At 72.0% G+C, this 56,967-nt stretch carries 47 protein-coding genes, 2 tRNA genes and 3 pseudogenes (1 of these 52 only partly in view); 31 read left to right on the forward strand and 21 right to left on the reverse strand.

Annotated features, from left to right (window positions below; translation table 11 throughout):
* Positions 1-271 precede the first annotated feature (271 nt).
* From dnaA to A2CP1_RS00045, 8 genes are all read left to right on the forward strand, one after another.
* A complete protein-coding gene (gene dnaA / locus A2CP1_RS00010; protein WP_245529926.1) occupies positions 272-1,624 on the forward strand; it encodes a chromosomal replication initiator protein DnaA in 1,353 nt (450 codons plus the stop codon).
* A gap of 417 nt (positions 1,625-2,041) precedes the next feature.
* The gene (dnaN, locus tag A2CP1_RS00015) at positions 2,042-3,169 is read left to right on the forward strand and encodes a DNA polymerase III subunit beta (protein WP_012631459.1); all 1,128 of its coding nucleotides are present in this window, start codon (positions 2,042-2,044) and stop codon (positions 3,167-3,169) included.
* Between the two features lie 183 nt (positions 3,170-3,352).
* Positions 3,353-4,471 (forward strand): DNA replication/repair protein RecF, encoded by a 1,119-nt coding sequence (recF, locus tag A2CP1_RS00020; RefSeq protein ID WP_012631460.1) that lies wholly within the window; start codon positions 3,353-3,355, stop codon positions 4,469-4,471.
* A gap of 115 nt (positions 4,472-4,586) precedes the next feature.
* The gene (gyrB, locus tag A2CP1_RS00025) at positions 4,587-7,046 is read left to right on the forward strand and encodes a DNA topoisomerase (ATP-hydrolyzing) subunit B (protein ID WP_081444570.1); all 2,460 of its coding nucleotides are present in this window, start codon (positions 4,587-4,589) and stop codon (positions 7,044-7,046) included.
* Positions 7,047-7,059: 13 nt separating this feature from the next.
* Positions 7,060-8,055 carry a 3-oxoacyl-ACP synthase III family protein gene (locus A2CP1_RS00030; protein WP_012631462.1) on the forward strand — a complete coding sequence of 332 codons (996 nt, stop codon included), beginning with the start codon at positions 7,060-7,062 and terminating at the stop codon, positions 8,053-8,055.
* Between the two features lie 91 nt (positions 8,056-8,146).
* Positions 8,147-8,220 (forward strand) — tRNA-Gln (locus A2CP1_RS00035).
* Between the two features lie 44 nt (positions 8,221-8,264).
* Entirely contained in the window at positions 8,265-8,786 is a 522-nt protein-coding gene (locus A2CP1_RS00040) for an archaemetzincin (RefSeq protein WP_012631463.1), read from the forward strand.
* Positions 8,783-9,586, forward strand: coding sequence for a hypothetical protein (locus tag A2CP1_RS00045; protein ID WP_012631464.1), 804 nt, complete (start codon positions 8,783-8,785; stop codon positions 9,584-9,586). Before A2CP1_RS00040 ends, A2CP1_RS00045 begins: the two co-directional genes overlap by 4 nt.
* Here A2CP1_RS00045 and A2CP1_RS00050 read toward each other — a convergent pair.
* The 4 genes from A2CP1_RS00050 to A2CP1_RS00065 form a co-directional block, all read right to left on the reverse strand.
* Complete coding sequence (locus A2CP1_RS00050; RefSeq protein WP_012631465.1) at positions 9,583-11,718, reverse strand: (Fe-S)-binding protein; 2,136 nt, start codon at positions 11,716-11,718, stop codon at positions 9,583-9,585. The genes A2CP1_RS00045 and A2CP1_RS00050 overlap by 4 nt on opposite strands.
* A gap of 115 nt (positions 11,719-11,833) precedes the next feature.
* Positions 11,834-12,877, reverse strand: a complete 1,044-nt coding sequence (locus A2CP1_RS00055; protein WP_012631466.1) for a hypothetical protein — start codon at positions 12,875-12,877, stop codon at positions 11,834-11,836.
* Positions 12,878-13,206: 329 nt separating this feature from the next.
* Positions 13,207-13,875, reverse strand: coding sequence for a DsbA family oxidoreductase (locus tag A2CP1_RS00060; RefSeq protein WP_012524091.1), 669 nt, complete (start codon positions 13,873-13,875; stop codon positions 13,207-13,209).
* 118 nt (positions 13,876-13,993) lie between these two features.
* Positions 13,994-14,977, reverse strand: coding sequence for a RimK family alpha-L-glutamate ligase (locus tag A2CP1_RS00065; protein WP_012631467.1), 984 nt, complete (start codon positions 14,975-14,977; stop codon positions 13,994-13,996).
* 122 nt (positions 14,978-15,099) lie between these two features.
* Here A2CP1_RS00065 and A2CP1_RS00070 point away from each other — a divergent pair, with 122 nt between their 5' ends.
* The 6 genes from A2CP1_RS00070 (at position 15,100) to A2CP1_RS00095 (ending at position 21,112) form a co-directional block, all read left to right on the forward strand.
* Entirely contained in the window at positions 15,100-17,940 is a 2,841-nt protein-coding gene (locus tag A2CP1_RS00070) for an isoleucine--tRNA ligase (RefSeq protein ID WP_012631468.1), read from the forward strand.
* Positions 17,940-18,560, forward strand: a complete 621-nt coding sequence (gene lspA / locus A2CP1_RS00075; RefSeq protein ID WP_012524094.1) for a signal peptidase II — start codon at positions 17,940-17,942, stop codon at positions 18,558-18,560. The genes A2CP1_RS00070 and lspA overlap by 1 nt, the downstream gene beginning before the upstream one ends.
* 12 nt (positions 18,561-18,572) lie before the next feature.
* Positions 18,573-19,478: a prolipoprotein diacylglyceryl transferase gene (gene lgt / locus A2CP1_RS00080; protein ID WP_012631469.1), complete on the forward strand. Its 906-nt coding sequence runs from the start codon at positions 18,573-18,575 to the stop codon at positions 19,476-19,478.
* A gap of 33 nt (positions 19,479-19,511) precedes the next feature.
* Entirely contained in the window at positions 19,512-20,252 is a 741-nt protein-coding gene (locus A2CP1_RS00085; protein ID WP_012631470.1) for an MXAN_5187 C-terminal domain-containing protein, read from the forward strand.
* A gap of 236 nt (positions 20,253-20,488) precedes the next feature.
* Complete coding sequence (locus tag A2CP1_RS00090) at positions 20,489-20,881, forward strand: hypothetical protein (protein WP_012631471.1); 393 nt, start codon at positions 20,489-20,491, stop codon at positions 20,879-20,881.
* 158 nt (positions 20,882-21,039) lie between these two features.
* Positions 21,040-21,112: transfer RNA gene (locus A2CP1_RS00095), tRNA-Phe, on the forward strand.
* Between the two features lie 229 nt (positions 21,113-21,341).
* On the opposite strand, the pseudogene A2CP1_RS24045 reads toward A2CP1_RS00095, so the two are convergent.
* Positions 21,342-22,034, reverse strand: a pseudogene (locus tag A2CP1_RS24045) (tyrosine-type recombinase/integrase); the annotation flags it as partial.
* A gap of 563 nt (positions 22,035-22,597) precedes the next feature.
* Positions 22,598-23,185, reverse strand: a complete 588-nt coding sequence (locus A2CP1_RS00105; RefSeq protein WP_012631474.1) for a recombinase family protein — start codon at positions 23,183-23,185, stop codon at positions 22,598-22,600.
* Positions 23,186-23,339: 154 nt separating this feature from the next.
* Here A2CP1_RS00105 and A2CP1_RS00110 point away from each other — a divergent pair, with 154 nt between their 5' ends.
* From A2CP1_RS00110 to A2CP1_RS00120, 3 genes are all read left to right on the forward strand, one after another.
* Entirely contained in the window at positions 23,340-23,780 is a 441-nt protein-coding gene (locus A2CP1_RS00110; protein ID WP_012631475.1) for a hypothetical protein, read from the forward strand.
* 99 nt (positions 23,781-23,879) lie between these two features.
* Entirely contained in the window at positions 23,880-24,581 is a 702-nt protein-coding gene (locus tag A2CP1_RS23885; RefSeq protein WP_041450404.1) for a DUF3854 domain-containing protein, read from the forward strand.
* Positions 24,548-26,224, forward strand: a complete 1,677-nt coding sequence (locus tag A2CP1_RS00120; protein WP_041450405.1) for a DUF5906 domain-containing protein — start codon at positions 24,548-24,550, stop codon at positions 26,222-26,224. The genes A2CP1_RS23885 and A2CP1_RS00120 overlap by 34 nt, the downstream gene beginning before the upstream one ends.
* Positions 26,225-26,454: 230 nt before the next feature.
* Here A2CP1_RS00120 and A2CP1_RS22710 read toward each other — a convergent pair whose 3' ends face one another.
* Positions 26,455-27,756: a hypothetical protein gene (locus A2CP1_RS22710; protein WP_012631478.1), complete on the reverse strand. Its 1,302-nt coding sequence runs from the start codon at positions 27,754-27,756 to the stop codon at positions 26,455-26,457.
* A 239-nt stretch (positions 27,757-27,995) separates the two neighbouring features.
* On the opposite strand from A2CP1_RS22710, the gene A2CP1_RS00130 reads away from it, so the two are divergent.
* The 3 genes from A2CP1_RS00130 to A2CP1_RS00140 are packed head-to-tail and all read left to right on the forward strand — an operon-like array spanning position 27,996 to position 28,985.
* Positions 27,996-28,208: a hypothetical protein gene (locus A2CP1_RS00130; protein WP_012631479.1), complete on the forward strand. Its 213-nt coding sequence runs from the start codon at positions 27,996-27,998 to the stop codon at positions 28,206-28,208.
* A 17-nt stretch (positions 28,209-28,225) separates the two neighbouring features.
* Positions 28,226-28,474, forward strand: a complete 249-nt coding sequence (locus A2CP1_RS00135; RefSeq protein ID WP_041450406.1) for a hypothetical protein — start codon at positions 28,226-28,228, stop codon at positions 28,472-28,474.
* Positions 28,475-28,520: 46 nt separating this feature from the next.
* Positions 28,521-28,985 (forward strand): hypothetical protein, encoded by a 465-nt coding sequence (locus A2CP1_RS00140; protein ID WP_041450407.1) that lies wholly within the window; start codon positions 28,521-28,523, stop codon positions 28,983-28,985.
* 69 nt (positions 28,986-29,054) lie between these two features.
* On the opposite strand, the gene A2CP1_RS00145 is transcribed toward A2CP1_RS00140, so the two are convergent.
* The 3 genes from A2CP1_RS00145 to tnpA are packed head-to-tail and all read right to left on the reverse strand — an operon-like array spanning position 29,055 to position 31,361.
* Complete coding sequence (locus A2CP1_RS00145; protein WP_012631481.1) at positions 29,055-30,518, reverse strand: IS66-like element ISAde1 family transposase; 1,464 nt, start codon at positions 30,516-30,518, stop codon at positions 29,055-29,057.
* Positions 30,519-30,531: 13 nt separating this feature from the next.
* The gene (gene tnpB, locus A2CP1_RS00150) at positions 30,532-30,930 is read right to left on the reverse strand and encodes an IS66 family insertion sequence element accessory protein TnpB (protein ID WP_012631482.1); all 399 of its coding nucleotides are present in this window, start codon (positions 30,928-30,930) and stop codon (positions 30,532-30,534) included.
* Positions 30,927-31,361 (reverse strand): IS66 family insertion sequence element accessory protein TnpA, encoded by a 435-nt coding sequence (gene tnpA, locus A2CP1_RS00155; protein ID WP_012633669.1) that lies wholly within the window; start codon positions 31,359-31,361, stop codon positions 30,927-30,929. Before tnpA ends, tnpB begins: the two co-directional genes overlap by 4 nt.
* 75 nt (positions 31,362-31,436) lie before the next feature.
* On the opposite strand from tnpA, the gene A2CP1_RS00160 reads away from it, so the two are divergent.
* From A2CP1_RS00160 to A2CP1_RS23170, 4 genes are all read left to right on the forward strand, one after another.
* A complete protein-coding gene (locus tag A2CP1_RS00160) occupies positions 31,437-31,694 on the forward strand; it encodes a hypothetical protein (protein WP_012631484.1) in 258 nt (85 codons plus the stop codon).
* 224 nt (positions 31,695-31,918) lie between these two features.
* Positions 31,919-32,710 (forward strand): TIGR04255 family protein, encoded by a 792-nt coding sequence (locus tag A2CP1_RS00165; RefSeq protein ID WP_012631485.1) that lies wholly within the window; start codon positions 31,919-31,921, stop codon positions 32,708-32,710.
* Positions 32,707-33,552, forward strand: coding sequence for a hypothetical protein (locus A2CP1_RS00170; RefSeq protein WP_012631486.1), 846 nt, complete (start codon positions 32,707-32,709; stop codon positions 33,550-33,552). The genes A2CP1_RS00165 and A2CP1_RS00170 overlap by 4 nt, the downstream gene beginning before the upstream one ends.
* An 87-nt stretch (positions 33,553-33,639) precedes the next feature.
* Complete coding sequence (locus tag A2CP1_RS23170; RefSeq protein ID WP_168165110.1) at positions 33,640-34,392, forward strand: hypothetical protein; 753 nt, start codon at positions 33,640-33,642, stop codon at positions 34,390-34,392.
* A 209-nt stretch (positions 34,393-34,601) separates the two neighbouring features.
* Here A2CP1_RS23170 and A2CP1_RS00180 read toward each other — a convergent pair whose 3' ends face one another.
* The 3 genes from A2CP1_RS00180 to A2CP1_RS00190 form a co-directional block, all read right to left on the reverse strand.
* Entirely contained in the window at positions 34,602-35,078 is a 477-nt protein-coding gene (locus A2CP1_RS00180; RefSeq protein ID WP_245529928.1) for a histidine kinase, read from the reverse strand.
* A gap of 284 nt (positions 35,079-35,362) precedes the next feature.
* Positions 35,363-36,169, reverse strand: a complete 807-nt coding sequence (locus A2CP1_RS00185; protein WP_012631489.1) for a hypothetical protein — start codon at positions 36,167-36,169, stop codon at positions 35,363-35,365.
* Between the two features lie 14 nt (positions 36,170-36,183).
* Positions 36,184-37,569 (reverse strand): hypothetical protein, encoded by a 1,386-nt coding sequence (locus tag A2CP1_RS00190; RefSeq protein WP_012631490.1) that lies wholly within the window; start codon positions 37,567-37,569, stop codon positions 36,184-36,186.
* A 1,388-nt stretch (positions 37,570-38,957) separates the two neighbouring features.
* Here A2CP1_RS00190 and A2CP1_RS23625 point away from each other — a divergent pair.
* Positions 38,958-39,311, forward strand: a pseudogene (locus A2CP1_RS23625) (sensor histidine kinase); the annotation flags it as partial.
* Between the two features lie 79 nt (positions 39,312-39,390).
* Here A2CP1_RS23625 and A2CP1_RS22870 read toward each other — a convergent pair.
* Positions 39,391-39,780 (reverse strand): VOC family protein, encoded by a 390-nt coding sequence (locus tag A2CP1_RS22870; RefSeq protein WP_012631492.1) that lies wholly within the window; start codon positions 39,778-39,780, stop codon positions 39,391-39,393.
* Between the two features lie 40 nt (positions 39,781-39,820).
* On the opposite strand from A2CP1_RS22870, the gene A2CP1_RS00200 reads away from it, so the two are divergent.
* Positions 39,821-40,717 (forward strand): helix-turn-helix transcriptional regulator, encoded by an 897-nt coding sequence (locus A2CP1_RS00200; protein ID WP_245529930.1) that lies wholly within the window; start codon positions 39,821-39,823, stop codon positions 40,715-40,717.
* A 76-nt stretch (positions 40,718-40,793) separates the two neighbouring features.
* Complete coding sequence (proS, locus tag A2CP1_RS00205; protein ID WP_012631494.1) at positions 40,794-42,320, forward strand: proline--tRNA ligase; 1,527 nt, start codon at positions 40,794-40,796, stop codon at positions 42,318-42,320.
* A 33-nt stretch (positions 42,321-42,353) separates the two neighbouring features.
* Here proS and A2CP1_RS00210 read toward each other — a convergent pair whose 3' ends face one another.
* From A2CP1_RS00210 to A2CP1_RS00220, 4 genes and pseudogenes are all read right to left on the reverse strand, one after another.
* A complete protein-coding gene (locus tag A2CP1_RS00210; protein ID WP_012631495.1) occupies positions 42,354-42,875 on the reverse strand; it encodes a hypothetical protein in 522 nt (173 codons plus the stop codon).
* A gap of 88 nt (positions 42,876-42,963) precedes the next feature.
* Positions 42,964-43,335: an NAD(P)H-dependent oxidoreductase gene (locus A2CP1_RS23890; RefSeq protein ID WP_280959885.1), complete on the reverse strand. Its 372-nt coding sequence runs from the start codon at positions 43,333-43,335 to the stop codon at positions 42,964-42,966.
* Positions 43,336-43,475: 140 nt separating this feature from the next.
* Positions 43,476-43,628: pseudogene (locus A2CP1_RS24015) on the reverse strand (hypothetical protein); the annotation flags it as partial.
* Positions 43,629-43,668: 40 nt separating this feature from the next.
* The gene (locus A2CP1_RS00220; RefSeq protein WP_012631496.1) at positions 43,669-44,658 is read right to left on the reverse strand and encodes an NAD-dependent epimerase/dehydratase family protein; all 990 of its coding nucleotides are present in this window, start codon (positions 44,656-44,658) and stop codon (positions 43,669-43,671) included.
* A gap of 79 nt (positions 44,659-44,737) precedes the next feature.
* Between A2CP1_RS00220 and A2CP1_RS00225 the strand changes: the two genes are divergently transcribed.
* Both A2CP1_RS00225 and A2CP1_RS00230 read left to right on the forward strand, forming a co-directional pair.
* On the forward strand, positions 44,738-45,676 hold the full coding sequence (locus A2CP1_RS00225) for a LysR family transcriptional regulator (RefSeq protein WP_012631497.1): 939 nt from the start codon (positions 44,738-44,740) through the stop codon (positions 45,674-45,676).
* A 257-nt stretch (positions 45,677-45,933) separates the two neighbouring features.
* Entirely contained in the window at positions 45,934-48,078 is a 2,145-nt protein-coding gene (locus A2CP1_RS00230; RefSeq protein ID WP_245529932.1) for a cytochrome c3 family protein, read from the forward strand.
* A 123-nt stretch (positions 48,079-48,201) separates the two neighbouring features.
* Here A2CP1_RS00230 and A2CP1_RS00235 read toward each other — a convergent pair whose 3' ends face one another.
* Positions 48,202-50,157, reverse strand: a complete 1,956-nt coding sequence (locus tag A2CP1_RS00235; RefSeq protein WP_012631499.1) for a methyl-accepting chemotaxis protein — start codon at positions 50,155-50,157, stop codon at positions 48,202-48,204.
* 268 nt (positions 50,158-50,425) lie between these two features.
* On the opposite strand from A2CP1_RS00235, the gene A2CP1_RS00245 reads away from it, so the two are divergent.
* The gene (locus A2CP1_RS00245) at positions 50,426-51,448 is read left to right on the forward strand and encodes an SDR family NAD(P)-dependent oxidoreductase (protein ID WP_012631500.1); all 1,023 of its coding nucleotides are present in this window, start codon (positions 50,426-50,428) and stop codon (positions 51,446-51,448) included.
* A 91-nt stretch (positions 51,449-51,539) separates the two neighbouring features.
* Here A2CP1_RS00245 and A2CP1_RS00250 read toward each other — a convergent pair whose 3' ends face one another.
* Both A2CP1_RS00250 and A2CP1_RS00255 read right to left on the reverse strand, forming a co-directional pair.
* On the reverse strand, positions 51,540-52,763 hold the full coding sequence (locus A2CP1_RS00250) for an OmpP1/FadL family transporter (protein WP_012631501.1): 1,224 nt from the start codon (positions 52,761-52,763) through the stop codon (positions 51,540-51,542).
* Between the two features lie 13 nt (positions 52,764-52,776).
* Positions 52,777-55,725, reverse strand: coding sequence for an alpha/beta hydrolase (locus A2CP1_RS00255; protein WP_012631502.1), 2,949 nt, complete (start codon positions 55,723-55,725; stop codon positions 52,777-52,779).
* A 278-nt stretch (positions 55,726-56,003) separates the two neighbouring features.
* Between A2CP1_RS00255 and A2CP1_RS00260 the strand changes: the two genes are divergently transcribed.
* A protein-coding gene (locus tag A2CP1_RS00260) for a sodium:solute symporter family protein (protein ID WP_012631503.1) crosses the window boundary here: on the forward strand, positions 56,004-56,967 show its 5' portion. It continues 668 nt past the right edge of the window; 964 of the gene's 1,632 nt are visible here — the first part of the coding sequence; it begins with the start codon at positions 56,004-56,006; the stop codon falls past the right edge of the window.

The raw sequence follows: 56,967 nt of genomic DNA on the forward strand, positions 1-56,967 counted from the left end.
CCGGCCACTTCGGGCCTTCGCGCGGTGACCGCGCAGGATCGCCTCCGCACCCGCGCCGGAAACCTGCGTGCTTTCGCCGACGATCAACTCGGCCTTGATCCGCGCGGCGAACCTTCGCTAACTTCCGCGCCCGCACCACGAGCCCGCCCGACTCCTCGCAGACCGAGCGAAGAGTGGAGCCGCAGACTCCCAGGAGCCTGCGGACGGGGGGCATTTTCGCGTTTTTTCGGTCCTGGGGGACGTGGGGATGGAAGCACCTGCGAGCGCACTCGTGGAAACGCCGCTCGACGATCTCTGGTCCCGCATCGACGGGTTCCTCCGCGCCCGCTGCCGCGAGGACCTGTACGAGCGCTGGTTCGAGCCGCTCCGCCCCGTCTCGCTCGACGAGGGCCGGCTCCAGATCGGCGCGCCGGACAAGTTCCACCGCGACTTCGTCGAGGACAACTACCGCGGCTGGTTCGAGGAGTTCATCCCCGAGCTGACCGGCGAGCGCCTGCGGATCGCGTTCGCGGTGGACGATGCGCCGCGACCGATCGGCGCGGCAGCCGCCCCGGCGCCGGCCGCCGTCGCGGCGGCGCGCGCGCCCGAGCCGCACCTCGACCCCCGCGACTCCCGCCCGAACCCGCGCTACGCCTTCGACACGTTCGTGGTGGGCGCGTCCAACCACTTCGCGTTCGCCGCCGCCCAGGCCGTCGCCGCCAACCCCGGCCGCACCTGGAACCCGCTCTTCCTGCACGGAGACTCCGGCCTCGGGAAGACCCACCTGCTGCACGCGGTGGCCCACGCGATCCTCGAGAAGAGCGGCGGGCGCGTCGCGATCGTCTCCTCCGAGCGCTACACCAACGACTTCGTCGCCGCGCTCTCGAAGGGCACGATGGACGAGTTCCGCCGCAAGTACCGCGAGTGCTCCGCGCTGCTGGTGGACGACGTCCAGTTCCTCGCCGGCAAGGACAAGACGGCGGAGGAGTTCTTCCACACGTTCAACGAGCTCCACGACCACCACGTCCAGATCGTGCTCTCCAGCGATCGCTCGCCGAAGGAGCTGAAGGGCCTCGACGAGCGGCTCTGCTCCCGCTTCGAGTGGGGCATGCGGGTGCAGATCGAGGTCCCGGAGTTCGAGACCCGCGCCGCCATCCTCCAGAAGAAGGCGGACGTGGAGAAGATCGATCTGCCCGACGACGTCACCCAGCTCCTCGCGCAGCACATCCGCTCGAACGTCCGCGAGCTGGAGGGCGCGCTCATGCGCCTCGCCGCGTTCGCCTCGCTGAAGAGCGAGCCGATCACGGTGCCGCTCGCGCGCGACGTCCTCGCCGACGTCATCCCGCCGCCCGGCTACCGCCCGCCCATCGAGAAGATCCAGGAGGCCGTGGCCGGCCACTACGGGCTCACCGTGGCGAAGCTCACCAGCGCCTCGCGCGAGCAGAAGATCGCGTTCCCGCGCCAGGTGGCGATGTACCTCTGCCGCGAGCTGGCGAAGGAGAAGTTCCAGTCCATCGCCGAGAAGTTCAACAAGAAGGACCACACCACCGTCATCGCCGCGGTGGACCGCGTGAAGGGGCTGCTCGAGTCGGACGACGCCGTCCGCACCGCCGTGGCCCAGCTCTCCGCCAAGCTCGCGCCGTGATCCACCCGCGCCCTCGCGCCACGCCCCGCCGCCTCGCGGCCGGGGACGGCCGCGGTGCGCCCGCGCTCCCCTCCGCCAGCACCCGGCCCGCGCGGGCGACCTGCGCCCGCCGTCGCGTGCGCCGCGGGCCCTCGCTCACCCGGAGTCCCGCCCGCCGCAGCCGCCTCGCGGCGCGCGGGGCCCGGCGCACCCGGAACGGCCTGTGGGAAGTCCGTGGATCCTGCGTCGATCCGGCTGGGGATGGGCTGTGGGCGAGCGTTGACACCTTCTCGCGCGGCGCGCTACACAACCCACACCCAGCGGGATCCACGGGTTTTTCCGGGGAAGAAACTCGAGCAGGATCGGGGCGCTCGGTCGCTTTTCCACATCGATCCTCCCCCTGCTTCGACGACGGATCTCAAAGAAGAGGATCATCCCATGGAACTGAAGATCGGCGCCCAGGAGCTCGCGAAGGCGCTCGGCCGCTCGCAGGGCATCGTCGAGAAGAAGAGCACGATGCCGATCCTCTCCCACGTCCTGCTCGAGGCGAAGAAGGGCGACCAGCTCGTCGTCTCCGCCACCGACCTCGACCTCGCCGTCTCCTCCGAGCACGCCTGCGAGGTGCTGAAGGAGGGCGCGGTGGCCGTCTCGGCCCGCCACCTCTACGAGATCGTCCGCGCCCTGCCCGAGCAGACCGTCACGCTCAAGAAGGCGCACAACAACTACCTCGAGGTGAAGAGCGGCCCGTCCGAGTTCCGGATCGTCGGCCTGCCCGCCGAGGACTTCCCGGCGCTGCCCCGCTTCGACAAGGTTCCGTTCGCCCCGGTGGACCCGGCGCTCCTGCTCGAGATGATCGAGCGGACCTTCTTCGCCGTCTCGAACGACGAGACCCGCTACAACCTGAACGGCGTGTACTTCGAGCCCGCAGGCGACGCGCTCCGCCTGGTCGCGACCGACGGCCACCGGCTCTCGCTCTCCGAGCGCGCGGTGGGCGCCACCTTCGGCCTGAAGCGCGGCGTGATCCTGCCGAAGAAGGGGCTCGCCGAGCTGAAGAAGCTGCTCGCCGAGGCGGCCGAGTCCGGCGAGGAGCAGCCGGAGGCGAAGCTCGGCTTCGTCGAGAACAGCGCCATCTTCCGCCGGCCGAACGTGGTGCTGGTGATGCGGCTCATCGAGGGGCTGTTCCCGGACTACAAGCAGGTCATCCCGAAGGCCGGCGAGAAGGTCTTCAAGGTGGGCCGCGGCCGCTTCCTCGAGACGCTGCGGCGCATCTCGCTCCTCTCCTCCGACAAGGCGCACGCGGTGAAGCTGGACCTCTCGAAGGACCTGCTCCGCGTCCTCTCGCAGAACCCGGACCTGGGCGAGGCGAAGGAGGAGGTGCCGGTGGAGTACGCGGGCGAGCCGCTCAAGATCGGCTTCAACGCGCGCTACATCATGGAGGTCCTCCAGGCGGTGAAGTCGAACGAGGTGGTGTTCGAGCTCGCCGACGACCTCTCCCCCGGCGTCCTGAAGGGCGGCGAGGAGGCGGACCAGGGCTTCACCGCGGTCGTGATGCCCATGCGCATCTGACGGTCCGTGTCCCGCCTGAGGGCACGTGAACCGATCCCCTCCCGTCGCCGCGGCGGCCGATCCGCGTCGCATCGTGTCGTTGCTCCTCCCTCACATGCCTCGGGGCATGCTCGGTCGTCGCGCCTCGCGCTGCTCGCGTCTCGACCGCCTGGCTCGGTCCGGGGATGGATTCACGCGCCCTAAGTGAAGCTCCTCTCCCTCCACGTCCAGGACTTCCGGAACCTCGCCGCGGTCGAGCTCGCGCCGTCGCCGCGGGCCACCGTGCTCCTGGGCGAGAACGGCCAGGGGAAGACCAACCTCCTCGAGGCCATCTACTTCCTCACCACGCTGAAGCCGCTCCGCGCGGTGCGGCTCGCGGAGCTGGTCCGGTTCGGCGCCGAGCAGGGCGCGGTGGCCGGCGACTTCGAGGGGCCGGGCGGCGTGCGCCGGGTGGCGGTGCAGGTGGCCGCCGGCGGCCGGACCGCGACGCTCGACGGCAAGGCGCTCGGCTCCGGGGCCCGCCTCGATGACTACTTCGAGGGGCTCGCGTCCGTCTGCTTCTCGCCGGACGACCTGCTGCTCGTGAAGGCCGGGCCGGACGGGCGCCGTCGCTTCCTGGATCGCGCCGCCTTCAACCGCTGGCCGGCGGTGCTCGGGGAGGCGCGCGAGTACGTGCGGGCGCTCCGGGCCCGGAACGCGGCGCTCCGCGCCGGGCCGGCGGAAGTGGAGGCGAGCTTCCGCGAGCCGCTGGTGCGCGCCGGTGCGCGCATCCTCGTCCGGCGGCGCGACCTCGTGGCGGAGCTCGCCCCGCGGCTCCAGGCCGCCTTCGCCGAGATCTCCGGGCCGGCCGCCCCCGAGGCGCACCTCGCCTACCGCGCCGCGGGCGGGGTGGACGTCGAGCACCCGGAGGCGGAGGTGGCCGCGCGGCTCGCCCACGCGCTCGAGGCGCGCCTGGAGCGCGATCGCGAGAAGGGCTTCACCTCGGCCGGGCCGCACATGGACGACCTCGTGCTCGCGCTCGGCGGCAAGGGCGCGCGGCTCTACGGGAGCCAGGGCCAGCAGCGCGCGCTCGTGCTCGCGCTCAAGATCGCCGAGATCGAGAACCTGCGCGCGGCGCTGGGGCGGCCGCCGCTGCTGCTGCTCGACGACGTGTCCTCGGAGCTGGATCCGGCCAAGAACCGCTTCCTGCTCGGCTACCTGGCGGCCCTGCCGGCGCAGGCGTTCCTCACCTCGACCGATCGCCGGCTCATCGAGCCCGCCGCCGGCCCCGACACCGCCTTCTTCGAGGTGCGATCGGGGGTGGTTTCCCCGCTGGTTTCATGAAGAAGCTCGCGGGGTTGCGGTCCGGATAAGACGTTGCCTCCGGCGTCCGCGCCTGCTATACCCCAGGGTCGCCTCAACACCTGAGAACCTTTCAGAGAAACGAGCGAGGACCCCCCTGGAAACCGCCGAGCAGAGCCCCCGTCCCGCGGCTCCCGCGGATGACGACTACGGGACCGACACCATCAAGGTGCTCGAGGGCCTCGAGGCCGTGCGCAAGCGGCCGCACATGTACATCGGCGACGTGGGCGCCCGCGGCCTGCACCACCTCGTCTACGAGGTCGTCGACAACTCGGTCGACGAGGCCATGGCCGGCCGCGCCAACGAGATCAACGTCGCCATCCACGCCGACAACTCCATCACCGTGCTCGACAACGGCTCGGGCATCCCCATCGGCCCGCACCCGACGGTGAAGGGGATGGACACGCTCGACGTGGTGCTGACGAAGCTCCACGCCGGCGGCAAGTTCGAGTCGAACGCGTACAAGGTCTCCGGCGGCCTGCACGGCGTGGGCGTGACCTGCGTGAACGCGCTCTCGGAGTGGCTGAAGGCCGAGGTGTACCGCGACGGCAAGGTCTGGGCGCAGCGCTACGAGCGCGGCACGCCCGCCGGCAAGGTCACCGCCATCGGCGAGACCCAGCGGCGCGGGACCCGCATCACGTTCAAGCCCGACGCGACCATCTTCGAGGTGACCGAGTACAGCTTCGAGACGCTGTCCGGCCGCCTGCGCGAGCTCGCCTTCCTGAACGCCGGCCTCAAGATCACCATCGAGGACGAGCGGCACGGCAAGAAGCACGAGTTCCTGTTCAAGGACGGCATCCGCGAGTTCGTCGCGTTCCTGAACAAGAGCCGCGAGGTGCTGTTCCAGCCGCCCATCGCGCTGCGCCAGGAGGTCGAGACCGAGCGCGGCGCGGCGCTGGTCGAGATCGCCCTGCAGTGGAACGACGGCTACGACGAGAAGGTCTTCGCGTTCGCCAACAACATCCACAACCACGAGGGCGGCACGCACCTCATCGGCTTCAAGGCGGCGCTGACGCGCACCATCAACGCCTACGGCCAGAAGAACAACCTGTTCAAGGACCTGAAGGACGAGCTGCCGAGCGGCGACGACATGCGCGAGGGGCTCGCCGCGGTGATCTCGGTCCGCCTCCCCGGCGCGAGCTTCGAGGGACAGACCAAGACCAAGCTCTCCAACACCGAGGCGAAGAGCATGGTCGAGACCATGCTCAACGAGCGGCTCTCCGCGTTCCTCGAGGAGAACCCGAACGTCGCGAAGCGGATCTGCGGCAAGGTCGCCGAGGCGGCCCGCGCCCGGATCGCGGCGCGCAAGGCGCGCGAGACGGTCCGCCGCAAGGGCGCGCTCGACAGCGCCTCGCTCCCGGGCAAGCTCGCCGACTGCCAGTCGCGGGATCCGAAGGAGTCGGAGCTGTACCTGGTGGAGGGCGACTCCGCCGGCGGCTCGGCGAAGCAGGGGCGCGACCGGCGCACCCAGGCCATCCTGCCGCTCCGCGGCAAGATCCTGAACGTCGAGAAGGCCCGCTTCGACAAGATGCTCGGGTCGGCGGAGATCGCGACCATCATCACCGCGCTCGGGACCGGCATCGGCCCCGAGGAGTTCGACGTCGAGAAGATCCGCTACCACAAGATCGTGATCATGACGGACGCGGACGTGGACGGGTCGCACATCCGGACGCTGCTCCTCACGTTCTTCTTCCGGCAGATGCCGAGCGTGATCGAGCGCGGGCTCGTCTACATCGCGCAGCCGCCGCTGTTCCGGGTCGCGAAGGGCAAGAAGGAGAGCTACCTCAAGGACGAGGCGGCGCTCGACGAGTACCTGCTCGCGCTCGGGACCGACCGGACCCGGCTCGTGGCCGGCGACACGGTCATCGAGGGTCGCGACCTCGCGCGGCTCGCCCGCGACGCCATCGCCTACCGGGCGTTGCTCGCGCGGGTGGACCGCCGGCGCGACAGCCGCATCGTGGACGCCGCCATCCAGCTCGGCGATCTCGACCTCGACCTGCTGAAGCACCACGAGCAGGTGAAGGAGCAGGTGCAGAAGATCTTCGACAAGGCGCAGAAGCTCCACCCCGAGCTCCAGGTCCGCATCGCCAAGATCGAGCGCGACGAGGAGCACGGCTGCGACGCGCTCGTCTACCAGACCAGCATGGCCGGCGCGCCGCGCGACACCCGCCTCGACCACGACTACCTGTCGGGCGCGGAGTGGGGCGAGCTGGCGGCGCTGCACGCCGCCATCGCCGAGCTCGGGCCCGGGCCGTTCCGCCTCGAGACGCCGGAGGGCGCCGAGGAGGTGCTCGACGTGTTCGAGGCGGTCGAGGCGGTGAAGAAGGCCGCCGGCCAGGGCCAGACCATCCAGCGCTACAAGGGGCTCGGCGAGATGAACCCCGAGCAGCTCTGGGAGACCACCATGGACCCGGCCCGGCGGACCATGCTGCAGGTGCGCGTGGACGACACGGTCGAGGCCGACGAGGTGTTCTCGATCCTGATGGGCGACGCGGTGGAGCCGCGCCGCGAGTTCATCGAGAAGCACGCGCTCGACGTGCAGAACCTGGACATCTGAGGAGGAGCCGCCCATGCCCCGCGCCGCCATCGTCGCCCTCGGCACGCACGTCCCCGACCGCGTGGTCACGAACGAAGAGCTCACGAAGCACATGGAGACCACCGACGCCTGGATCCAGGAGCGCACCGGGATCCAGGAGCGCCGCTGGGTGCGCGAGGGCACCGGCAACTCCGACCTCGCGCTCGAGGCGACGAAGAAGGCGCTCGACAAGGCCGGCTGGAAGCCCACCGACATCGAGGCGATCGTCTACGCCTCGCTCTCGCCCGATCACATGTTCCCGGGCGACGGCTGCTTCCTGAACGCGAAGCTCGGCATCCCCGGCGTGCCGGCCATCGACATCCGCAACCAGTGCACCGGCTTCCTGTACGGCCTCTCGGTGGCGGACGCCTGGATCCGCACCGGGATGTACAAGCGCGTCCTGCTGGTCGGCTCGGAGGTCCACTCCACCGGCCTCGACGTCACCACCCGCGGCCGCGACGTGGCGGTCATCTTCGGCGACGGGGCCGGCGCGGCGCTGCTCGAGGCGACCGACGACCCGAACCGCGGCGTGCTCTCCTGCCACCTCCACGCGGACGGCCGCTTCGCGCGCGACCTGTTCACCGACGCGCCCGGGTCGATCTACCACCCGCGCGTGCAGCCGAGGATGCTCGACGACGCCAGCATCTTCCCGCACATGGAGGGGCAGAAGGTGTTCAAGCATGCGGTCGTCCGCATGCCGGAGGTGCTGAAGGAGGCCTTCGACAAGAACGGCGTCGGGCCGCAGGACCTGAAGGTCCTCGTCCCGCACCAGGCGAACCTCCGCATCGCGCAGATGGTCCAGCGCTCGCTCGGGCTGCGCGACGACCAGGTGTTCAACAACATCCAGCGCTACGGCAACACCACCGCGGCGTCGATCCCGCTCGCGCTCGCCGAGGCGGTCGAGGCGCGCGGCGTCGCGCGCGGTGACCTGGTGGGACTGTGCGCGTTCGGGGCCGGCTTTACTTGGGCGAGCGCCCTGGTACGCTGGTGACGGCTTGATCGCGGTCAGCGGGTGAGGGCCACTCAACAGCGCGTCGGGAGCGCAACGTCCGGAGCAGCGCGCGCGTGTCCGTGAAGCATCCTGAGGCGTCGTCTAATGGCAGGACCGCGGACTTTGGATCCGCTCATGAAGGTTCGAATCCTTCCGCCTCAGCCAGCTCTCCCTCCCGGGCGGCGAACGCGCACGACGAGGTGAGGCCCGTGGCGGCACCTTCGCACGTCCTGTTGATCGGCCTCGGCAACGTGGGCCCGAAGACGCTCGCCGAGGCGGCGCAGGCGCTCCGCGACGTGTACGCGCTCGCCAGCAAGGCGGGCCCGTCGCTGGACCGGCCCCAGTACGCGTTCAACAAGGACCGCGGCCAGTACCACGCGCCCGCCATCGTCCGCCGGCTGGCCGCGCTCCGCGCCGGCGCGGGCGGCGCCCCGGTGCTGGGCGTGGTGGACGTGGACCTGTTCCTCCCCGACGCGGCCTACGTGCTCGGCGACGCGGACCGCGACGCGGGCGCGGCGGTGTACTCGGTGTCGCGCCTCGGCGCGGCCGACCCCGCGCTGGCCCGGCGGCGGATCCAGGTGGAGGCGGTGCACGGCGTCGGGCACCTGCTCGGCCTCTCGCACTGCCTCGACTTCCGCTGCGCCATGTTCCTCTCGCGCGACGCGGCCGACAGCGACCGCAAGGGGCCGGGCCTCTGCGCGAGCTGCCGCGCCTCGCTCGCCCGTCCGTGAAGAGCCTCTGCCAGCGCGATGGCATGAGCTGCGGCGCGTGCTGCGGCCTGTACAACGCCGAGGACCTGTCCCGCCCCGCGCTCCACGCCGAGCTCGGCCGGCGCACCCGCGCCCTGCGCGAGGTGGAGCGCACCCCGGCCGCGTTCCGCGCCGCGGCGGCCGCGCTCGCCGGCGGCGGGCCCTCCCCGATGTTCCCCTCGGTGCGCGTGTGCCCGCTGCTCGGCTTCCTCGACGAGGCCGAGACGCGCGTCGGGTGCCTGGCGCACCCGGCCGCGAACGGCGGCGTGGACCTGCGCGACTGCGGCGTCTACGACGTCGCCACCTGCGACGCGTTCCTCTGCCCGAGCCACGCCTGGCTCTCGGAGGAGGAGGCGGCCATCGCCGCGGCGGCGTGCGACGACTACCACCTCTACGGCCTCGTCATCACCGACGTGGAGTTCGTCCGCGCGGCGCTCGCCGGCGTGGCGGTCCGCGCCGGCGCGCGGGTCGAGCGGCGCCACCTCGAGCACGGGCCGTTCCGCGCGGCGCTGCGCGAGCTGTTCGCGCTGAAGGAGGAGCTCGCGCCCGGCTCCGACGGCCTGTTCGGCGCGTTCCGGCCGGGCGCCGACGGCGAGCCGGTGGCGCGCCGCATCGACTACGAGGCGCTCGGCCGCGCGGGCGGATCGCCGTACGACCGGATCCTCACCTGCGTGGGCGCGGACCCGCGCTCGGGCAACGACCTCGAGGCGCTCGAGGCCGAGGTGCGGCGGCGCCTCGATGCCTGCGCGGCGGTGTTCGGGGGGACACGTCCCGCCGGCTAGGCCTCGCCCTGCGGCGCGGCCGGGGTGTGCTCGGGCGCCGCCGCGGGCGCGGACTCGGCGCGCTTCGGCAGCCCGAGCGCCACGATCTCGGCGACGTCCAGCACCCGCAGCGTCTCCTCGCGGCCGGTCTCGTTCACGCCGTCCTTCATCATGGTGAGGCAGAACGGGCAGCCGGTGGCGATGACGCCGCCCGCCTTGCCGAGCGTGGCGGCGGCCTCGTCCACCCGGTTCTGGTTCACCCGGGCGCCGAGCTTCTCCTCCAGCCAGAAGCGGCCGCCGCCGGCGCCGCAGCAGAAGCCCTGGCGGCGGTTCCGCGGCATCTCCGCCACCTGCACGCCGGCCGCGGCGAGCGCCTCGCGCGGCGCCTCGGTGACGCCGTTCCAGCGCGCCAGGTAGCAGGGGTCGTGGAACGTCACCTGGCCGAGCCCCTCCGCCACACCGGGCGCGAGCCGCCCGTCCTTCACCAGCCGCGCGATGAGCTCGGCGTGGTGCACCACCTCGTAGCGGCCGCCGAACTGCGGCAGCTCGTTCGCGATGGAGTTGAGGCAGTGCGGGCACTGCACCAGGATCTTCTTCACCCCATGGCCGTTCAGCGTCTCGGTGAGCGCGGTGGCCTGCATCTGGAACAGGTACTCGTTGCCGAGCCGCCGGGCGGCGTCGCCGGTGCAGGTCTCCTCCTCGCCGAGGATCGCGAACGACACCTTCGCCTCGCGCAGGATCCGCACGATGGCGCGCGAGACCTTCTTCTGCCGGTCGTCGAACGCGCCGGCGCAGCCCACGAAGAACAGCCACTCGTAGTCGCCGCCGTCGGCGGCGCGCGGCACCGCGAGGTCCTCGCACCACTCGGTGCGCTTGTTCGAGCCGATGCCCCACGGGTTGCCCTGCGTCTCGATCCCCTTGAACACGCGCTGCGCCTCGTCGGGGAAGACCGAGTCCACCTGCACCGCCTGCCGCCGCATGTCCACCAGGCGCGGCACGTTCTCGATGAGCACCGGGCAGGCGGTCTCGCACCAGCCGCAGGTGGTGCAGGCCCAGAACGTCTCCGGCGGGATCACCTCGGAGATGGGCGGGAGGGCGCCGGCCGCCGCCTCGCGGACGGCGGGGTCCTTCGCGCGCGCCAGCGCGGTGAGCGCCGGCGCCACCTCGGCGAGGTGGTGGCGGATGGAGCGGTTCACCTCCTTGTGGCTGAGCGGCTTGCCGGTGACGTAGGTCGGGCAGTGGGTCTGGCAGCGCCCGCACTCGGTGCAGCTGTAGACGTCCCACGCCTCCTTCCACGACAGGTCCTTCACCGTGGCGGCGCCGTAGCTCGCGTCCTCCGCCTCGAGGTCGAGCTTGCGGAGCGCGCCCGCCGGCGGGAGCCGCGCGAAGAACACGTTCGGCAGGCCGGTGATGATGTGGAAGTGCTTGCCGTAGGGGAGCACGTTGCCGAACACGAGGATGAGCGCGAGGTGGAGCCAGAACGACGCCTCGCCCACCGCGCTCACCGTCCCGGCCGACGCGCCGGACGCGTGGTAGAGCGCGGCGCCGAGCGAGCCGGCCGGCGCGAGCCAGTCGAAGCGCGGCGCGGGGAGCTCGAAGCCGGCGCCGGCGAGCAGGTCGCCGAGGCCGAGCGGGTCCTCGCGCAGCAGGTGCAGCGCGCCGTCGAACAGGACGTCGGTGATCATGAGGCCGGCGATGAAGAACAGGATCACCACGCCCTCGGTCGAGCGCGTGACCCGGTCCGGCCGCGTGACGAGGCGCCGCCACAGGAAGCCCAGCACCGCGAACAGCGCGAGCAGCACCATCACGTCCTTCACCAGCCCGTAGGCGCGGCCCAGCCCGGAGTCCGGCGCGAGCAGCGGCAGGTGGAAGCCCGCCGAGAAGCCCATGCCGAACATCGTGACGGTGCGGATCGCGAGGACCAGGAACGCGGCGAAGATGACGACGTGGAGCAGGCCCGGGCGGCGCTCCTCCGGATCGACGAGGCGCCGCTGGCCGAGGCCGAAGCGGAGGAGCGCCCGGATGCGCTCCCCCGGGCGGTCGGTGCGCACGTCGCGCCGCAGCGCGAAGAGCGGCATGACGCGGCGGGTCATCGTGAAGGTGAAGACCGCGGCCGCGACGAGGAGCATCGCGCTGGTGAGGGCTGGATTCATGACGCAGGACGCTATCCGCGTCCCGCGCGGGAGGGCAAGTTACCCGTCAGGTGCCACGAACGAAGAGGGCCGCCCGGCTGAAGGGCGGCCCTCCCGGAAGGCTCGCGAGCCGGGGCTAGAGGCGCTGGAAGCGGCGGTCCTTCAGGTCATCCTGCTGCCGCGCCTTCCGGTCGTCCTTCTTGCCGTTGTCGGCCTTGTCGTTCTTGTCGTCCCGGCGGCCCTGGCCGTTGCCGCCGCCGCGCGCGTCGTCGCGCGGCGCGGGGGCGGGAGCCGGCGCGGGCGCGGCGCGGCCGGGTGGGGTCCCGCCGTGGCCGGGAGGCTGGACGTTCCCGCGGTCGTTCCCGCGGCCGGGCGCGGGGTAGGCCGGGGCGCTCGGAGCCGCCTGGCCGGGCGGCGTGCCGCCGTGGCCCGGGGGCAGGTTGCCATGACCGGGGGCGTCGTCGCGGCGGCCGCGGTCGTCGGGCACGGGCGCGGGCGCCGGTGCGGGAACGGGACGTCCGGGATACGGCGCGGGCGCGGGGGCAGGCGCGGGGAGCGGTGCGGGTGCGGGCGCCGGGGGGGGGCGGCCGGGGTACGGGCGGTCCGGATACGGCGCAGGTGCCGGGGCCGGCGCGGGACGGCCCGGGTACGGCGCGGGCGCGGGGCGGCCGGGGTACGGCGCCGGTGCGGGCGCAGGCCGCGACGGATACGGCGCCGGGCGCGAGGGCCAGTAGGCCGCCGGCGGCGGGCGCTCGGGGCGCCAGTGGCCGCGGTAGGCCCAGCCGTGGCCGCGCCGCCACTGCCAGTCGTTGCCGCGCGGCGGGTAGTAGTCGTGGCGGTGCGGCCCGCGGACGTAGCACCAGCCGCCGCCCGGCACCGGGTGGCCTTCCCAGTACGTGAAGACGAGCGGGCCCCGGTAGAAGTAGTAGCCGCCGTCGAGCACGTAGGCCGAGGGCTGGTCCGGGTAGTAGTCGTGCCAGTGCGCGCCGGGCTCGTAGCACCAGCCGCCGCCGAAGGCGTCGGGCACGAAGTGCTCGCCGTAGTACCAGACCTGCAGCGGCGGCGCGGGGGCGGGCGCCGGCATGGCGACCGGCGGCGGCTCGGACGGCACCGGCGTCGCGACCACGCAGCCGGAGGCGGCGATCGCGAGCGGCGCGAGGATGGCGAGGGTGCGCTTCATGCTGGGCTCCTCGGAGCGGCGCGCTCCACGGGATCGACGGGGCGGTGCCGCGTCGAAATTCGAGCGAGAGCATAGCAGCGGCCATGCCACCGCCGAACTCCGCGGAACGACGTGCGTGGGCGCGGATGTGCGCGCGCGCCCGCGGCACGGCGTGAACCGGGCGCACGCTGCGACCTCCGCGGCGCGGCCCGTATCCAGCGCCGCGCAGCGGCGCCCGCGGGGACCTTGCGCGAGCCCGCAGCAGCGGGCGCGCAAGGTCACGGGCTCCGCGAAGCAGGCGTGGGGCCCCGACGGCTCCGCCTGCGGGGCGAGGGCGCAGCCCTCGGCGATCAATGCAGTGTCTTCAGCGGTGCGAGGCCGAGGCGGGCGGAGGCGTAGCGCTGGAGGACGGTGCGGTACTCGTCCACCGAGCGCGGGCCGGTCACCAGCCACTCGTCGCCGATGACGAGCGCCGGCGCGCCGCGGATGCCCTTGTCGAACGCGCTCTCGTGCACCGCCCGCACGCGCCGCTCGGTGGCGGGCGCGGCGAGGGCGCCGGCGAAGCGGTGCAGGTCGAGGCCGGCCCGCTCGGCCAGCTCGAGCAGCACGTCGGTGCGCGCCACGTTGAGCCCGCGCACCAGCGACGCCTCGCGGATGGCGTGGCGCAGCGCGGCCTCGCGGCTCGGGCCCTGCAGCCGGGCGGCGGCGAGCGCGGTGAGCGCGGGGATGGAGGTGAGCGGCGGATCGGGCGAGAGCCAGAGGTCGTCGGTGATGGCGGCCGCCTCGGGCTCTCGCGCCGCCTTGCGCGCGGCGCGGGCCAGCGCGCGCCGCTCGGCCTTGGTCATGGCGCGCGGCTCGAGCCGGGTGGGGAACGGCTCGAGCTGGAGCGCGCCGAAGGCGCCCTCCACGTCCTCGAGCGCGGTGAGGATGCGGCGCTCGGCCACCAGGCACCAGGGCGAGAGCGGATCCTCGTACAGGACCAGCGTGACGGGCTGTGCGTGACGGAAGTTGGGAGACACGGCGGGCGCGGATTCTACTCGCGCCCGCGCGCCGCGCAGAAGCGACGGGCGGCTGCCTGCTCCCCCGTGTCACGCGACCCGGCGACGGGGTGCGACGCCCACACGACGCAGCGTGAGGTCAGGCGAGGTGCCCGCTCGCGTAGCCCGACTGCCGCGTGCTCGCGAAGTCCACCGCGTGCCGCACGTACAGGGCGGCGATGTCGAGGCCGGTGGCGGCCTCCAGCCCCTCGAAGCCCGGCGAGCTGTTGACCTCCATGATCTTCGGCCCGGTGCGGGCCTCCAGCATGTCCACGCCCGCCACCTCGAGCCCCATCACCCGGGCCGCCTTCACCGCCGTCTCGGCGTACTCGCGCCCGAGCTCGAGCGCCTCGGCCACGCCGCCGCGGTGGATGTTGGAGCGGAACTCGCCGGCGCGCGCCGTCCGCCGCATGGCCGCGACCACGCGGTCGCCGACCACCAGCGCGCGGACGTCCCGGCCCTTCGACTCGGCCACCAGCTCCTGCAGCAGGATCTCCTGGCCGAGCGTCCAGAGCGTGTCGAGCAGCCCGCGCACCTCCACCTCGGTGTTCGCGATCATCACGCCGACGCCCTGGCTGCCCTGGATGAGCTTGATGATGCAGGGGAGGCCCCCCACCATCTGCACCGCCTCCGGCACCTCCTCGCGGTAACGGCACATCACGGTGCGCGGGATGTCGATGCCGAAGCGCGAGAGGAGCTGCAGCGCGCGCAGCTTGTCGCGCGAGCGGCCGATGGGCGTGGCCGCGGCGAGGACGGGGACGCCCATCAGGTCGAACTGGTTCACCACCGCCACGCCGTAGCCGGTGATGGAGGCGCCGATCCGGGGGATGACCACGTGGACGTCGCTCGCGACCACCTCCTCGCCCAGGTAGAAGATCCGCGGGCGGTCGCGCGCCAGCACCATGTTGCATCGCAGGGTGTCGAGCACGCGCGGGGCGTGGCCGAGGGCGGTCGCCGCCTCGACCAGGCGGCGGGTGGAGTAGAGCCTCGGGTTGCGCGACAGGATGGCGACGCCGAGCTCGCCGTCCGGACGCGGGCGGGCGGCGGCGCGCTTCGCGCGGGCGGTCTTCTTGCCTGGGGGCATGGGCGCGGGAAGGTTAGCGGCCTTCCCCCGCCCCCGCAACGCGGCGCGGCGCTCGGAAAACCGTTCGTTGATCCCGCCCCCCTCGGCTGCTAGAACCCTTGTCTTTCCGAGGCAAAAGAGCCGTGGACTCCAAATACAGCGTCAACCTCCCGAAGACCGACTTCCCGATGAAGGCGAACCTCCCGCAGCGGGAGCCCGAGATCCTGCGCCAGTGGGAGGAGCAGGCGATCTTCCAGCGCCTCGTCGCCCAGAACGCGGGGAGGCCCGGCGCGAAGCGGTTCGTCCTGCACGACGGCCCGCCGTACGCGAACGGCGACATCCACATCGGCCACGCCCTCAACAAGATCCTGAAGGACGTGGTGGTGAAGTACCGCAACCTGAACGGCGAGGTGGCGGACTACATCCCGGGCTGGGACTGCCACGGCCTGCCCATCGAGCTGAAGGTGGACAAGGAGCTCGGGCCGAAGAAGCGCGAGCTCGACCGCCCCGCCATCATCGAGGCCTGCCGCAAGTACGCGCAGAAGTGGATCGAGAAGCAGCGCGAGTCGTTCAAGCGGCTCGGCGTCTTCGGCCGCTGGGAGACGCCCTACGCGACCATGTCGCGCGGGTACGAGGCGGAGATCGTCCGCACGTTCGCCCGCGCCGCCGAGAAGGGCTTCCTCTACCGCGGCAAGAAGCCCGTCTACTGGTGCATCACCGACCGCACCGCGCTCGCCGAGGCGGAGGTCGAGTACGAGCAGCACCGCTCGCCCTCGATCTACGTCGCGTTCGACCTGGTCTCGGCGCTGCCCGACCCGAAGCTCGCCGGCCGCCCGGCGCGCCTCGTCATCTGGACCACCACGCCCTGGACGCTGCCCGCGAACCTGGCGGTCGCCGCGCACCCGGACTTCACCTACGTCGCCTACGACCTGAACGGCCAGGTGGTGGTGGTGGCGAAGGACCTGCTCGCCGCCTTCCTCGCCGACGTGGCGCCCGGAGAGCTGTCGGTGTCGGACGTGCCGGCGCCGCACTCGCCGCCGGCGCACGAGGCCGCCACCGGCGGCGGCGGCACCGTGCTCGCGCCGCAGCTCGCCCACCCGGAGCGCGTGCTCGCGCACCTCGACGGCAGCGCGCTCGAGGGGCTGCGCTACCGCCACCCCTTCCTCGACCGCGAGTCGCAGGTGATCCTCGGCGACCACGTGACGCTCGAGGCCGGCACCGGCCTCGTGCACACCGCGCCCGGCCACGGCCAGGAGGACTACGTCGTCGGCCTGCGCTACGGGCTCGAGGTCCTGAACCCGGTGGACGGCGCCGGCCGCTTCACCGAGCGGGCGGGCAAGTACGCGGGCAAGAAGATCTTCGAGGCGAACCCGGAGATCGTCGCGGACCTGCACGCGTCCGGGCACCTGCTGTCCGACCCGAAGGCCAGCCTCGAGCACAGCTACCCGCACTGCTGGCGCTGCCACAACCCGGTGGTCTTCCGCGCCACCGACCAGTGGTTCCTCTCGCTCGAGCACGCCGACCTGCGCAAGGCCACGCTCGCCGAGATCGACCGGGTGCGCTGGATCCCGCACTGGGGCCGCGAGCGCATCCACAACATGATCGAGAACCGGCCCGACTGGTGCGTCTCGCGCCAGCGGACCTGGGGCGTGCCGATCCCGGTCTTCTACTGCGAGGGCTGCAACGAGGCGCTGCTCTCGCCGCCGGTGATGGAGCGGGTCGCCGCGGCGTTCGAGGCCGAGGGCATGGAGGCGTGGTACCGCCACCCGCCCGCCGACTTCACCGCCGGCGCCGCCTGCCCGAAGTGCGGCAAGACCGAGTTCCGCCGCGAGCAGGACATCCTCGACGTGTGGTGGGACTCGGGCGTGTCCTGGGCGGCGGTGATCGAGCGGGAGGGGCTGGAGCTGCCGGTGGACCTCTACCTCGAGGGCTCCGACCAGCACCGCGGCTGGTTCCACTCGTCGCTGCTCACGTCGATGGCCCTGCGCGGCGCGGCGCCCTACCGCGCGGTGCTGACCCACGGCTTCATCCTCGACCAGCACGGCAAGGCGATGTCGAAGAGCGCCGGCAACGGGATCGAGCCGTCGGAGATCATCAAGAAGTACGGCGCGGACATCCTGCGGCTGTGGGTGAGCGCCTCGGACTACCGCGACGACATCGGCCTCGGCGACCAGATCCTGGCCGGCCTGGCCGAGGGCTACCGCAAGATCCGCAACACCATCCGCTACGCGCTCGGCGCGCTGGACGGGTTCGACCCGGCCCGCGACGCGGTGCCGGAGGCGGAGCTCGAGCCCATCGACCGCTGGGCGCTGGCGCGCCTCGCCGCCTGGGACGAGAAGGTCGCGAAGGCGTACGAGGACTACGAGTTCCACCTCGCCTACCACGCCACCATGCAGTTCTGCGCGGTGGAGCTGTCGGCGCTCTACTTCGACGTCATCAAGGACCGCCTCTACACCTGGAAGGCCGACGGGCGGCAGCGCCGCTCGGCGCAGACGGCGCTCCACGCGATCGCGCAGGATCTCATCCGGCTGCTCGCGCCCATCCTGTCGTTCACGGCGAGCGAGGCCTGGACCTACCTGCCGGGCCGGCCCACCGAGAGCGTGTGGCTGGCGGGCCTGCCACGCCGCGCGCGGCCGGCCGACGCCGACGCGCTGGAGGCGCGCTACGGGAAGCTCTTCGAGGTGCGCGGGGTGGTGCAGTCCAAGCTGGAGGAGGCGCGCCGCGCCAAGCTCATCGGCTCGGGCCTGGAGGCGATGGTGACGGTCCGCGCCGAGGGCGAGCAGCGCCGGCTCCTCGAGGAGGCGCGCGCGGAGCTGCCCACCCTGTTCATCGTCTCGAAGGTGGTGCTCGCCGACGGCCCGCTGTCCGCCGAGGTGGCGCGTGCACCGGGCGTGAAGTGCGAGCGGTGCTGGATCTACGCCGAGGACGTGGGCCGGGACGCCGCCCACCCGACGCTGTGCGCGAAGTGCGTGGGCAACCTGTGATGCGGCGACCGGTCTCGAAGTGGGCGCTCCTCGCCCTCCTGTTCGCGGCGCTCCTCGCCGCCGACCAGTGGACGAAGTACCTGGCGGTGGAGCGCCTCACCGTGGTGTTCGAGCGCGGCGGCGACGAGACGCTCGCGGAGCGGGTCCGCGGCTTCTACACGTACCGTCACCTCGAGCCGCTCTCGACCGAGCCGTACTACGTGTGGCGGCCGGTGTGGCGGATGAACTACGTGGAGAACCCGGGCGCCGCCTGGGGCCTGTTCCGCGGCCACTCGCAGCTCTTCCGGAACGCGTTCTTCACGCTGGTTTCGCTCGCCGCGGTGGCGTTCATCCTCCACTACTACCGCAAGCTCCGGCAGGATCAGCGCTACCTGCAGGTGGCGCTCGCGCTGGTGCTGGCGGGCGCGGTGGGCAACTTCGTGGACCGCCTGGCCCGCCGGTACGTCATCGACTTCGTCGAGTGGTACTGGTGGAACCGGCCCGACCTCCGCTGGCCCACCTTCAACGTGGCCGACTCGCTCATCGTGGTGGGCGTCGCGATGCTCGTCCTGCACCCCGGCTCGAAGCGCGAGGCGGCGCGCGCGCCGGAGCGGCGCGGCGCCGCGGCCGAGCGCGTGTAGGCCTCGCCCCGCATGCTCCCCGTCCTCTTCCGGATCCCGCTGCCCGGCGGCGCCTCGCTGCCGCTCCACACCTACGGCCTGCTCATCGCGGTCGGCTTCATGGTGGGCATCTGGCTGGCGCAGCGCGAGGCGGCGCGGCGCGGCCAGGATCCGCGGCGGCTCGCCGACCTGGCCTTCTGGATCCTGGTCGCGGCGCTGGTGGGCAGCCGCGTCTACTACATGCTCGTGAACCCGGGCGACTTCTTCTCGCCCGCGCGGTTCCTGGTCGCGACGCCGTTCGGCCGCATCCCGCGCGTGCTCGCCGTCTGGCAAGGCGGCCTGGTGTTCTACGGCGGGTTCATCGGGGCGGCGCTCACCGCCGCCTGGTACCTGCGCCGGCACCGGATGGGCTTCCTCGAGCACGCCGACACGCTCATCCCCTCGGTGGCGCTCGGCCACTTCTTCGGGCGGCTCGGCTGCTTCGGCGCCGGCTGCTGCTGGGGCGACGTCGCCCACGGCCACCTGCCCTGGGCGGCGCGCTTCCCGCCCGAGTCGCTCGCGTTCCAGTCGTTCGCCGACCGGCCCGATCCCGGCCAGTACCTCGCGCCCGACCGGCTCTCCACCCTGCCCCTCCACCCCACCCAGCTCTACGAGGCGTTCGGCGAGCTCGGGCTGTTCCTCCTGCTCGTCATCGTGGTCCGCCCCCGGAAGCGGTTCCACGGCCAGGTGCTCTCCGCGTGGCTGATGCTGTACGCGGTGCTGCGCACCGGGGTGGAGGCGTTCCGCGGCGACGTGGAGCGCGGCGTCATCCTCGGCCTCGGCGTGGGCCAGTGGACCTCGCTCGTGATCTTCGCCGCAGGTGCGGCGGTGTGGGCGCGGGCGCGCCGTTCAGGGGCGGTCGGGGCCGGTGCGGCGGCGGCGCCCGCGGGCGGGCGTTGATGGGCGGGCGCGGGCGCCGATAGACTCCGGCGCGTGGCGCTCCCTCCGCAGAAGCCCGGACGTCCCGCCGGTCCCCCGCCGTCCGCGGAGGAGGCGGCGCGCGCCGCGCGCCACGCCACCGACGAGCTCACCGACGAGACCGCCAAGCTGGAGGAGGAGCTCGAGGCGCTGAAGGCGAGGTACGAGCAGTACTTCCTCGGCACGGAGCGCCGCGAGCCGGCGCACTGGCGCGACGAGGTGCGCAAGAAGGTGCTCCGGCTGAAGGGCGCCTTCACCCGCAACACCGGGCTCCGCTTCCGGATCCAGTCGCTCCACGCGCGCTACCTCTCCTACGAGCGGCTCTGGCAGCGGAGCGTGCGCGAGCGCGAGGAGGGCACCTACCGGCGCGACCTGCTGAAGGCGCGCCGGCACGCGCGCGAGGCGGAGGGGACCCCGGCGGCCGCCGCCGCGAGCGCCACGCCGGCGCCCGGGTCCGCGTCCGCATCACCCAGGGTGGAGTCGCCCGCGGCCGTCGCCAGGCCGTCCGCGACGCCGCCGCCCGCTCCGTCCGCCGCCGGCGGCGACGAGGCGCGGATGCGCGCGCTCTACGACGCGTACATCTCGGCGAAGAAGCAGTGCCACGAGGACGTCTCGCGGCTCAGCTACGACGTGGTCGCCCGCAGCGTGGCGAAGCAGGTCCCCGAGGTCATGGCCCGGTTCAAGGCCAAGTCGGTGGACTTCCGCGTCGAGGTGAAGGACGGCAAGGCGATCCTGAAGGCGATCCCGCGCGTCTGACCCGCCTCGCTGCACCCGGACGCAACGTCGGCTGGCGCCCGTCGTGAATCCCCACGACGTGGCGCGGGGCGCGCACGCCGCCCCGCCGGTGCGGCGCGAAGCACATTCTCCTGTGGTGAAGCGGATCTGCGCGGCGGCCACCGCGCGGGTGCCCTGTCACCACCGGGAGGTTCCCTCGCACATGGTAAGTGACCAACGTCCTCCCCGAGCGTCTGCTGGTGTGGGGGGAGGAAAGCTTGCGAGCGCTGCTGCCGTCGATCGCCGCCGTCCTGCTCTGCGCTGCGTGCGGCAGGTCCGACGCCGACGCGCGCCGGGCGCGGCTCGGGGCCGAGCGCCGCGCGCTCGAGGCGACGCTCGATCACCTCGAGGATCGCCTCATCGTGAACCAGGCGCGCGTGCGGTTCTGGAAGGAGATGCAGTCGCGGCACGAGAGCGTGACCGCCGTCGCCTGCACCTCGCAGGAGGAGCACGCCATCGAGATGGCGCGCCACGTCCTGCCCGGCGAGCCCGCCCGCCGCGCCGGCCGCCGCGCCTCCACCGAGCGCGCGTCCATCGACCGCGCCCGCGTGGCCGCCGCCCCGAACGCCCCGTCCCCGGCGCCCGCCCGCACCGCCGCCGCCGCGCCGTAGCCTCCCCGCGCCCGCCCTGCTCGCGTCCCCCCGCCGGCCCGCGCCTCCCTGGCCAGCGTCTACCGCTCGTAGACGTTTTCGGTTTGCGTCCGGCCCCGTTCGATCGTAAAAGGGCTGCCCGCGGCCGGCGCCTTGCCGGCCGCAAGCGCCGTGAAAACGCCTGGGTAGCTCAGTCGGTAGAGCAGGGGACTGAAAATCCCCGTGTCGCTGGTTCGATTCCGGCCCCAGGCACTCCTTCCGAGCTCGAACACCATCGTGGCCCGCCAGATCGCGAGATCTGGCGGGCCTTCTGATTTTCGTGTGGCAGGTTCTCCGCCACAACGGGAGGCGCTCCGGTTCCCAGGAGTCCCTCCTCTCCCACGAGTCGACCCAGTGCTGCTTCCGATGTGCTTCCGACGCTGGGCACGGCGACGGACGGGAGCTTCGCGACCGCGCGGCGGAGGTTCTCGTCGTTCAAGCGGCCGTACACGAGGTCCACCATGCGCGTCGAGGCGTGGCCCAGGAGCTTCGCGACGACGGCCGAGTCCTCGCCCTGCTGCTTCATCCACGACGCGAAGGTCCGGCGCAGGTCGTTCGGGCTCACGCGGGCCACGCCCGCGTGCGCGCACGCGATCCGCAGGTCTCGGCCGACGTTCGCCCACGCCTCCACGACGAAGCCCTTCTTCGACGGGTCGCTTGCGAGTTCGTCGGCCAGCGGCTGCAGGATCGGAACCGAGCGCCGCGCCTTCGCGGTCTTCGTGCCCGGGAGCACGAGCCAGCCCGTCTCCAGGTTGACGTGCGTGTCCCACCGCAGCGCCTCGACCTCGGATCGGCGCGCCCCAGAGTAGACCGCCACCATGATCCAGCGCCGCCGCTTCGCGTCGAGCACGGCGAGGAGCTTCCCGAACTCCTCGACGGAGAGGTGCCGCTCGCGCGGCCGGTACGTCACGCGGAACGGTGGGAAGATCGAGCGCGGGTCGCCCACGTAGAGCTTGCGGGCCTTCGCCGTCTCCAGGGCGACGCGGAGGGTCGAGAGTTCCTTCCGCACCGTCTCTCGGGCCGCTCCCTCACCCAGCCGCTGGTTGATGTAGTCCTGCACCTTGTCGAGCGAGAGCGCGTGGACCTGCTGATCGCCGAAGACGCGGACCAGATGGCCGCCCTTCTTCGCGTACATCTCCAGCGTCCCCTCGGCGCGGTCCGAGCAGCCAACCTCCACGATGAAGCGGACGGTGTCCTCTACGGTGTGCGGGGCCGCGTTCGAGGCCGCACCACCCGAAGCATGGGCCTCCCGCTCGAACTGGCGGAGGCGGTCGCGGGCGATGCGGCGGTCGGCCGTCCGGAGGGAGCGAGTGACCCGCTTGCCGTCCGGGCCGTAGAACCAGCCGTAGTACCACCCGTTCTTCTGGCACGACTTCCGGAAGAGGTGCTCGCCCACGGGTCCTCCATGCTGCCGTCGATGAAGGCTTCGAGATCGCGTTCAGCCACGCGGACCGCGCGGACGCCAAGCCGTGCGCGACCGATCTGCTGCATGAGCCGGTAGGCGGTCGAGAGCGGGACGCAGAGCCGAGCGGCGATGGCTTCGGCGTTCAGAAGCTGGGTGGGCGTCCTCGCGGTCACCGGGGACCTGCTGGCCGGCGCGGTGCGGTGGGCGGCAGGGCCGCCGGGGCGAGGGAACTCGGCGCTCACCCTCTACTGTAACAGTGCGCTGGAGGGGTCCTGACCGGCGCGGCGTGAGGGTCATGCCGCCACCTGGCGGGCGGCCCATGTCGAACACCCGAGCGCCTCCGCGACCTCACGCCACGAGTGGCCCTCCTCCCGGAGGCGCTGCACCTGCACGCGCTCGGGCCGGGCGACCTGGGGGCGGCCGATGCGCTTCCCGGCGGCCCGCGCCTTCTGGATGCCGAGCTTCGTGCGCTCGCGGATCAGGTCGCGCTCGAACTCGGCCACCGATGCCAGCACGCCCAGGATGAGGCGGCTCATGGCGTCGCCCCCGGGCCGGATGTCGATGCCCTGCGTGATCGCGATGAACCGGACGCCGGCAGCGTCGAGGTCGCGGATGTTCGCCAGCACGTCGAGGGCGGAGCGGCCGAAGCGGTCGAGCTTCCAGACCACCACCGCGTCGAGCTTCCCGCGCCGGGCCGCCTCCATGAGCCGCTGGAGACCAGGGCGGTCGTTGCGGGCGCCGGAGCCCGTCTCCTCCATGTCGAGGACGACCTCGCCGCCGAGGCGTGCAGCCGCGCCGCGAAGCTCCTCGCGGGCGAGGCTGGCGTTCTGGTCGAGGGTCGAGACGCGGTGGTAGGTGGCGATCCGCGCGGGGTTGTTCATCGCGATGGTGTAGCAATACGTCCAGTTCCCACCAGCCCGTGACCATGGGGCCAACCCCGCGATCTGCGGGGGCGTGAGGCGGCCGTTCCCAGGGTCCCCTTCCCGCAGGCCGTGCCCGGCGTGCCGGCCGGCACGCGACGGCAATCTAGGGTGAGTGAAGACCATCGACGCGAAAACTCGGGCCAAGATCGCCCGGGGATGGGCCGGCTCGTCCCTGACGCAGGACGAGTACGCGGCGAAGTACGGGATCAGCGCCCGGACGCTCCGCCTGTACCGCTCGCGGTATGCCAGCCGGCAACCTCCAGTGGACCAGGTACGCGCGATCATCACCGGCGCGATGCAGGAGCTTCGAGACCTGCTCGACAGCCTGGATCGCGAGGAGCCCAAGGCGGCATGCCACTCGGTCACTTGCACTGACCAGAAGCTCGTCGAAGATGCGGGCGTCGTCGGTCTGAACGACGACGCGGTGAACGCGCTAGTCGCGTCCGTGCGTGCCGAGTTCGCCGCGCTTCCCGAGGCCGAGGAGGTTGGTTCGGCGCGCCCGAGGGCGCGGCCCGGCTCGTTCTTCGCGGACATGGACGCCCTCCCGAGGTAGCCGGCGTTCGAATGCTGCGGTTGCGTCTCGCGGCGCCTCTTGGTCGAGCAGCGATCCTGCTGAACGGCGGAGCAGCGTTTCGTACTGTTACAGTCGGTGGTGAGCCACTTCATCGCGAACAACGAAGTCAGCCCGAGTCCCACCTCCACCCCCGACTCCACCTCGAACGACGCCGCTGCCCGTCCGAAGACGCTTTCCGAACGCCACTGCCAGCACCTGGTGGACAGCGGTCTCACCGCCGAGACCATCGCTCGTCGCGGCTTCTACTCCTGTTCCGACGCGGAGGGCCGCAAGATCTTGAACTGGTCCGAGCGCGTGCGCGGCAACGCCAGCGGCCTGGTGATCCCGTACCCCAACGTCCCTGGGTACGCGAAGATCCGCCCGGACAGTCCCCGGCTGCGGTCGGGTGAGTGGCCGGCGCCCGCGAACGAGCCTCACCACGACTACCGCGTCGGAGACGCGCGCTGGGAGCCCGAGCCGGAGGTCAGGAAGTACGAGGCGCCCATCGGCAGCATGCCGCACGCCTACATCCCGGTCGACGCCTGTGCCTCGTTCTCGGACGCCGAGGTTCGGCTGTACGTCACCGAGGGTGAGAAGAAGACGGAGGTGCTGTGCCAGCAGGGCCAGCCCTGCATCAGCATTCCCGGCGTGTCGAACGCCCACGACGTCGACCACCGGCGCGAGGCCCAGGACTGGGGGGGGGCTCGGAGTGGAAGCTCTCGCCGGAACTCCGCAAGTACGTGCTTCCCGACCGCGAGGTCTGTCTCGTGTTCGACACGCCCGACATGGAGAAGAACGTGAACGCGATCCGCGCCTGCATCCGGGCGGCGCGCATGATCAAGGAAGAGGGCGCGGTTCCGCTCGTCGGCTACGTCCCGCCGATCCCGAAGCTGGAGAAGACGGGGATCGATGACTACTTCGTCAACGCGCAGAAGCGGTCCGTCGCGTACCCGAAGTCGTACAACCCGCTGGAGGGCGACTTCGCAGACGCCAGGCCGGTCGGACCGAACGAGTTGATCGAGTGGCTGGTCGAGCAGAAGGACGAGGCCGGCTGGGAGCGCGACGACGTTCTCCCGGAGCTTCGGCGGGCGGCGATCTGGGCGCGCGTGTGGCACGAACGCGAGCGCCGCGCGTGGCACGCATGGACTCGGCGGGCGGCGAAGACCTTCTTCGTCGGCCAGGACGAGATCGAGCAGATGGTCGCACACCTCGGTCTTGCGCAGCGCGACGAGCCGAAGGCGTCGTCGTGGAACGACTTCGATGACGGGAAGATCCTGGAGCACTGCGTCCCGATCCTGAACCACGCCTTCCGGTTGCTGGTGGACCGGAACGGGACTGAGCGCATTTTCCAAGTGAACGACCGGAACGAGGCCACCCTCCAGCAGTCGAACGCCAACATCCACAAGGCGCTCCACGACGCACTGAAGGCAGAGTTCGGGACGGTTCCGCCGGCCCGCCTGCTCGAAGCATCGAACGTCCTCTGGAAGAAGGAGACGGCCCGCCTCGCGGAGGAGCCCGAGCCGTTCTGCTTCGCTGGGGACGACCGGGTCTGCTTCAAGCGGTTCGACTGGAAGCCCGCCGAGGCACCGTTCCCCGCGTGGGAGGAGTTCCTGACCCGCCTTTCCGACCGCGAAGCGTTCATGGCCTTCGTCTGGTCGTGCTTCGAGAAGAAGAACCGCAGCCGCCAGTACCTTTGGCTCCGAGGCGAGGGTCAGGACGGCAAGTCCAAGGTCCTGGGCGTCCTGCTTGAAGTCTTCGGACCGGCGGGTGCCGCGATCAACAACTCCCACGTCGAGAAGGGGAACCAGTTCTTCTTTTCGGCGCTGTACGGGAAGCGGCTGGTCATCTACCCCGACTGCAAGAACGCGAAGTTCGGCATGAAGGAGATCGTCCGGAACTGCACGAGCGGCGATCCGGTGGCGGTCGAGTTCAAGGGCGAGACGCCGTTCACCACCGTGCTCCGGATCAGGTTGTTCGTCGCGAGCAACACGAAGCCCGAGTTCACGAGCCAGGCCGCCGACCGCTCTCGGATCATCTACGTCGAGGTCGCGGAGTCCGCGAGCAAGGACGACCCGACCTGGGAGGAGCGGCTGAAGGCGCAGCTTCCTGGGTTCCTCTGGTCGTGCAAGGCCACCTACGAAAGGGTGTGCGCGCACCACGGCGACATCCCGGTCTCGGAGCAGACCAAGGCGATGCTCGACGAGGCGGCAGTGGCGTTCGAGGAGCAGTTCCACGACATCTTCGACGCTCACTTCAGTGAGGCACCGGGCGAGGCCGCACCCGCGAAGCCCGTCGCGACGATCCTGCGCGGCTACGGGATGAACAACAACCAGATCAACGACTTCAAGGCGTGGATGGGACGGGTCCACCGCGTCGTGTATCGGCCGAGGAAGGACGGCCGTGTATACGAGGGACTCGCGTTCCTTCCGAGCAGCGTCCGGTGACGAAGGTGACGGAGGATGACGGACCCGTCCGTCATCTTCCGTGCGCCGTCCTGGGCGCTCGCGCGTCGAGGTGACGGACGTGACGGACGAACTTCAAATCAGAGCAGAAGAGAGAAGCGACTTAGGCTCTACGAGAACGCCCGCCTCATCCGTCCGTCACCTTCCGTCATTCCGGATCGCCACCGCCGTGCGCTCTACGGTGACAGTGCCTCTGTGGCAGGTCATGGTGCTCAGCGAAAGGTTCGCCAGCAGTCGAACACAGCCTCAAGGAACGGGATGAGCGCCTGCTCTTCCTCGGATACTCGCTCAAGAATGATGCCGGTAGGTTCGCGACGAAACAGAGTCGTCAGCGCGAACCGCACTCCGCTCTTGTCGGCAGCGACCGTGTGCACGGCTTCACGGCGATTCGGATCTTCGGCGGGACGAACCCCAGACTTGCCGGTCCCTAACCAGATTTCGTTACTCGAAATCAACGCATCGGCTCGGGTACGTTCGACCTCGGGTCTGATCGCCTGCCACATCAGAACGTGAAGGTCGGTCTTCTCGTCCGGTCTCGGAACTCCGATGAAACGAACCAGCTTGCCATCGCGCAGGAGATGGAACGTATGAACCAGGTAACCGTCCGCCCGAAGAAGCTGAACCCCTACTTCGTGGAGGTGGCGTGCTTGGTCTCGGAGCGGAAGATCCTTTATTCGCTTCCAGTCAGGGGGCGCCGCCGACTTGCTCTCGTACTTGGCGCGTAGCCTCTCTAGGTCCTTCTTAGTTCCCTTCTTGATGGTCCGTGTTCGGGGCACATAGAAGCGACCTCGCTTGAGGTCCACGACTGACGTGCGGGCCTCCTGCGAAGCGGACATGCACGCTGGCCGCCCCGCGAGAAACTCCTGAGCGTATCCAGCGGACTTGTCGCATTCGATCAGGCCGCACTCCGACCCGCCCGCTACAACGTGCGCGTCGCTTACCAACGCAGAGAGTAGTCCGTAGACAGAAGCAAGAGCCTCAAGGAGTTCTCTGCCCGGGAGGTCAGGCAGTTCCCAACGTCGTTCGACGACAAGGATCCCGTCCTCGCGGACCTCGTGAGGAGCCGTCGCAGCGATGGCGACAGCGATCTCTTTGCAGGAGGCAGTCGGAGGACCCTCGAACGGCACGAACTCGCCGGCTTCGACATACCCACGCAGAAGCCGAACGTGAACGAGACTCGCAGTGTCGAGGTCCCCTTCCTTCACGACCTTATTGCGAAGGTCGACTATCCACCGCGCAGCGTCGCTCTCGCCGAGCCGTTTTCTCCATGCGGCGTACCACTCATCGAATCCCGGCGCTGAAAAGCGCTCCTTCTGGAGAACGAACGTAACGTTGCGAAGCTCCTGGATCGCCGAGTTTAGAAACGTGCGGAACCCATCGGGATCCTCGTAGTTGTTGAGCGCCTCGTGCCATAGCCGGTGGGCCGATTCGAGCCGCCGGTGAGTGTTCCGGATCGGACACGACTCGTGGACGACCGTGCGGAAGCTGGCCTTGCGCTTGCTGCGGCTCGCCATTCGCTATCCCCAAATCCAGTGTAGCAGGCGAGCGGCGGGCGATCGCTCATGGTTCCCAAGGTTGTTTCCGCGTGGCGAGGTCAGGCCACATGATTCGGGGGTTGTAGATGTCCACCGTCGTGCTATCCCGCCGACCGATGGTCTTCCGCCGCGCCAGACGGACGGGGCCCGGCCGCCGGTAGGCTGCGCGGCTCGGCCCCGTCCACGACGCCAGGGTTTACCCTGGGAGGAGCGCGAGCGTGGCGACGTGGACGATCCGGATCGACGCGGAGGAAGTCTCGGTTACCTACCGCGAGGGCGACAAGGTTCAGCACTGCGGTAACTCCGAGCGCGTGCTGGAAGCCGAAGTCGTGGGCTGGGTTCACAGCGAGGCGGACGCTTTCGATCGCTTGGTGACGCCCTCGGGCATCTTCGTTCGGCAGGTCGAGCCAGCCGGCGGGGCGCGCTCGTGAGCGCGAAATTGAAGAGGGTGGGGCTCCGCCCTGGCACCCGCTACCAGACCCGGGACGCCTTCTTCACGCGGGCGAACGAGTTCTTCATCCTGGAGGACTTCGAGTGGGTGAAGCCGCTCCGACTCGACCTGGAGCCCGGCAGCATCGGGATCTTCGAGCGCGAGGACGGCCAGAAGATCGTTGTCCGCTACGAGGACGATCCCAGAGACGGCGACGAAGAGCAGGAGTCCGGTATCCGCCCGACGACGGGCGTCTTGCGACGGTAGACTGCTGAACGCTGTATCCGCCGTACGGTCACCGCGAGAGAACGGCATGCCCCAGGTCGATTCGCTGCTCAGGTCGGACATCCTCGCTTCTGTTGGAGGGTTTCGAGCACCCGCATCGGAGCCGATCTGGGCGGACAGTGGTGAGCCCACGACAGGAGGTGCTCAGCTTTTCTTCTACGTGACGCGAGCCAAGCACCACTTCGCCTCGCTGGGAGTCTTCTGGGTCCACGCGCTGTTCAACTTCCTTGAGGATCGGTTGGAAACCGAGGCCCTCGTCCAAGTGGCGACTCGCAGCTTATGTCACGAGGTGACGCCCGCCGAGGTTGTCGACGCGCTTCAAAGTCGGATGGGCCGTCCGCTGGAAAATACCGAACGCGCCACGATGCTCATGACGGGCGGAAGAGCTCTGCGCGTGTTTTCGATGCTCGTCTCCGAAGTGTGGTGGGCCGGCCTGGTCGAGGCCGAGGGTGCGTGCGTAGCCGTGTTCCTCGATTCGACGTCGAAGCAGTAGCCGGCAACTCTGCGCGTCGCAGGCATCGCCGCCCTTCTCCCGCTGCGTTCGAGTTCGCCGCCGACCCGCTCAGGCCGACGGCTCGGGTCTGGGTGGCGTCCAGTTGTGCGGCAGGAGCTCGTCGATCCGCGACGCCGGATGCGTCTGCACGCGGAGGAGGACGTCGGCGAGGTAGTCGACCGGGTTGATGCCGTTCGCCTCGCACGTCGCGATGAGCGAGTACAGGCCGGCCAGGTTCTCGCCCGCCGCGTCCGTTCCAACAAACAGGAAGTTCTTCCGTCCGAGGGCGCAGACGCGCAGCGCGCCCTCGCTCGCGTTGTTGTCGATGGGTAGATGGGGATCGGTGAGGAAGAGCGTCAGCTCGTTCCACTGGCCAAGCGCGTAACCGATCGCGACGCCGATCGGCGAGCGTGGCGGATGCCGCCCCTGCACGGCATCGAGCCACGCCCTGATCTCGTCGATGACGACGCGGCTGCGCGTCTGCCGCATCGCGAGGTGCTCCGGAGTGCCGAGCAGATCCGCGTCGAGCGCAGCGCGCTCGATCTTGTACAGCTCGAGGATGAGCTCCATCGCGTGCTTGGCGGCCGCTGTCGCGGTCGACTGGGCGTCGAAGAACTTCCTGCGAGCGTGGGCCCAGCAGCCGGCGCGTTCGCGTCCGCCCGGCAGCGTCACCTTGTTGTAGCCCTCGTACCCGTCGACGAGCAGCTTGCCGATCGTGCCTTCAAGCACGCGGACCGGAGTCTCGCCCGATCGGCTGCGGGAGAAGACGTACGCGATCAGCTCACGCTCCGCTTCGTCGCGCGCGATGAAGCTCCAGATCCAGGCGGTGCGCGTCTTCCCCTTCGCCTGCACGCGATGCGTCGTCTCGTCCGCGAGCACGATCTCCTTCTCGGCGACGAGATGCAGGAGCCGCTCGTAGAGGGGGTCCACCAGCTCCGCGGTTCGGTGGAAGAGATCGCCGAGGGTCGAGTCGTTCACCTCGACTCCGGTGCGCCGGTACGCCTTCGCCTGGCGGTAGAGCGGGAGTGAGTCGGCGCACTTCGAGACTGCCACCTGCGCCATGAACGTCGGGCCGAAGCGCGTCTTGTCGAACACCTTCGCCGGCCCGTCGGCGGTGATGATGGTCTCGCCGCACCGGCAGCGGACCTTCTTCTGCACGTGGAGCTGCCGCTCGATGCGCGCGGGGACGAGCTCGTACAACTCCGTCACCTTGCCTTCGCCGAGCGGCGTGAACTCGTGGCCTCCGCACTTCGGGCACGACTTCTGGTCTTCGCGGACCTCGTGAACGATCTTGCGAGCGACGAGCTGCCGCTTCTTCTCGGCGTTCTCACGCCGCTTCTGCTGGGCGGCGATCCGCTCGGCCTCGGCGTGCGCCGGATCGCGGATCGCCTCGGAGATCGGCGGCATCTTCTCGGAGCGCGCGCCGAACTGGTGGCGCTGCAGCTTCTCGAGCGTCGCTTCGACCTGCGCGAGCCGGGCCTCGAGCGCTTCGGCTCGCTCGCGCCACTCGCAACGATGATCGTCGCCGCCCATCGGCGACTGTAGATCACGCCGGAGCGGGCTTGTCCATGGGACGAGCGGCCTGAGGATCCGACTGGGACGGCTGCCAGTGCTCAGGCCGGCGGACGCGTCCGAAGTCGATGCCGTCGAGGAGCATCGCGAGCTGTGTCGCGTCGATCTCGACGGCCATCGTCGATGGATCCATGTGGGGCAGCTTGAACTGCCCGCGCTCGAGCCGCTTGTACACCAAGACGAACCCGCCCTTGTCCCACGTCAGGATCTTCACGCGGTCCCACCGCCGCGAGACGAAGACGAACAGGTGGCCCGAGTACGCGTCCTTCGCGAGCTCGTTCTGCACGATCGCGTGAAGGCCATCGATCGACTTGCGCATGTCGATCGGCGTCGAGCCGATGTAGATGCGCACCGAGCGCGGGATGGTGATCACGACGCGAGCGCAGCGGCGAGGGCGCGGACGTACGCGAGGTCGGTGCCGGCGGTGAAGCGGAGGCGGGCACCGGACGGGAAGAGCAGCTCCAGGGCGGCGTCCGCGGCGACCGCTGCGGCCGTGTCTTGCCGCGCCTTAGGCGCGGACGCTACCACGCGCACCGGCACGAGACGCGAGCCCTCTGGAGCGGCGCGACGCTCAGGTACTTGATCTGAGCGCTCCGGCGCCTGCGAGACGAGCGGTCGCGACTCTTTGCGCAGGCGGTAGATCCAGTAACGCAAGTTGCTGAGCGGGATTCCTCGCTCCGTCGCGAACTCGCGCTGCGGGAGATCGCACGACTCGAAGTCGGCGACGAGCTTGGTCCAGCGGCTTCTGTCCTGGTCGGCCATGAGGTCCTCCGCGAGAGAAGCGCGGAGGATCTCGTCGCTCATGGGCGCGCGCTACACGTCCAGCGCCGGGCGGTTACGGAGTCCGAGCACCCGGCGGACGAGAAGCTCCCTGAGTTCGTGTCCACCGTGGTAACGCCGGTCGGCACCTTCAAGCGCGTGTCGAGCCAGGACCTGAAGTTCGCTGTCGTTTACGTCCCCGAGGACCGGCGCCGCGCGGGGCAGGACGGCTTTTGCCACGGTTGGGCGGTCGCCGTTGAGCGAGCGCAGGTTCTCGCGGACGAGGTGCGCGCGAAGTTCGAGGCCGAGCCACTCGTGGTGGCCGTGACGTGCCGGCGGCGCCGGACGGAGCGCGTACAGCGGACCGACGAGGAGTGACCTGAGCACGGCGTTCGGTCGACCCCGTGCCCGTTCCCCTGGCGGAAGAGCAGCCGGGCAACCGGATTCCCACTTACGCGCACCCGTTCAGGAGCGTCTCTGCAAGTCGCTGATTTCGATCCCGATTCCGCGCGAACTGGACGCCGCACCTTACACATGGCTTGTAATCTGTCAAGTAGCGCGTAAAGTCAGTGCCGGAGAATCAACCCCAAACAGGACGATGCATGCCGCCCCTGCCGGAGTACCCGCGAGTTCTGTTCAAGAAGTCGCCGCTGAGGCTGGTCGTCGGCCAGATTCGGTTCCCGCTCCAACTTCGGCTCGCCGACACTGCCTTCACTGCTCCGTTTCAGGATGCGCTGGCGGACGACTATCCGGTCGCAGCCCGGGAGCAGCAGGTCGCCTTCCAAGTGACCCCCAAGGGTGGTCTTCAGGCTGCTCCCTCCGAAACACTCCTTCGCTTCGCTAGCCGAAACGGCGACTGGGCCGTCGTCCTCGGCGAGTCCGCGCTGACGCTGGAAGTGCGAGGCTACTCTGCCGTCGAGGAGTTTTCGTCGCGTTTCGAAAAGGTGCTCGGCGCGGCGAAGGAACGACTGAGGTTGCGCGAGAGGTCGAGGCTCGGGCTTCGATACATCAACGAGTTCAGACACGACGCGGGCCGGTCGCTAGCTGACTGGGCCAAGCTGATGAACCCAGAGCTTTTGGGATTCGCTGGGAACAACCTGCTCGGCGGAACCGTCGAGCACATGGCCCATGAAGTAAGGGTGCGCCGCGACGACGGCGTTCTCGCGATTCGGCATGGTCTGCTTGTGGGCGGCGTCGTTGAGCCGATCCCTACGGCACCAGTCGCGGAGGGGCGCTTTTACCTCCTCGACATGGACTACTACGACGAGCGCCCGAGTCCTCTCGACATCGCCGCGACATCACGAGCACTGACCGCGTACAACGATGTGATGTACCGCTTCTTTAGATGGTCTCTCGGTGAATCGATGTACAAGCACCTGGAGCCCAACGAATGAGCGCTGCGCTGGCTACGCTTGCTACCGGGGCGGACACGGGCATGTACAGGCCCGCTCACCCCGAGAACGAGAACGTGATTCTGGCGGCTTCGCTGTGGGAGTCGCTGTACGGCTTCCTCGTCCGCGCGCCGGGGCCTCGCACGGGCCAGGACACGATGCCGGCTCCGAAGCACACAGCCGTCCGAAACTGGTTCGCGCTCGTGGACGTTCAGACGCAGCCGACCGGGTACGGATGGATATCCGCTCCGGTTCTCCGGGCGTATGTCGCCGAAGGTGACCCCCAGGACTTGGACGAGACCGATTCAGGAGAACAAGCGGTTTCGTTCGCCGCCGAAGCGAACGTTGGCGGTCCCCACGCACTGGACGAGAGAGCACGCCCGCTTTCGACTGTGGCCGTCGCACCCGAGGCGCAGGCGGTCACGCGCCTCGTCACGCTCACTGGTCTGGAGATGGAGAGGATCGCTTCCCTCCTCGGCGTGTCGAGAACCACGCTCTACGCCTGGCGCGACGGATCGAAGCCACGGGGGAGCAAGCGTGATCACCTGCTTCAGGTCGTCGCCGTCATCGAAGAAGTTGCCCGCCGGTTCGGGGAGCCCAGAACCGTCGCTGCTTGGCTCCTAACGCCGTCGCCCGCAAGTAACCTCATGCCCTTCGATGTGATCAGGGAGCGCCGGTATGAACTGTGCCGGGGCATGCTGACGCGAAGGAGGACTGCTCGCCCGACGCTGCCGCAGCGGGCGCCCCGACGCCTCTCGGCAACGCAACTCCGGGAGGGACTCGACCGGATGTCGGCAAAGCCCTTCGCGGACGACTACGAGCCTGAGGAGGAGCAGGGCGACTGACGTATGGCGGGAGGAGGAGAGCACGCCGGACAACAACTGCTCGCCAGGGGCTGGCGACAGGGAGCCCTTCTTCCTGCGCGTGCGCCGGTGCGTTCGACGGAGTTCGCTCCGGGTGTCCCGCCGCAGCCGCGCGACAGGGTTCGCGATGCTGGCGACGGCGTCCTGGTCGTCGCGAGCCAAACGTGCGACCTGGCGCGAAACCCTGCCAGCGATCCGGAAGTCGAATGCCTCCGCGCGTTCTGGACCAGCAAGGAACGCATCATCCGTCCTGCTGCGAGCAACTCGGGCCGGCATTTCCTCCTTCGCGAGCGCGTGGACCCGGATGGCAAGAAGGAAGGTCTCATCGCGGACGCCACCGCCCGAGTGCTCGTCACCAAGGAGTCGCTTCTTCAGTTCGCCCCAGACCAAGGATGCGCGAACGCCCAGACGGAGCGCAGGTTCCGGGAGTGGCTGGGTCGCCGGTTCAGCCGAATCGCGATTCCCACGGCGCACGTTGAGGCGATTCAGAGGCCCATCGTTGAAGCGCTGAAGCTCGAAGACGGGGACGAGAGCATCCTTCCGCTACTGCGGGGCGTTAAGGAGGTGCTCTTCGCGGTGGGGAACGACGCAGTGCCGTTTCAGGTTCACCTGCTCTTCTTGGCGGAGGAGGGCCTCACGGACGACGAGGCGCTTTCAGCCGCCGATTCGGAGCGGTTGGGTGCCTGGTTCGGTGAAGCACTGGCTGCGGCAGGTGAGGCTGAACTTCACGACTGGGAACTCGTTGATACAGGGAGCCTCAGCTTGCGCGACTACCTCGCGTTCACGCCCCTTCCCCTCGATGAGTACAGCCTGGAAGGCTGAACTGCTTCCGATGTGCTACTCGCCCCGACGGCGCTTTGGAAATACCTTGTGAAGACGCGGTCGTCGCGGACGAGACGTAGGGCCTGAAAATCCCCGTGTCGCTGGTTCGATTCCGGCCCCAGGCACACCAACTTCGCTCGAACATCTCGGCCCGCCAGATCGCAAGGTCTGGCGGGCCGTCTGGTCTTCGGCCACCGCGAGCCGCCGGATCACGCGGCGGTGCTGAACGTGTCCAGCCCCTCCGTCTCGCGGAGCCGGCGCTGCGAACGCGGCGCTCGCGTGCCGGCGCCAGCGCCAGAGCGGCGTCGCCAGACCGCCGCGATCACCGCGTCGGCCACCGTCCCCGGTCCGAGCCGGGGGTCCACCACCTCGTCCACGCCGAGCGCGGCGAGCTCGTCGCGCAGGGACGGGCTCGGGTCGCTCGCGAGGACCACGATGGCGAGCTCCTGCTCTCCTCCGGCCCGGCGGACGAGGTCGGCGAACGCGCGCGCGTCGCGGCCGGGCAGGTCGAGCTTCACGACCAGCGCGTCGAGCGCGAGGAGCTCCTCGAGCAGGAGCGCGAGGCCGCTCGCGCCGTCGGCCGCGGAGACGGACGCCATGTCCCGGGCGCCGAGCGCCCAGCCCAGCTCGGCGCGGATCGAGACGTCCGGGTGGAGGACGAGCGCGCTCGGGCGCCGCTCTGGCATCGCATCGAACCTCGGGTCCATCGCGAACCTCCTCGTGCCCCGCCCCGCGGGCACGGAACACCAGGATGCGAGCCGCGTACCAGGGTGGCGGGTCGCGAGATCCCGAGGGAAACGGCGAGCCGGGGCACGCGATCGTCGGGGAACCGCCACGCATCGTGACGCGCGCGCACGTCGCGGCACGGCCTCGTCGCGCGTGTAGGGCGCTGTGGCCTCCCGGTCGTCGCGCGGGATCCGGGCGAACCCAGGTGCCGGCGCGTCGCGGGCCGTCCGCGTTCCGCGCCTGGCTAGTGGTTGCAGTCCCCGGGGACGCGCGGGCTGTCGTTGTCCACCCAGTCCAGGCGCTTCCCGTCGTACGCATCCCCCTGCGCGCCGTCCCAGTGCGTCTCCCGCAGCACGACCACGAGGTTCTGGTTGTCGGTGCTGTACAGCGACACGACCAGCTCGTTCGCGGCGATGGTGGTGATGTTGCGCATCTCGTAGTCGTGCGGCGTCGTCCACACGCCGGAGCAGAACGTGCCGGGGGCGCACCAGGAGCCGGTGCGCGGCAGGAGCGTCGTCCAGGTGCCGTAGTGCGGGTACGCGAGGGCGCCGCCGTACACCTTCTGCCGCTTGAACTTCAGCTGGAACGTGGAGTCGCGCCAGGTGAAGTCGATCTTCCCGTCGTAGCAGTCGTTCGCCCACCCGCCCCTCCAGATGGCGCTGTCGTTCCGCTCCACCCGGACCGTGAACGGCGCCGGGCGGAAGCCCTGGGTCACGTCCTGGCAGGTGTTCGGGTTCAGCTCGGTGTCGGAGCAGAGCTTGTAGAAGGGCGGATGGGCGCACTCCCATCGCACCATGCCGGGCGGATAGGTGAGCGAGTACTTGGCCATGGTCGCGTTGATGTCGGCGGTGCCCTCGAGGGCCGCGTCGCTCAGGTTGATGAGCGTCAGCGAGAAGAGGTCGGAGTAGAGCCCCTGGGCGTCGAGCTTGGTGAAGATGCCGCCCGCGGGGACGTCGGAGGACGTGCACTGGCCGGCGGCCCGGCCCGGCGCGGCGAGGAGGAGCCCGAACGCGAGGCTGCAGGCCAGGGTCGCCACGGTCTTGGTGGACATGTCGCTCCCTCCCTTCACTCGTCGTCCGTCAGCCGGGCGCGCGCCGCGACGATCACCATGTGCAGCGCCTTGTGCGCGTCCTTGTCCAGCACGCCGTCCGACCGCACGGTCAGGACCGCCGCTCGGAGCTGCTCGCGCGCCTCGGGGTCGAGCGCCAGCACGACCTCGCGGATCGCGAGGAGGCCGGCGCGGTCGTACTTCTCGTAGAACTTCCGGTACTCCGCGACGAGCTTCGCCGCGCCCTGATCGCGCTGCGGGCGCGCCGCCAAGCTCGCGTGGGCGAGACCGGCCACGTTCGAGGCGGCGTACTGGTCCCGGGTCCAGATCGTCACGTTGACGATCGGCACCGAGCCCCACTTTCCCGCGCACGCCGACCCGCCCTCGCTGTGGGGCAGGTACCTGCGCCCCCGCAGCACGTGGATGGTCGTGATCAGCTCGGACGCGCCCGGCCCGGCCGCGTCGGCCCACTGCGCGTCGGTGCCGTCGTCGGCCGTGCCTGAGACGGTCTGAGGGGTGCAGATCCTCGGATCGGGCAGCGCGGGCGACGGCGCGGCCACCTCGTTCTCGACGAGGTTGTTGTTCGACAGGTAGCAGTCCTGGCTGGGATCGGACCGCGTGAACGGCGCGGGGATGGGATAGGAGGCGACGTACATCTCGATGCCGTCGTCGGGCGCGACCTGCTCCTCCTCGAACCGCGCCGGATCCGCCATGTCGGCGACCGAGATGAAGAGGCCGTACCAGTTGAGGGGATTGAAGGGATCCGTGATCACGCCGGCGACGCTGACGGCCATGGTCAGCGTGCCGAGGAAGTCGGAGCCGAAGAACCCGGCGTACAGCGACTCCCCGGGGTCGTCGAGCGGCCGCGTCACCCAGAGGCCCAGGTGCACGTCGTCGTGCCGCGGGGTGCACTCGCCGCCGAGGGGCGGCGGCGGGCACACCCACGACTGCACCCCGCGCACCACCCAGCCGACCCGGCTCTGCTCGACGCGGCCGGCGCGCTCGTTCCACGAGAACACCATCTCGTACGGGCGCGTCACCGTATTGACGTAACCCTCGGTGTACGCCTCCGGCGGAACGCCCGGGATGACCGCCGGGACGCCCACCGGCGCGAAGAAGAACGCCTTCGCCGTGAGGCGATCCCGGTCCAGGACGTCCGCCAGCGTCGTGCCGACCTGGTACTGGTCGCCGTACGCGGTGGAGGTGGCCTCGGTGTGCTCGATGCGGTACGGCGTCAGGTTCAGGATCCGGACGACGACCGTCCGCGCGATCCCATCGTACGTGACGAGATCCGTCTGCATCTCCCCGGCGGTGCCGTAGGGGAAGTAGTTGGTCTGCGCGGTCGCTGCGAGCGGCAGCAGGATCGCCAGCGTCAGGACGTGCAGCCTCGAGGTGCGGCTCACGGCTCCTCCCTTCTCGCGGTGCGCTGCGACGAGGCTCCGGGCGAGCGAGTGGCGCGCGGGGAGCGTCGCGCTGGCGGGCGAACGGCGACACCGTCACGGCGATGTTCCGCGCATTCACGTCGCGACGCCTGTGGTACGCGGTCTCGCGCGGGCGCATTACGTCCACCGGAGGTGCGCCGTCGGGACGTGGCACCGCGCCGGAGCGTGGAGCGAGCGGGCGGCCACCGAGCTGGCCGCGCGCGGGTCGCCTCGAACGGCCGCGGCCCCCATCCTGGCCGGGGAACGCCCCGGCGCGGCGAGCATATGCGCCGGACAGGCCCGCTCGCGCGAATGCTGGCGTCGCCTCCGGCGTCCGGCCGGAGCGCACCAGCGACGGAGCTCGGACCTCGTCACGAGGCAGGGACATGGCGAGCCCGGGTCCAGACCGTCGGTCGAGGCGGTTCCTGTTCGGCGGTTACGTGGTCGTCGTGGCGAGCTTCATCGCCGCCTCGGTCTACACCGCGGAGCACATCCGGGAGATCGACGTCGCCTCCGACGAGATCGCCCGCGACGCCATGCCGACGATCCGGTGCCTGGCCGAGGCGCGCCACCTCCTCGGCCAGTTCGAGATCGAGTCCGCGGCGTTCGCCGCCGTGCCCGTCACGCCGGCCGCGCGCGCCGCCGCCGAGGCGCCGCTCCGCGCGCTCGCGGAGCAGGTGGGCGTCTACCTCGCGCTGCCGCTCTTCCCGGGCGAGCGGCCGTTCTGGGAGGACGTGCGGCGCGGGACCTCCCGGTTCGTGGGCGCGGCGAACCGCATGCTCGGGCAGGCGGACGCAGGCGACGCGCGGCTCGCGAGGGAAACGTTCCTCCGCGAGGTCCGGCCCGCGGCGGCACACCTGCACGAGCTCCTGTCCCGCGACCTCGACTTCAACGCCCGCAACGGCAGCCAGCTCGCCGAGCACATCAAGGCCGTGCGCGCGCGAGGGCTGTGGCTCAGCCTCTCGCTGGGCGTCCTCTGCGGCGGGATCGCGCTGCTGGCCGGGCGGGTCGTCGCCGGTCAGCTCCGCCGCCACGACGCGCTCGTGAGCGAGCACGAGCGCATGATGGAGGAGCGCGCCGGCGAGCTGGAGGCGTTCGCGGGACGGGTCGCGCACGACATCATGAACCCGACCGCGAGCGCGCAGCTCGCGATCGACCTCGAGCTCCGGCGCCGGCAGGCGGCGGGCGAACCCGCGGGCGAGGGCCTCGAGCGCGCGCGGCGCAGCCTCCGGCGGATCCAGACCCTGGTCGCGGGGCTGCTCGGGTTCGCCCGGGCCGGGGCACGGCCGGAGCCGGGCGCTGCCGCGGACGTCGTCGAGGTCGTCCACGACGTCGTCTCGGGCGCGGAGGCACGGGCGACCGAGGCGGGCATGACGGTGGGCGCGGAGCTCGTGCCGGGCACCGTCGCCTGCGCGAAGGGCGTCCTGACCAGCCTGGTGGCGAACCTGGTGGACAACGCCATCAAGTACGCGCGGCGGGACGGGCGGGTCGTGATCCGCGCCGCCCCGGACGCCGCGGCGATCCGCGTCGAGGTCGAGGACGACGGGCCCGGCCTCCCGCCGGATCTGGGCGACCGGGTCTTCGAGCCGTACGTCCGCGGCGGCGCCGGGGACGTGCCGGGGCTCGGCCTCGGGCTCGCCACGGTCAAGCGGCTCGCCGAGGCCCACGGCGGGCACGTCGGCGTCCGCTCCGAGCCAGGCCGGGGAACCACCTTCTGGTTCGAGCTCCCGCGCGCGGCGGCGGTGAGCGAGCTGCGTGGATCGCGCGCGGGTAGCCGGCCGGCACACCGGGCGCGGACGTGGCTCAGAGGTCCGCGTAGATCTCGAGGACGTTGCCGTCGGGATCGCGGAAGAACAAGGTGCGGTGGCCCCAGGGCTGATCCGTCGGCGGCGAGACGATGGGCACCTCCAGGCGGCGCAGCTCCTCGGCGCAGGCGTCCACCGCGGAGGGCGCCACGCGGAACGCGAGCTGGACCGACAGCGCGCCCTCGGGCGTGGGCGGGTCGTGGAACAGGCCGCCGCGCTGCGTGAGCACGAGCAGGTTGGAGCCGACGCGGAACTCGACCCAGCCGGGCCCGAGCTCGCGCGCGATGGGGAAACCCATCACCTCCGCATAGAATCGGCGCATTCGCTCGGGGTCGCGCGCGAACAGGACGGTGTAGTCGAGCTGGCGGATGCTCTGGAGCGCGGTCATCGGTGCACCTCGGGGACGGCGTGGTGGAGGCGGGATGGTGATGCCGGCGAGCGTCGCGAAGAAGGTGCCCGCGGATGCGGGTGGTGGCACCACCACCCTCGCGGCGAGGGCGCTCGGGGACTTCCTGCGCCGGATGCGGTCGCGCCCGGCGCTGGCGGTCGCGGGCGGCGGGCGCCGGCGGGTGACCGGGCTCCGCCGCGAGGAGGTCGCGGTCGCCGCGAACATCAGCATCACCTGGTACACCTGGCTCGAGCAGGGACGTCCGGTGCGCACCTCGCGGCGCACGGTGCGCGCCCTCGCCCGCGCGCTGCGGCTCGGGGAGGCGGAGGCGGCGCACCTGGCGCGCCTCGCCGACGCGGTGGCGACCGCCGCGCCGCGCTGGCGGCGGACGGCGCAGGCCTCGCCGGCGCTGCGCGCGATGGTGGACGGGTTCCGGGACGCGCCCGCGTACGTGGTGAACGGGCGCTGGGACGTGCTGCACGCCAACGCGGCCGCCGGGACCGTGCTCGGATCGTTCGAGGCGACCCCCGGCGTCACCGACAACGTGCTGGCGCGCCTCTTCCTCGATCCGGGCTGGCGCGAGCGCTTCCTGGACTGGGAGGCGGTGGCGTCCTCCGCGGTGGCGCAGTTCCGGGCGGCCGGTGGGCGCCTGGTGGCGCACCCGGACTGGAACGCGTTCGTGGCGGACCTCGCCGCGCGCAGCCCCGAGTTCGCGCGGGCGTGGGAGTCCCACGCCCTCGCCGACCCGCACCTCCGGCGCAAGCGGCTGGCCGGCCCGGGCGGCGAGCCGCTGGAGCTGCTCTACGCCTCCTTCGCGCCGGAGGGCGAGCCGGAGGACGTCCGGGTGGTGCTCTACGTGCCGGCGGACGACGCGGCGCGCGGGGTCCTGGCGCGGGCGCTGCGGCCGGCCGGCCCGCGCCGGCGCCCCGCACGGTGAGCGCCCCGGCGCGACGCCGGGCGGGCAGACGGCGCGCCTTGGCAGGGAACGCGGCGGTGCGCTAGATCCTCCCGCCATGGCCAGCGCCGAGACCGCGATCCGCCCGACCCGGGCCGAGAACTTCTCCGAGTGGTACCTCGAGGTCATCAAGGCCGCCGATCTCGCCGAGAGCTCGACCGTCCGCGGCTGCATGGTGATCAAGCCGTGGGGCTATGCGCTCTGGGAGCACGTGCAGCGGGTGCTGGACGGCATGTTCAAGGCCACCGGCCACGTGAACGCCTACTTCCCGCTGTTCATCCCGCTGTCGCTGCTCGAGAAGGAGGCCGCGCACGTCGAGGGGTTCGCGAAGGAGTGCGCGGTGGTCACCCACCACCGGCTCGAGGCCCGCGACGGGAAGCTGGTGCCGGTGGGCGAGCTCGAGGAGCCGCTCGTCGTGCGGCCGACCTCGGAGACCATCATCGGGGAGAGCTTCGCGCGCTGGGTGCAGAGCTACCGGGACCTGCCGCTGCTCATCAACCAGTGGGCGAACGTCGTCCGCTGGGAGATGCGGACCCGGATGTTCCTGCGCACGGCCGAGTTCCTGTGGCAGGAGGGCCACACGGCGCACGCCACCGAGCAGGAGGCGATCGACGAGACCATGCAGATGCTCGGGATCTACGCCCGCTTCGCCGAGGAGTGGATGGCGCTGCCGGTGGTCCAGGGCGAGAAGACCGCGAGCGAGCGGTTCCCGGGCGCGGTCCGCACCTACTGCATCGAGGCGATGATGCAGGACCGCAAGGCGCTGCAGGCCGGCACCTCGCACTTCCTCGGCCAGAACTTCGCGAGGGCCTCGGGGATCCAGTTCCAGGACGAGAAGGGCGCGCTCACGCACGCCTGGACCACGTCCTGGGGGCTCTCCACCCGGATGATCGGCGCGATGATCATGACCCACGGCGACGACGACGGCATGGTGTGCCCGCCGCGGCTCGCGCCGCAGCAGGTGGTGATCATCCCGGTCATCCAGAAGCCGGAGGTCCGCGAGCAGGTGCTGGCGTGGTGCGCCGAGCTGAAGCGGGAGCTCGAGGCCCAGAGCTACGCGGGCGCCCCGGTGCGCGTCCACCTCGACGCGCGCGACGTCCAGGGCGCGAAGAAGTCCTGGGAGTGGATCAAGAAGGGCGCGCCGATCCGGCTCGAGGTCGGCCCGAAGGACATCGAGAAGGGCGCGGTGTTCATGGGCCGCCGCGACCGGAAGCCGAGGGAGAAGCAGAGCGTGCCGCGGGGCGAGCTGGTCGCCGGGGTGGGCGCGCTGCTGCAGGAGATCCAGGACGCGCTGCTAAGGCGCGCGCGGGCGGTGCGCGCCGAGCACACGCGGCCCATCGACACGAAGGACGAGTTCTACGCGTACTTCACGCCGCCCGCGACCGTGCGGCCCAACGATCCCACGCCCATCCACGGCGGGTTCGCGCTCGCGCACTTCAGCGGGGATCCGGCGGTCGAGGCCCGCATCAAGGAGGACCTCGGCGTCACGGTGCGCTGCATCCCGCTCGAGCCGGGCGAGCCCGGCACCTGCCCGTTCACGGGGCAGCCGAGCCCGAAGCGCGTGGTCTGGGCGAAGTCGTACTGATGGGGCGAGCGGTCCGGGCGGCGTGACCCGAGGTCACGGCCGCGCCGGCGCCGTGGGCGCGACCCCCTCCACCCGCGTCTTGCCGTCCGGGTCCACCTCGAGGCGGACGCGCGGCTCCCCCTGCGCATCGCGCAGCACGATGCTCGCCACGCCCTTCTCGACGCCGAGCGTGATCCGCTCCTTCCAGTCGTGCCGGAACGTGATGCTGGGCTCGCCCTTCACCAGGCCCACGCACATCGCCTCGTACGCGTCCTTGATGTCGAAGCAGAGGCCGCGGATGTCCACCGGCTCGAGCATGCCGAGGCCCGCCACCTCGTAGCCGTCCTGGTCCATGAACTGGATCCCGAACGCGTCCACCGCGCGGCGCTCGGCGCCCTTGGGCGGCGGCAGCGGCGCCCCGATGCGCAGGCGCGGCTGGCCGCGGGCGTCCACCACGGTCAGCTCGCGGACGGTGAGCGACTGCGGCGGATCGCGACCCGCCTCGCGCGCGCCGGCGCAGGCGGTGACGAGGGAGACGGCGAGGACGACGGGTGCGGCTCGGGATGCCAGGTGCAAGGGCGGCTCCTCGGAGGCCAGGGGTGGGCCGCCGCATCATTCCGCGGACCTCACGCGGAGTCACGGTGCCGCTCGGGGCCGGCGGAGGTCAGCGCTCCCGCGGGAACGCGTCCGCGACGAGCGCCTCGGCCTCCGCGAGCCAGGCGGCGCGCTCGGCGTCGGTGCTGGTCACGACCACGGAGAACGTCCGGCGCCGGACGTCCTTCACGCCGCACAGGTCGAGCACGCACCGGCGCCAGATCGCGTCGAGCGGGTCGCCGAAGGCCTCCCGCTCGCGCGCGAGCGGCGTGTTGGAGGTGTTGAGGATGACGGCGGTCCTGGCGCGCAGGAGCCCCACCGGCACGCCCTCGCCCGAGTCGCCCTCCCGGAACGCGTACGCGACGCCGGGCCGGACCACGCGATCGATCCAGCCGGTGAGGATCGCGGGCGGCTGACCCCACCAGTTCGGGTGGACGACCACGATTGGACGACCACGATCCCGCCCGCCGAGGCGAGCGCGTCGCAGTGGTCGCGGAGCCAGCCCGGGAGCGGCGCGTCCCTCGGGATCTCGGGCCCGGGCAGGACCGGGTCGAAGCCCTCCGCGTAGAGATCGCGCAGGGTGACCTCGTGCCCGGCGCGCCGCGCCGCCCGGCACGCGGCGTCGGCGAGCGCATGGTTGAGGCTGGCGCGGTCGGGGTGGGCGAGGAGGACGAGGAGGTTCATCGCGGAGGCTCCGAGGCGGCGCGGCGTCGGCCAGGGCGCGCACGCTACCATCGGCGCGGGAGCCGCGGGGACGCATCGTCGTCGGGCGCGATCACGCCGCGTCGCGCCGTCCCGCGGGGGCCTCGGCGCCCAGGATGGCTCGCGCGGTCGCGGCCACCGCCTCGGCGGCGGGGGTGGGCTCGACGGAGAACGCGGCGCGGAAGCGCCGGTCGTCGGGGACGTACGGCACCTTCCACTGGTAGGTCATCTCCACCGCGGCGCCGAGCGTCGGGTCGAGGAGGCCGCCCACCCGCAGCAGCCAGTCGGGGACGATGCGGAGCCGGGCGGGCCGGCCGAGCGCGGCGCCGACCGCCTCCACCAGGCCGCGGGTGCTGCCGGTCCAGGAGACGGGCAGGTGCCACGCCCTCCCGAGCGCGGCCTCGTGCGTGCCGAGCACCGCGAGGCCGCGCGCGACGTCGGCGACGTAGGAGTACGCGTGCGGCAGGTCGGGGTCGCCGAACGCCTCGAACGGCTTCCCGGCGCGGAGCCGCGCCGCGAGCCGGTCGCCGAGCAGCGCGGCCGCGCCGGCGCCGGGGCCGAAGAAGTCGGAGGCCCGGCCGGTGGTCGCGCGCAGGTCGCCGCGGGCGTGGGCCTCGAGCAGCTCGCGCGCCAGGAGCGCGCGCAGCTCGCCCTTGTGGCTGCAGGGCGCGAGCGGCGCGTCCTCGTCGAACGGCGAGGCGGCCGGCCGCCCGTACATGTACAGGCAGTCGAGCGCGACGAGGCGCGCGCCGGCGCGAGCGGCGGCGTCGCGGATCCCTCGCCGGAGCGGGACGAGCAGCTCGTCCCAGCGGTGGTAGTCGGGCGGGTTGGTGCAGTCGTAGACCACGTCGGCGCCGCGGCACGCCTCGCCCGCGAACAGCGGGTCGGCGGCGTCGCCGCTCAGCCACCGCAGGCCGGGGAGCTCCGGTCCGGGCGGGCCGCGCCGGATCAGGCGGACCCGGTGGCCGAGGGCGAGCAGCTCGCGCGCGAGGCGCCGGCCGACCTGGCCGGCGCCGAACACGACGTGCAGCTCGGGGGGGACGAACGGATCGGGGCGGGGCATGCGGGCTCCTCTCGAGCGGAAGCCTACGGCCCGCGAAAACGCGGTGCACGCGGCGAATTCGCCGGGTAGCCTTGCGGACATGCAAAGGCCTCCGCCCGCCCCGCCCGCCGCCGCGCTCGACTGGGACCACGCGCGCGTGCTCCGGGCGCTCCTCGAGGCGCGCTCGCTGTCCGGCGCGGGGGCGCGCCTGGGCGTGAACGCCTCCACCATCTCCCGGCGGCTCACCGCCCTCGAGGCGGCACTCGGCGCGCGCCTGTTCGACCGGACCCCGGACGGCGTGCTCCCCACCGCGCTCGCCGAGTCGCTCGGGCCGCACGCCGAGGCGATGGAGCGCGCCGCGAACGCGCTCGCCCTGGCGGCGCAGGGGCGCGAGCTGGCGGCCGAGGGCGAGGTGCGGCTCACCGCGGCGCCGGGCGTCGCCGAGTACCTGCTCGCCCCGGCCCTGCCGCGCCTGCTCGCGGCGCACCCGGGACTGCGCCTGGCGCTCGACGCCACCATCGGCTACGCCGACCTCACCCGGCGCGAGGCGGACCTGGCCATCCGCGGCGTGCTGCCCGCGTCCGGCGACCTCCTGGCGCGGAAGCTCGGCACGGCCACCGGCGGCGTGTTCGGCGCGCCGCGCCAGGCCCGCGCGCTCGGCACGCTGCGCAGCCTCGACGCGGCGCGCTGGATCACCTGGGGCGAGGACCTCGCGCACCTCGAGCTCACCCGCGCCGTCCTGGATCACGTGCCGCCCGAGCGGATCGCGCTCCGCACCAGCCACATGGGCACGCAGATGGCGGCGGCGCGCGCCGGGGTGGGGCTGGTGCTCGCCGACCGCAACATGGCGCTGGCCTGCGGCCTCGCCGAGGTCCGCCTCGCGCCGGCGGCCCGCCGCCAGCTGCCCTCCGCGCGCGCGGGCGACCTGTGGCTGGTGGTCCACCGGGCGCTCCGCGAGGTGCCGCGGGTGGCGGCGGTGTGGGACTTCGTGCTCGAGGAGGCCCGGCGGCTGGGGTTGAGCCCCGGCCACGGCACGTGATCCGGGCCGCGGCCGCGACCCCTGGTCGCAGGCGCCGAGGACGATCCCGGGACTCGGAGGTGGTGCGGCAAACGAGCGCATGTCCGTCCGCTCGCTGGTCTTCTAGCGTGGGTGAACGCAGCCGCGGGGTTGGGGGAAACCCCCGGCTGACCTACCCAGGGGGAATACCCATGCGCCAGCCGGTGCACCGCTCCTCGCGCGGCGGCCTCCTAACGCCTCGCGCCCGCGGCTCGTCTCGCCTCGCTCCGACCACCGCCGTGGTCTTCGCGCTCTCCGCCGTCCTCGTCTCCGGCTGCGGGCCGGACGAGGCGCCGACGGCTGCGTCCGCCCTGGCCGGCGACCCGATGCCGGGCAAGATCGTCGAGCCCGCGCCGGCACCGCTGCCGCCGCGGTTCACCACGCAGGCGCTGCCGGTGGCAGGCGAGGTGTGCGTCGGCTCCGCCGCGCACGACAAGCACGCGGCGTCCGGGATCGGCTGCACCGCTTGCCACCCGTGCGGCGGCGCGCTCGGGTTCGCGAACCCGGTCACGTTCCCGGGCGGCACGTCCAGCGCGAACGGGAGCGTCGTGAGCGACGCCTCCGGGACCACCTGCTCGGTCGGCTGCCACGCGCCGCTCGGCGCCGAGCCGCACGGGGTCAGCTGGACCGCCGGGCCGCTGCAGTGCGTGACCTGCCACACCGACGTGGGCGCCATCGATCCCGCCACCGCGCTGTCGGCGCACCCGCTGCCGGACGGCAGCTCGGGGACGAGCTGCCAGTCCTGCCACGACACCTCCCAGCACCTGAGCGGCGAGGTCCGCATGGTGGACGGCGGCGGCGGCAGCGCGGCCGTCACCTGCGCCGGCTGCCACGCGGGCCAGGGCCAGACGCTCTCCGGCGAGACGCCGCCGCTGCTCGTCGGGTGGGACGACATGGCCTCCGGCGACTTCCACGGCGACCGGCCCGGCACCTGCCGGTTCGACGCGCTCGACGCCGCCGGCCAGCGCTCCATCGGCCGCGGCGCCTATCCGTGTCCGCCGAACCAGCCGGACCAGCCCGGCGCGATGCGCATCACGCCGCGGTGGTGGTACGCGAACGGCACCTCGGGCGCGTGGGCCTGGACCTGCGTGCTGCAGCCGGTGGACCCGGCCGGGAACCCGGTCGGCGCGGCGCGCACCGGCCAGCCGTGTCCCGAGGGCACGATCCAGAACTCGTCGTGCACGAGCAACCTCTCGTCGCCGAGCTGCTACCCGACCACGCTCGTCACGCGCGGCTTCGGCGGCACGCTGCTCGCGCCGTACGCGCGCGGCCAGGGCGCGATCGCCTGCGCGCGCTGCCACGACTTCCACGCGAGCAACAACGCGTTCCTGCTCGCCGCCCACGTGAACGGCGTGGCCATCCCGCCGGGCAGCATCGATCGCGCCGGCGTGGGCGCGCAGGTGCTGTGCACCGCGTGTCACCAGGGCGACCGCCACGAGGTGTGCAAGGCCTGCCACCGCGAGCGGTGGGTCACCGACGGCTCGTACTCGTGGTTCGAGGGGGCCCCGGCGGATCCGGCCCCGGACGGCGCCGCGTGCTTCTTCTGCCACGGGCACGAGGGCATCCAGCAGATGGAGGTCACCTCGCCCGTCTATCCCCCGAACCATCCCTACTCGACCGGCCTGCCGCAGAGCGCCTGCACGCACTGCCACGACGGCTGGGCGCCGCCGCCCACCGAGTACGTGGCGCCGCGCTTCCAGGCCGGGCCGGCCCTGTCCGCAGTGACCGCCACGTCCGCGACGATCGCCTGGACCAGCAGCGAGAAGGCCACCTCCTACGTGGAGTACGGCGTGGGCACCGCCGGGCACGTGGCGGGCAACGACGCGTTCGTCGTCCAGCACTCCGTCCAGCTCACCGGGCTCACGCCGGGGACCACCTACGTCTGGCGCGTGCGCACGAGCGACGTGTTCCGGAACGTGACGCACACGGCGCTCCAGTCCTTCACCACGCCGGCCGAGGGCGCCCTGTCGAGCCCTGACCTGGCGCCGGTGAGCGCCAGCTTCGAGGTGGGCACGTACGACGCCACCGTGCCGCTCGTCTGGTTCCCGGTGACGGCGGCCGCGGGGGTGGTGCTCCAGTACGAGGTCCAGCTCGCCTCCGACGCCGCCTTCACCTACCTGCAGAACGGCTCGCTCACCGGCCCTGGGGTGCCGGGGAGCACGGTGGGCAGCACCGGCTGGGTGAGCGGGACGCCGACCACCTCGGGCGGCCGCCCCGCGCTCCAGGTGCCGGCGCGGATCCTCGACATCCCGCAGGACTGGTGCGGGCCCTACGCGCCGCGGCTGTACTACTGGCGTGTGCGCGTCCGCGACCAGCAGGGGCACGAGTCGGGCTGGTCCACGCCGGGCAACTTCGGCGCGTTCGCCTGGGACCCGTGGTGCTGATCGCCGCTTCGCCCCGGGGCGCGTCGTGCGCCCCGGGGCCGTCGCGTTGATCCTCGATCCGGCCGCGGACCGGCCGCGGAGGGCCGCGCCGATCGCGTCGCGCGGTCGGACGCCCGAGGGCGCTCAGGCGGCCCGGCCGGGCGAGACGGCGGGGAGCGCCGGCGCACGCGTCGCCGGGGCCGTGTCGTGCTCGGGCTCGCCGGTGCGGAACCACGCGGCCGAGCGGCGCAGCGCCTCGGCCTCCTCGGCGAGCCGGGCGGCGGTGGAGGCGAGCTCCTCGGAGGACGACGCGCTCGCCTGGATGGCGGCGTCGAGCTGGCCGATGGCGCCGGTCACCTCGTGCGCGCCGGCGGAGATCTCCTCGGTGGCGACGGCCATGCCGCGCACCAGCTCCGAGGTGCGCCCGATGTCCGGGACCACGGCGTCGAGCGCCTCGCCGGCCAGGCGCGCCGCCTGCACGGTGGAGGTGCCGAGCGCGCCGATCTCGGCGGCGGCGGCCCGGCTCCGCTCGGCCAGGCGCCGGATCTCGGTCGCGACCACGGCGAAGCCGCGCCCGTGCACGCCGCTGCGCGCCGCCTCGATGGCGGCGTTCAGGGCGAGCAGGTTGGTCTGGTGGGCGATCTCCTCGATGACGGCGGTCCGCCCGGCGATCTCCTGCACCGCCGCGACGGCGCGGCGCACCGCCTCGCCGCCGGACCGGGCCGACGCCGCCGAGCGGGCCGCCAGCGCCTCGGTCTCCGCGGCCCCGCCGGCCACGTCGCGCACCCGCGCCGCGAGCTCGGTGGTGGCGCCGCTCGCGGTCTCGGCCCCGGCCGCCTGCTCCGAGGCGCCCTCGGCGATCTGCGCGGTGGAGGCGGACAGCGCCTGGCACGCCTCGGCCACCGCGTCGGAGGCGGAGCGGAGCGTACCGACCACGGCGCGGAGCGCCCGCACCATCTCGTTGAGCGCCTCGCCCAGGGCGCCGACCTCGTCCCCGGCGCGGATCTCGAGCTCGCTCGCGAGGTCGCCGGCGGCCACCCGCTCGGCGAAGCGCGCGGTCCGCGCCAGCGGCTCGAGCACCATGCGCCGCACCAGCCAGAGCGCGAGCCCGGCCAGCACGATCACCAGCGCGGCGCCGCCCGTGGACAGGAGGAGCCCCAGGCGCCGCCCGTCGTGCGTCAGCTCCTCCTCCGGCACCGCGCCGCAGACCAGCCACTGCCACGGCTCGAACGCCTGGCAGGTCGCGATCTCCGGGCGCGCCGCGCCCTTCGCGTCGGCGCCCGCGATGCGCAGCCCCTCGGCGCCGCCGCTCCCGGTGGCGAGCGCGGGCCCGAGCCCGTCCGGCGCGGCCTCGCCGGCGCGGGTGGGGTGGACGATCAGCCGGTTGCGCCCGGCGCCCGCCGAGGCGTCCACCACGAAGAAGTAGCCCTGGTCGCCCGCGCGCACGCCGCGGATGCGCTCGCGCAGCGCGGCGAGCCCGTCGGTGAAGTCCACGCCCACGAACAGCGCGCCGATGACCTTCCCGTCCTGGACGATGGGCTCGTAGCGCGTGAAGAAGTCGCGGCCGAACAGCACGGCCTTGCCGGTGTAGGGCTCGCCCTCGAGCAGGCGCCGGTGCGCGGGATGGTCGGCGCCGAGGAACGTGCCCACCGCCCGCCGGCCGGCGTCCGTCTGCACCGAGGTGGTGATGCGCACGAAGTCGCCGCCGGCGCGGGCGAAGACGGTCGCGACCGCGCCGCTCGTCGCGGTGAAGCGATCGACGGTGGGGTAGTCGAGGTCCACCATCCGGTCGCCGGCGGCGAGGCCGGGGAGCGCCACGCCCTCCACGTAGGCGGCGCGCGACGGGTCCGCTCGGATGCCCTCGGGGTAGGAGGCGCGGAACACGTGGAGCAGGTCGGCGGTCGCCCTCGCCAGGCTGGCGTCGTAGACCCCGACCATGTCCCGGACCAGCGCCACCCGGCCGCGCAGCGCGTCGGCGGTCTGCTGCTCGACGGTTCGAACGGTGAACGCCGCCGACGCGGCGGTGAAGCCGCCCAGGACCACCGCGAAGGCGAGGCCGAGGGCGAGGACGAGCTTGGTGGCGAGGGAGGCGGAGCGCATGCAGGGTGGACCTCGCCGGGCGATCGCTGGCCCGGTCCCAGGCGGGTGAAACCTCAGGTGCGGCGGCCACCCGGGGTCCGTCGTGCCCCGGGCGGCCAACCCGCCGCCCGGCAGGATCCCGAGGCGTGCAGGCCGGCGGGGTCCGGGGCCGCGGCCCCGCAGTGAAAGCTGCCGGACCCGGCTGCAAGCGACGGACCCCGGCGCCGAGCGCCCGGCCGCGCGGCGCGGCGCAGGGGGCGTGTGCAACGTTCGGCGGGAGGTACGCCCGATGCGTCGTTCGACCGCGCTGTCGCTGACCGCCGCGCTCGCCGCCGGCGCCTGGCTCGCCGCGCGCCGGTTGCGCCGCCGCAGGCCGCTCGCCGGCGGGGTGGCGCTCGTCACCGGCGGCTCGCGCGGCCTGGGCCTGGTCCTCGCCCGCGAGCTGGGTCGCCGCGGCATGCGCATCGTCCTCTGCGCGCGCGACGAGGAGGAGCTGGAGCGGGCGCGGTCCGGCCTCGCGCAGGACGGGATCGACGCGACCGGCCTGCCCGGCGACGTGACCGACGAGGACGGCACGCGCACGCTGGTCGCCGACGTGGAGGAGAACCTCGGCCCGGTGGAGCTGCTCGTGAACAGCGCCGGGATCATCCAGGTCGGCCCGGCCGAGGCCATGAGCGTCGAGGACTACCGGCACGCCATGGACGTGCTGTTCTACGGCGCGCTGCACGCGGCCGAGGCGGTGCTGCCGGGCATGCGGGCGCGCCGCCGCGGGACGATCGTGAACGTCACCTCGATCGGCGCCGCGGTGGGCATCCCGCACCTCGCGCCCTACGACGCGGCCAAGTTCGCCGCGCGCGGGTGGTCGGAGGCGCTCGGCGCCGAGACCGCCAAGTACGGCGTCGACGTCATCACGGTGGTGCCGGGGCTGATGCGCACCGGATCCTTCGGGCGCGCGCTGGTGAAGGGGCGCCGCTACGCGGAGGCGAGCCTGTTCTCGCTGCTCGCATCCCTCCCGCTCGTGACGGTCTCCGCGGAGCGGGCGGCGCGGCGCATCGTGCGCGCGATCGAGCACCGCGAGCGCTTCGTGATCATCGGGCTGCCGGCGCGGGTGCTGCGCCTCGCCCACTCCCTCATGCCCGGGGCGATCGTGGCGACGCTGGGGTTCGTGAACCGGTTCCTGCCCACCGCCGCCCCCGGGGAGCGCCACGGCATCGCGCTCCCGGCCGAGCTGTTCCGGCGCGGCCTGGCGCGCTCCATCCTGACCGCGCTCGGCGAGCGCGCCGCCCGCCGCTACAACGAGGAGCCGGCCTGAGGCCCGCGGCCCCGGTCGCGCCGGAGACCTGACGCGAGAAGGCCCCCCCGCCGCGAGGCGAGGGGGCCTTCGAGTCCGCGGGCCGCCGGGCCTACCGGTTGCCGAGGTCGGTGCGCCAGGTGAAGCCGAGCGCCACGATCCACACGTCGGTCTTGTAGCTGCCCGGGAACGCGGCGGTCCCGGTCGAGGTCTGCTTGTCGCGGTCGCCGTAGAACACCGCGGCGTTCAGGCCGAAGTCGGCGCCCGCGTCCCAGCCCGCGCCGAGCGAGTAGCCGGTGGTGTTCGAGTCCGGCAGCGTCGGCGAGAGCGTGCTCGTGCGCAGGCCCGACCAGTCGCGCATCATGCCGGCGCGGAGCCGCAGGGTGGGCAGGGCGGTCCACTCGACGCCGCCGCGGATGACGTTGCCGTTGCGGTAGTCGCGCGGCACCGTGATGGCGGTCGTCTCGCCCTCGAACAGGTCCTGGTTGTAGACCACGAAGCGCGACCAGGAGTACTGCAGCGTCACCAGCACCGGCTTCGCCACCCGCCAGGCCAGGCCCGTGTCGATGCGGTTCGGGAACGTGAGGTCCTGCTTCACGTCCTGGTCCTGCGTGGTCGGGCCCACCAGCGAGGGCGGCACCTGGAAGTGCGCGTCGCCCTTCATGTGCATGGTGCCCTTGTGCTTGTAGTCGAAGCCGAGCGTGAGGTTCTCGAGCGGCTTCACCTCGGCGGAGAGCTGGTACGCGAAGCCGCCGCCCTTGGTGTCGAGCTCGGCGTAGGCGTCCGGGAACGGCTGGATCCCCTGCTTCAGGTACTGGATGCCCTCGTAGTAGATGGCGCCGCCGCCGACGCGCAGCCACGGCGCGATCTCGTAGCCGCCGTTCAGGTAGAAGCCGAGCATGCGGCGCTCGACGGTGATGATGCGGCCGCGCCCCTCCCACTGGTCGTCCCACTTCATCTGGCCGCCGCCCGGCGTGCCCACGCCGAGGCCGAAGCCGAGGCCGCGCCCGGCGAGCTTCGTGCCGTAGGCGACGTACATCGCCACCGGCGGCGTGGGCGCGAACTTGGTGGTCTCCTTGCCCGGGTAGGCGGCGGTGCCGGTCCACTTCGTGCGCAGGCTCAGCATCGAGCCGGCGAGCGAGAGGTTCAGCCCGGAGAGCTTGGAGAGCGCGGCGGGGTTCTGGAACGTGGCCGCCGCGTCCTCCTGCGCGGCCACGCCCGAGGACGAGAGCGCGAGGTCGCGCGGGTTGACGTTGATGACCTCGAACCCGCTGGCCAGCGCGACGGCCGGGGCGGCGAGGACGGCGAGGAAGGCGATCCGGAAGGTCTTCCGCATGGTCGTCACCTCGTTACGGCAGGGTCGCCGGCGAGGCCGGCACGGTCAGGTCGAGGAGGAACTGCGCGGCGTCGTCGCGAACCTGGCCGCCGATGGGGGTCGGGAGCAGCGTGTCGTTCAGCACGCCGTGCGGGACGCAGTTGTTCGCGGCGGAGGCCGAGACGTACAGCGTGCTCGGTGCGCCGGCGAGCGCCAGCAGCTCGTCGCCGTAGGGCAGCGGGATGCCCCCCACCACCGTGGTGGCGTTCGGGACCACCGCGTCGCACTTCGCGAGCTGGCCGAGGACGTCGGTGGCCGCGTGGACGAGGCCGGTGCCGCCCATCCCCGCGGGCGGGGCGGCGAGCAGCGGGCTCGCGAGCTTGGTGCGGACGTGCGCGGCGTAGTTGAGCGGCTCCGCCGGATCCAGGATCCACTTCGCCAGGATGAGCGTCTGCAGGTAGCGCGACGCGACCGCCGGGTTGGTGGGGATCTGCGACCGGTCGATGCCGAGCGAGAGGAACAGCTCGTTCACCGAGGTCGCGAACGCGGGCGCGTTCGTGAACACGTCCACCAGCGTCCCGCCCGGAACGTTCAGCACGCCGCGCGCGAAGCGCGGGTTGGTGGCGAGCAGCTCGGTCCCGATGATGCCGCCGAGGGAGATGCCCTCGTAGTGGACCGCCGTCGGGTTCACCACGAACCCGCGCTGGAAGAGCGCCGCCGCCAGCGGATCCTGCGCCGGCTGCGGGAACGGGGCGGGCGGGCGCGCCACCGCCAGCACCAGCGCGGCCTGGTCGATGTGGTCCTGGCGGATGGCGTCGCGGATGCGGAAGAAGTTGCCCGAGATGAAGTAGTTCCCGGACGCCACGGTGGAGAGGTTCGTGCCGCGCAGGTGGCCGGTGGTGCAGGTGCCCGGCGGGATGGCGTCGCCCTGGCCGGCCTTGGCCTGGTCCGGCGTGCACACGCCGTCGGCGGTGCCGTCGGTGGTGCACTCCGAGTTCTCCATGCAGAACGCGCGGTCGCCGTGGTACGGCGCGTCGATCGCGGCGACCACGAAGCCCTTCGCCGCGAGCGAGTTCGCGACGGTGAGCATCTGGAGCCGGCCGCCGGACAGGCCGTGGTGGAAGACCACCAGCGGGCGCGCGCACGGGGTGGCGGTGGTGCAGGCGGCGTCGGCCGGGTAGGCCACCACCGCCGGGATCGGCTTCGGCGCCCACTGGGTGGTGTCGGGGTTGAGCGCGCCGTTGGCCGGGTTGATGGCGTCGACGGTCGGCACCATGGCGGTGAGGAAGCCGCCGACGTTCGGGAACAGCGCCGCCTGCGCGGCCGCGTCGAAGCCGAGCGCGGCGAGGTCGAGCGGGGCGACGCCCTGGCCCACGAACGCGGTCGGGGTCTGGTACGGCAGCGCCGAGAGGCCCACCGAGACGTCGGTCACGGTCTGCGTCTGGACCGTGTACGCCATCACCACGTTGTCCCGGGTGACCGCGCCGCCGGTGAGCGCGCCCAGGTTGGCGAGGAGCGGCTCGAGCCCGGCCCGCAGGGTGGCGAGCGCGGTCGCGTCGGCGTTGGACACGCCGGCGAGCTGCGAGACGCCGTCCACCGCCGGCGGGTTCGTGAAGGTGAACAGGATGTTGCCGAGCGTGGAGCGCTTCAGCGGGTTGCCGGCGAGGTCCTTCACGCCGTCGGTGATGACCACCGCGTAGTTGCGCTTCTCCTTGAGCGGCGGCGTCGGCACGATCCCGACGCCCGGCACCGGCACGGCCACGCCGGGCTGCAGCCCGATGGCCGTGGTCACGGCCACGTCGGCGCCGCCCACCTGCACGGTGCGGTTCAGCGCCGGCGGCTGGGTGAGGTACTCGGCGGTGGCGGGCTGGCCGGCGCCGAGCGCGGCGGCGACGTCGCGCATGCGGCGCGGGGCGCCGGCACCTTCCGGGAGCTCGAACAGGAGCACCGTCTGCGCGTTCACGGTGGAGGCGGCGACCGGCGCGCTGAGCGGCGCGAGCATCATGCCGGTGGTGGAGAAGCCGTCCAGCGTGGCGAGGCCGGCGGCGGCCGGGCCGAACGCGGGGACGTTGCGGACGTAGAAGCGGGTGGGCGGGTCGTTGGCCGGCCGGGTGCCGTCGAGCAGGAACGTCGAGGGCAGCGGGATCTGGCCGGAGCCGGAGTCGGTCAGCGGCTGGGCCGCGGCCGGCGCGATGCCGAAGGTGGCGATGGCCGCGACCTCGGCGGGCGCGAACGTCGGCGCCACCGCCGCGAAGGCCGGGGCGACGTTCGTGTCCACGGAGGCGGTCCAGCGACCGCCGACGTCGGTCCAGGTGAGCGGGCTCCACAGCGCCTTGCGCACCGCCTCGAGCTGGGCCACCAGCGCCGGGGTCAGCCCGGGCGGCTGGTTCTCGTGGACGGTGAGGTCCTTGTTCTGCGCCGCGATCGCGATCGCCTGGTCGGGGTTCACCGGCATCGCGCCCTGGGCGGCGGTGGTCTTCACGCCGGAGGCGCCGCCGCGCACCGCGACGACGTAGCGCCCGGGCGCGAAGCGGCGGCTGCCGCTCGCGTCCGCCTTCTTCCGGAGCACGAGGCGACCCGCGGTGGCGCTGCCCACCTCGAACTCGACCGCCTGCGGGGCGCCGTCCACCTTGAGCAGCGCCACCGTGGACGTCGTCACCGTGGCGGGATCGAGGTCCGGCGGCGTCGTCTCGACATAGGCGCTGCCGTTCCAGCTGACCGCCCGGAACGGGATGGTGATGGCGACCTCCTGATCGCTCGGGAACCCGCCCGCGTCGATGAAGGACTGGAGCAGCTCCTTCTGCGCGCTGTCGGGGAGCGTCGGGACGGCCTGCAGGACCAGGTCGTTGGGCGTCGGGATGTTCGGCGACGCGAAGGTGGCGATCACGAGCTGCGGGGCGGGCTTCTCCTGCTTCACGTCGGTGCAGGCGAGCAGCGACGCGAAGGCGAGGGCCAGCGGGGGACCGTAGCGGCGAAGCGACATCTGCGGCCTCCTCGGGTGCGCGAGGAACAGGGTTTCGGTGCAAAAAGGGGAACCAATCCTGTTTCCCCTCCGCTGACTGAGAAGTCAAGAATTGCCGGGTCACGTCCAATCCGTGACGCAATCCGGCAAATACGCATGACGCAATGCGTCCGTTCCACGCGTCCCTGCTGGTGCAGCGCGCCCCCCTTTGGAAGGCGTTTGGAGTCCCGCGTGGGGCCAGCTACCATGGCGGGCTCGGTCGCCCTGCACCCGCCGCACCTGACCAGAGGGGGTCACGCGTGAACCTGGAGCTGCTCACGCTCGCCGTCGGCGCGTACGCCGCCGTGCTCGCCTTCCTGGGCTGGCTCGGGTACCGCCGCACGCGCAGCGCCGCCGACTACCTGGTGGGCGGTCGCGAGATCCACCCGGTGCTGATGGCGCTCGCCTACGGCTCCACGTTCATCTCCACCTCCGCCATCGTGGGCTTCGCGGGCGTCGCCGCGCTCATGGGCATGGGCCTGCTCTGGCTCACCATGCTCAACATCCTGCTGGGCGTGTTCGTCGCGTTCGTGGTGTTCGGCCGCCCCACCCGGCGGCTCGGCGCCGCGCTCGACGCGCACACCTTCCCGGAGCTGCTCGGGCGCCGGTACCGGTCCCGCTTCATCCAGGGCTTCGCCGGCGGGACCATCGCGCTGCTCATGCCGCTCTACGCCGCCGCGGTGCTCATCGGCGGGGCGCGCTTCCTCGAGGTGCAGCTCCACCTCGACTACCAGGTGGCGCTGTTCGTGTTCGCGGCCATCACCGTCGGCTACGTGCTGTTCGGCGGGCTGAAGGGCGTCGTCTACACCGACGCGTTCCAGGCGGTGCTGATGGTGTGCGGCATGCTGGTGCTGCTCGTCGCCACCTACGCGCAGGTGGGCGGGCTCTCGGCGCACCAGGCGCTCACCGATCTCGCCGACCAGGTCCCGCCGGCGCTCCGCGCGCAGGGCCACCGCGGCTGGACCGCCATGCCCGCGGCCGGCTCGCCGCTCTGGTGGCAGATGGTGTCCACCATCGTCCTCGGCGTCGGCATCGGCGTCCTCGCCCAGCCGCAGCTCACCGTCCGGTTCATGACCGTGAAGAGCGGGCGCGAGCTGCACCGCGCGCTCGTGCCGGGCGGCCTCTTCCTGCTGCTCATGGCCGGCGTCGCCTACGTGGTCGGCTCGCTCACCAACCTCTGGTACTTCCAGCGCACCGGCAAGATCGCGCTCGCGATCATGACCG

It is taken from the genome of Anaeromyxobacter dehalogenans 2CP-1, from assembly GCF_000022145.1.
In the GTDB taxonomy this organism is placed as follows: Bacteria; Myxococcota; Myxococcia; order Myxococcales; family Anaeromyxobacteraceae; genus Anaeromyxobacter; species Anaeromyxobacter dehalogenans.

What these genes read in the sequence shown, in the direction of transcription:
- dnaN (WP_012631459.1), top strand. Translation starts at nt 2,042, where the DNA reads ATGGAACTGAAGATCGGCGCCCAGGAGCTCGCGAAGGCGCTCGGCCGC.
- A2CP1_RS00030 (WP_012631462.1), top strand. Translation starts at nt 7,060, where the DNA reads ATGCCCCGCGCCGCCATCGTCGCCCTCGGCACGCACGTCCCCGACCGC.
- A2CP1_RS00050 (WP_012631465.1), bottom strand. Translation starts at nt 11,718, where the DNA reads ATGAATCCAGCCCTCACCAGCGCGATGCTCCTCGTCGCGGCCGCGGTC.
- A2CP1_RS00055 (WP_012631466.1), bottom strand. Translation starts at nt 12,877, where the DNA reads ATGAAGCGCACCCTCGCCATCCTCGCGCCGCTCGCGATCGCCGCCTCC.
- A2CP1_RS00065 (WP_012631467.1), bottom strand. Translation starts at nt 14,977, where the DNA reads ATGCCCCCAGGCAAGAAGACCGCCCGCGCGAAGCGCGCCGCCGCCCGC.
- lspA (WP_012524094.1), top strand. Translation starts at nt 17,940, where the DNA reads ATGCGGCGACCGGTCTCGAAGTGGGCGCTCCTCGCCCTCCTGTTCGCG.
- lgt (WP_012631469.1), top strand. Translation starts at nt 18,573, where the DNA reads ATGCTCCCCGTCCTCTTCCGGATCCCGCTGCCCGGCGGCGCCTCGCTG.
- A2CP1_RS00105 (WP_012631474.1), bottom strand. Translation starts at nt 23,185, where the DNA reads ATGAACAACCCCGCGCGGATCGCCACCTACCACCGCGTCTCGACCCTC.
- A2CP1_RS22710 (WP_012631478.1), bottom strand. Translation starts at nt 27,756, where the DNA reads ATGGCGAGCCGCAGCAAGCGCAAGGCCAGCTTCCGCACGGTCGTCCAC.
- A2CP1_RS00140 (WP_041450407.1), top strand. Translation starts at nt 28,521, where the DNA reads ATGCCCCAGGTCGATTCGCTGCTCAGGTCGGACATCCTCGCTTCTGTT.
- A2CP1_RS00145 (WP_012631481.1), bottom strand. Translation starts at nt 30,518, where the DNA reads ATGGGCGGCGACGATCATCGTTGCGAGTGGCGCGAGCGAGCCGAAGCG.
- tnpA (WP_012633669.1), bottom strand. Translation starts at nt 31,361, where the DNA reads ATGAGCGACGAGATCCTCCGCGCTTCTCTCGCGGAGGACCTCATGGCC.
- A2CP1_RS00165 (WP_012631485.1), top strand. Translation starts at nt 31,919, where the DNA reads ATGCCGCCCCTGCCGGAGTACCCGCGAGTTCTGTTCAAGAAGTCGCCG.
- A2CP1_RS00170 (WP_012631486.1), top strand. Translation starts at nt 32,707, where the DNA reads ATGAGCGCTGCGCTGGCTACGCTTGCTACCGGGGCGGACACGGGCATG.
- A2CP1_RS00180 (WP_245529928.1), bottom strand. Translation starts at nt 35,078, where the DNA reads ATGCCAGAGCGGCGCCCGAGCGCGCTCGTCCTCCACCCGGACGTCTCG.
- A2CP1_RS00185 (WP_012631489.1), bottom strand. Translation starts at nt 36,169, where the DNA reads ATGTCCACCAAGACCGTGGCGACCCTGGCCTGCAGCCTCGCGTTCGGG.
- A2CP1_RS22870 (WP_012631492.1), bottom strand. Translation starts at nt 39,780, where the DNA reads ATGACCGCGCTCCAGAGCATCCGCCAGCTCGACTACACCGTCCTGTTC.
- A2CP1_RS00200 (WP_245529930.1), top strand. Translation starts at nt 39,821, where the DNA reads ATGCCGGCGAGCGTCGCGAAGAAGGTGCCCGCGGATGCGGGTGGTGGC.
- proS (WP_012631494.1), top strand. Translation starts at nt 40,794, where the DNA reads ATGGCCAGCGCCGAGACCGCGATCCGCCCGACCCGGGCCGAGAACTTC.
- A2CP1_RS00220 (WP_012631496.1), bottom strand. Translation starts at nt 44,658, where the DNA reads ATGCCCCGCCCCGATCCGTTCGTCCCCCCCGAGCTGCACGTCGTGTTC.
- A2CP1_RS00225 (WP_012631497.1), top strand. Translation starts at nt 44,738, where the DNA reads ATGCAAAGGCCTCCGCCCGCCCCGCCCGCCGCCGCGCTCGACTGGGAC.
- A2CP1_RS00235 (WP_012631499.1), bottom strand. Translation starts at nt 50,157, where the DNA reads ATGCGCTCCGCCTCCCTCGCCACCAAGCTCGTCCTCGCCCTCGGCCTC.
- A2CP1_RS00245 (WP_012631500.1), top strand. Translation starts at nt 50,426, where the DNA reads ATGCGTCGTTCGACCGCGCTGTCGCTGACCGCCGCGCTCGCCGCCGGC.
- A2CP1_RS00250 (WP_012631501.1), bottom strand. Translation starts at nt 52,763, where the DNA reads ATGCGGAAGACCTTCCGGATCGCCTTCCTCGCCGTCCTCGCCGCCCCG.
- A2CP1_RS00255 (WP_012631502.1), bottom strand. Translation starts at nt 55,725, where the DNA reads ATGTCGCTTCGCCGCTACGGTCCCCCGCTGGCCCTCGCCTTCGCGTCG.